Here is a 55506-nt window from a genome sequence, read left to right as displayed (position 1 = left end):
GTGCTCGGCTACGACACCACTCTGCCCGTCACCGTCGACGAGCTCATCCCGCTGGCGCGTGCCGTCGCCGGAGCCGTCGAGCGCGCCTTCGTCGTCGCCGACATGCCCTTCGGCTCCTACGAGTCGGGTGCCGACGACGCGCTGCACACGGCGTTCCGCTTCATGAAGGAGACGCACGCGCACGCGGTGAAGCTCGAGGGCGGAGTCCGCTCCGCCGAGCAGATCCGGCGCATCGTCGAGGCGGGCATCCCCGTGATGGCGCACATCGGCTTCACGCCGCAGAGCGAGCACGGGCTCGGCGGTCACATGGTCCAGGGGCGCGGCGAGGGCATCGAGCAGCTGCTCGCCGACGCGCGCGCCGTCCAGGAGGCAGGGGCGTTCGCCGTCGTCCTCGAGATGGTGCCCGCGGACGCGGCACGTCAGGTGACGGAGGAGCTGCGCATCCCGACGATCGGAGTCGGAGCGGGACCGCACGTCGACGGACAGCTGCTCGTGTGGACGGATTTCGCCGGATTCACCACCGGCCGCATCCCCCGCTTCGTGAAGCAGTACGCGGATCTGCGCGGCGTGCTCACCGGAGCGGTCACCGCGTACCGGGACGAAGTGGAGTCCGGCGCCTACCCCGGCGCCGAGCACAGCTACGAGTAGCCGCGGTCAGCGGTCCTCGGCGGCGTCCTCCTCGGCCCACTTGCGGCTGTTCTCGTGCAGCCGCTCGAGGGCGTGCTCCGCCTCCTCGCGAGAGGAGAAGGGTCCCACCCGGTCGACGGAGGGGGACACGAATCCCTGCTCCACCGTGCCGGCCTTGAGGTTGTACCACCAGGAGTTCGCGTCGCCGTCAGCCATGCCGCGATCCTACGCCGCAGCCCGCGTCGGTCCGCACCCCCGCCCTTCGCTAGCATGGCCGCTATGACTGCTGCGGCGACCGCCATCGGAATCGACATCGGGGGAACGGGCATCAAGGGGGCCTCGGTGGACCTGGCCGCGGGCACTCTGCTCAGCGACCGGATGAAGCTCGCCACTCCCCCGGGCGGCACGCCGAAGGACATCGTCGCCACCGTCCAGCAGATCCTCGAGAAGATCCCGGACCTGCCCTCGGACACCCCGGTCGGCATCTGCTTCCCCGCCGTCGTCGTCCACGGACGGACGATGTCGGCGGCGAACGTGTCGGACGAGTGGATCGGCCTCGAGGCCGAAAAGCTGTTCGAGGACGCGATCGGCCGGAACATCTTCTTCGTGAACGACGCCGATGCGGCGGGCTACGCCGAGTCGCGCTTCGGAGCGGCGAAGGACAAGGAGGGCCTGGTCATCATGACCACCCTCGGCACCGGCATCGGGACGGCGCAGATCCACGACGGGATCCTCATCCCCAACGCTGAGCTCGGCCACCTCGAGATCCACGGCGGCGACTACGAGAAGAAGGCCTCGTTCGCCGCCAAGGAGCGCGACGACCTCGACTACAAGCACTGGGCGAAGCGCCTGCAGCGCTACTACTCCCACCTCGAGGCGCTGCTCTGGCCCGATCTCTTCATCGTCGGCGGCGGCATCTCCAAGCACCACGACGAGTTCCTCCCGCTGCTCGACCTGCGCACCCCGATCATCCCGGCGGCGCTCCGCAACAACGCCGGCATCCTCGGCGCGGCCGCGCTCGCAGGACGGGGCTGAGTCTTTTTCCTCGGCGGTCCCCGCCCGCCGAGGCGCGGTCGGCCTCGGGAGGTGACGCGTTCCGGGGAGCGGGGTGCGGACGGCTACTACGAAACGCTGGCACGCGTTTCGCCGGTTCGCCTGGTGCGTGGCGCCATGGCGGACGGACGTGATCAGACTTTCAGGGTTCAGCGGTCGCGGTGAGCCAGGACGGGGGCGGGGGCACCTGGTCCTCGGCGGTCGATCCGCAGCGGCGTCTCAGGACCGTCCTCCGGGACCGTCGCCTGCCGGACGCCGTGCTGCACCGCTTCGTCCGCAGGAGGCAGCGCGAGAGATGGACTGCGCCAGTCTTGACGAGTAGCCGCGCAAGGGTGTGTCGAGACCCCGGAACCGCCACGGCAGGCCGTCGCGCTGCCTGCGGGCGGGAGCGCGAGCTCGGCGACCGGCGGAGACGCGAGATGCCCCGCCGGGGCGGGGCATCTCGTGGCGAAGGGGTCGGCTGATACGCCGGGTTCTGTTCACGCCGCGCCTCTCGGCGGGCGCTGGACGGCCATCTCTCTCGGAGCCACGTCGCCGTGACCCTCCAGCGGTCTACCCGAGGACCCGACGAGCAGCCGCATCGTCCTCTGTCTGACCTTGCTCCGGGCGAGGTTTACCGAGCGGACCGGATCACTCCGGCCCCTGGTGGTCTCTTACACCACCGTTTCACCCTTACCGCCGGCCGGAGCCGACGGCGGTCTGTTCTCTGTGGCACTGTCTCGCGGGTCGCCCCGGGTGGGTGTTGCCCACCGCCCTGCTCTGCGGAGCCCGGACGTTCCTCGGCACCACGGCTCTCGCCGCGGTGACGCGACCGTCTTGCCGGCCCGTTCGCCCGTCCAGTGTACGGCTCAGGCGAGGGTGGACTCCTCGCCGCGCACCAGGATGCAGCCGCTGTCGGGGCAGAGGACGACCTCGTCGGGAGCGGAGGCGCGGATCCAGGAGAGGTCCGACTCGGTGAGGGCCACGCCGCTCCCCTCCGACACCTTCCCGCGGAGGAGGGCCGCGCCGACTCCGTAGCGGGCGCGCTGCTTCTCGTACAGCTCGACCAGGTCCTCCGGAAGGGTCGTCACCAGGTCCGCCCGGTCCCGGGCGAGCGCCTCCTGCTTGTCGCGGAGCTTCTCGGCCTGCGCGTCGCGCTCCTCGGCGAGGGTCCCGAGCGAGGCGACGACCTCGTCGCGCTCGGCCTGAGCCGCGGCGACCTCGGACTCGATGCCCTCGATCCGCTCCATCAGGGTCAGCTCGATGTCCTCGAGGTCTCCCCGTCGCTTCACGAGGGAGGTGATCTCGCTCTCGAGCGCGGCGATGTCCTTGGCCGCGGATGCGGTCTGCAGGCGGTCGCGATCGCGGGTGAGCCGCTTCTCGACCACGCTGACGTCGGACTCGATGCGCCCGAGCTCGGTGCGCACGTCCTCGAGGCGCCCTGTGCGCTCGGCGAGGGAGCGGCGGGTCTCGTTGTCGCGGGCCTGCATCGCCTGGATCCGCGCGATCTGCGGGAGCGTCGCGAGGGCGTGGCGCAGCTGCGCGCCCCTCGTGTCCAGACTCGCCAGAGTCAGGAGTTCGCGCTGGTGTGCGGGGCTGGCTTTCACGTGGCGGTCCTCGTTCCCGGCGCGCAGTACGGGCGCGCCGCGTCCATTCTCCCGTGCCCGCGGCGGGTCAGTGCACGATCGCGAAATCCCACGGGTCGGTGCGGGTCTCGCTCACCTCGACGGTGACCGTGGGCAGGGCCTCCCGCAGTGCGGTCGCGGCGACGTCGAGCCACAGCCATTCGCTCGCCCAGTGCGAGACGTCGATGAGGGCGGGCCCGGTGCCGTGCAGGGCCTTCTCGCGCGCCTCGGAGGCCGGGTGGTGCCGGAGGTCGGCGGTGATGAAGACGTCGCTCGTGCGGACGGCGGGGGCGTCCAGGAGGGAGTCCCCCGCTCCCCCGCAGAGCGACACGCGGCGCACGGGTGTCTCGTAGGCGCCCGCGACCCGCACTCCCCCCGCGGTGGCCGGCAGGAGCTCGGCCACGGCTCCGGCCAGGCGTCCGAGCGTCACCTCCTCGGGCAGATCGCCCACCCGGCCGAGCCCGACCGACGGGTCGGCGCCCGGGACGATCGGAGTCGTGCCGGTCAGGCCGAGGCGGGTCGCGATCACGTCCGAGACGCCGTCCGCGACGATGTCGGCGTTCGTGTGGGCCGAGATCAGTGCGCAGCCGCCCCGGACGAGGTCCGCGAGCAGGCGGCCCTTGTAGCCGTCCTCGGCGATCGAGGTGACGCCGCGCAGCAGCAGCGGGTGGTGCGCGACCAGGAGCTGGTATCCGCCGTCGACGGCCTCCGCGACGGTGTCGGAGACCACGTCGACCGTGAGCAGGATCCGCTCCACCGCGGCGTCGGGGTCGCCGGTGACCAGGCCGGGCGCGTCCCAGCTCTCGGCGGCCGCCTCGGGCCAGAGACGGTCGATGACGGCGTGGACGTCGCGCAGTGAGGGCATGCGTCCAGGGTAGGGCCGCTCAGGGCGGGTGGTCGGTCTCCACGGCGCGGATCCCGGCGTCGGCCGCCGCGTCCAAGTCGGCTCGCGGGTGGTCGTCCGACTCTAGCAGGAGGAGGGTGATGCCGCCGTACCGCTCGATCTCGATCAGGCCCGCGACTCCGGAGGCGGCGAGCACGTGGCCGCCGATCCCGCCGGTGGTGTCGACGACGTGCGTTTGCAGGCCGGCGACGCTGATCCCCTGGAACGGCTGCGGGCCGACGAAGCCCAGCAGCGTGCCCTCGACGCCGGTCAGCCGGACCTCGTGCTGGTCGCGCATCGCGTCCGCCAGGCGGCGGTAGGGCTCCGCCTGCGCGATCGGCCGGCGCAGGGTCGGCGTCTCCACCGCGCGCGCAGGCGGACGCCGACGAAGACGTCCGGACAGGGCACGAGCGAGCGCACCGCGGCCGGTCCGCCGAGCGGCGCGATCGGGAGCCGTCGCGGCGCACGGTCGGTGGTCCGTGCTTGCCTGGGGACCATGAACGAGTACCTCCCCTGGGCCGTCGCGGCCGCCCTGCTCCTGGCCCTTCTCATCACGGTCGTCGCCGGCCGCCGACGGCGCACTGCGGCGAGAGCGGCGGCGGAGCAGGCCGCGGAGGAGGCCTCGGAGGAGCACCAGCGCACGATCGCCGAGCGCGACCGGAGCCACGAGGCGGCGCTCAAGGCATTGACGCGCGCGCGCGACGCCGAGCGCGACCTCAGTCGGACCGAGCTCGAGACGGCGCAGGAGGAGGTCGAGCAGACCCGTGACGCGCTCGCCAGGACCTGGAGCAGCGAGGCCGTCTCGCACACCCTGATCCGGGAGGCGTGCGCCTCGGCGGGGCTGTCCGGCGTCCTCGCCACGAACGTCGTCTTCGTACCGGTCGAGGCGCGCACGACGCGCCGCTTCCTCGCGCAGATCGACCATCTGCTGCTCACCCGGCACGGCGCGCTCATCATCGAGGCCAAGTACTGGCAGGGGGTCGTCTTCGACGGCGTGCGACCCGGTACCGTCCACCCCTCCTACGGCGTCCTCCTCGACGAGGACGCCCTGCCCGAGGCCTTCGCGGTTCAGATCGCACCGGGGACGGTGTCGCGGTGGACGGTGCGCACGCATGTCGAGCAGCACGTCCCCGCCCGGCAGGTCCGGATCCAGGCCGCGAGACTCAAGGAGCACCTGGCCCTGAACGGTCTGCCCACGCCGTGGTTCGAGACGGCCGTGCTCTACAGCCACCCCGACGTCAGGACGTACGCGCCCGGATGGCAGGGCACGGGAGCGGCACGGACGAGGATCCTGACGGGAGTCGACGAGCTGACGGACGCTCTGGCCGATCTCGCACGGCGCCCGGGCACCACGATCGGGGAGGACGCCTGGGGCGAGCTCTCCGGATTCCTCGCCGGATGCGGCGGCCACGTGGAGCCGGTCGGGCCGACCCGTGCGTGACCAGCAGGGGGACCCGGTGGCCGGACGGGCACGGTCCTGGCTGGCCTGACCGGCCTGAGCCGGACAGGACGGCGCCGGACCCTGTAGCGCCGTGAACGACGAAGGTCCGCACTCCCGGAGGAGTGCGGACCTGTTCGGTGGATCCGAGGGGATTCGAACCCCTGACCCCCTGCATGCCATGCAGGTGCGCTACCAGCTGCGCCACGGACCCGTGTTGTGTTCTGTCTTGCTTCGTACTGTCTTTCGCTGTCTCCGCCGGGCGGAAGCAACTCGAATAAACTACAACACGATTCGCGTGAAGTGAAATCGAGCGCTGTCGCCGGGCGTGTTCGTCAGTTCGAGGACGTCGACGAGTCGACGGCGACGGGCTGCTCGAGGGTGAACGGCACCGTCGGGCAGTCCTTCCAGAGGCGCTCGAGCGAGTAGTACATGCGGTCCTCCTCGTGGAAGACGTGCACGACGAGGTCGCCGAAGTCGAGGAGGATCCAGCGGCCCTCCGCACGGCCCTCGCGGCGCAGCAGCTTGGCGCCGGAGTCGTTCAGGCGGTCCTCCACCTCGTTCGCGATCGCGACCACGTTGCGCTCGGAGCGGCCGGTGGCGAGGAGGAAGATGTCGACCAGCGGCAGCGGCCCCGAGACGTCGAGGGCGACGAGGTCCTCACCGCCCTTGGAGTCGGCGGCGGTGGCCGCGAGCTGGAGCAGGGCGCGGGCGGAATCGGTCGCAGTCATGAAGCCTTCAGTGTCGGTGGTGGAGATCAGAAGATGTTGAGCACGAAGCCGCCGATGAACAGCGCGATCGCGCCGACCAGCAGGACGGCCGCGGTGATCGCGAGGACCACCGGGACGCTCACGCCGGCGCGCTTCTGCGGCGCGATCATCGAGGTGCCGGCGGCGTGGGTGGAGACGGCGCTGGACGCCCGGACCGGCTCGGACTCGCCGACGGGCTGCTCGCGGTCGATGCGGTCGACGTAGCGGTCCACATCGGGCGAGTCGTAGAGGTTCGGGTGCTGGCCCGTGGAGCCGAGGCTGCGCGGGAGGTCGAACGAGCCGGTGACGAGGATCTCCCCCGTGTCCGTGCCGACTGTCGCGCCGGGGCCCGTGGTCGGCAGGATCAGCGCGTTGGTGGTGGTGACGGCACCGGTGGCGGCGACTCCGCTCGCGATGAGGGAGTCGAACGAGGCGTCCACCTCCTCCTTCGACTTGCTGTCGAGTTCCTCGGTGATGGCGAGGTGCTCGATCGGCGGCTCGAAGCTCCCGGTGATCTCGGTGGCCTTCTCGTCGGCGATGTCGAGGGATCCGCCCACCGACGCGAAGAGCGCGGTGTTCAGGTGCGGCTGCTCGGGCTGCTCGCCGGCCGTCGGCTGCTCGTCGTCCGCGTCCCGCTCGTCGGAGGCGTCCGCGGACGGCGTCTCGTCGTCGGAGGAGGAGCTCTCGATCTCGGCCTCGTGCACCTCGGCCGCGTCGGCGTCCGCGGTCGCATCGGTGGCGGACTCGTCCGCCTCCTCCTCGGACGCCTCGGGGGCGTCCTCGGTGACGACGTCCTCGTCGCCCTCCGGCTCCTGCTCCGCTGCGCCCTCGGGCACCGGCTCCGCATCACGGGACTCGTCGGCCGCCTCGATCACGGGGACCGACCCGGTCGGCGGGAGCGCCGAGGCGCGCTCCAGGGCGCCCTCGACGTCGTCGGAGCGCTCGTCGTCGGACCGCTCCTCGTCGGCGGGCGGCTCCGCCTCCGGTGCGGCGGCGACCTTCTCCGCCTGCTGCTGCGCCAGCAGTGCGCGCAGCTCCCGACGGGTCAGCTGGCGGCCCGTGGCGTTCTCGGTGGCGACGATCTCCATCGAGGAGGTGCGCAGGTCGGGCTCGCTCGCGGGGCTCGGCTCGACGGGGGTGATCCGCAGGGCCTGGGTGGGGGTCAGCACCGGCATGTCGCCGGCGGTGGTGGCGGTCGCGGTGGCAGCTCGGCGGGACGTCGTCGGAACGGCGGCGGTCGTGGTCGCACCGGCCTCGCGCCTCTCGCGCTCGCGGATCTCGCGCCGGGTGAGCGGCTTCTCCTCGGGCTGAACTGTCATGACGTGCTCCGATACAGGTGGTGCTTCGAGATGTACTGGACGACACCGTCGGGAACCAGGTACCAGACCGGATGACCCCGGTTGACGCGGCTCCGACAGTCGGTCGAGGAGATCGCCAGTGCCGGAATCTCCAACAAGGATACGTCCTGGGCCGGCAATCCCGAAACGTTGAGGACGTGCCCCGGCCGGCTGACGGCGACGAAGTGGGCCAGCTCCCACAGCTCGTCGTAGTCCTTCCAGCTCAGGATCTGAGCGACCGCGTCCGCGCCGGTGATGAAGAACAGCTCGGCGTCGGGGTGCGCGGCGTGGATGTCGCGCAGGGTGTCGATCGTGTAGGTCGTGCCGATGCGGTCCACGTCGACTCGGCTGACGGTGAAGCGCGGGTTCGACGCCGTCGCGATCACCGTCATCAGGTACCGGTGCTCGGCGGAGGTCACCGTCTTCTTGTGCCACGGCTGGCCGGTGGGCACGAAGACGACCTCGTCCAGGTCGAACGACTGGGCCACCTCGGAGGCGGCGACCAGGTGACCGTGGTGGATCGGGTCGAAGGTGCCGCCCATCACGCCGATGCGCGGACGCCGCGGGCCTCCGCTCGCGGCGGACGTCACGATCGCTGGGCTCCCCGCCTAGTGTCCGTGACCGTGCTGGTCGTGGGAGCCGGCGCCGGTCTTGTGCGAGTGGCGGTTCGCCACGTCGCGGTAGCTCCAGGTGACGAAGCCGAGGGCCGTGAAGGCGACGGCGGCGATCAGGCCGAAGACGATCGGGGGGAACGGCAGCTCCGTGTGGGCCGCTGCTTCGGCGAGGACGGTCGTCGCGAGGGACATGCAGTGCTCCTTGGAGGTCGTGGTCGCCCCGGCGGGGCTCCGACGAGTCTACCCGGACGCCGCTCGACGGCGGATCGCCGGTCCGGGCGCTAGGCGCGGACCTGTCCCGCGCCGCGCAGCAGCCACTTCGTGCTGGTCAGCTCGGGAAGACCCATGGGGCCCCGAGCGTGCAGCTTCTGCGTCGAGATGCCGACCTCGGCGCCGAACCCGAACTCCCCGCCGTCGGTGAAGCGGGTGGAGGCGTTGACCATCACGACCGCGGAGTCGACCTCGGCGAGGAAGCGCTCGGCGCTCCGGAGGTCGTTCGTCACGATCGACTCGGTGTGGTGGGTGGAGTACCGGTCGATGTGGGCCATCGCGGCGTCGAGGTCGTCGACGATCGCGACGGCGACGTCGAGCGAGTAGTACTCCGCGGACCAGTCGTCGTCGGTGGCGGGCACCGCGTCGGGCCAGAGCGCCGCGACGCGCTCGTCGCCGTGCACGGTCACTCCCGCTTCCGCGAGCCGGCCGAGGACGGGCGGGAGGAGGCGCTCGGCGGCGTCGCGGTGGACGAGGAGGGTCTCGAGGGCGTTGCAGGTGCTCGGACGCTGCACCTTGGCGTTGTGGACGATGTCCACGGCCCACTGCTCGTCGGCGCTGGCGTCGAGGAAGACGTGGACGACTCCGGCGCCCGTCTCGATCACGGGGACCGTCGACTCCGTCACGACCGACTCGATGAGGCCCGCGCTCCCCCGCGGCACCAGGACGTCGACGTAGCCGCGCGCTCGCATGAGGGCCTTCGCGCCCTCGCGGCCGTGGTCGTCGACCGTCTGCACCAGCTCGGCGGGCAGGCCGACGGAGGCGACGGCCTCCTGCAGCAGCTCCACCAGGACGCGGTTCGTGTTCTCCGCGGCCGAGCCTCCGCGCAGGATCACGGCGTTCCCGCTCTTGAGGGCGAGCGCCGCGATGTCGATGGTGACGTTCGGGCGCGCCTCGTAGATCGCTCCGACCACGCCGAACGGGACCCGCACCTGGGTGAGGGAGGCGCCGTTGGGCAGGTTCGATCCCCGCACCGTCTGCCCGACCGGATCGGTGAGCCCGACGACCGCGACGACGGCGTCGGCGAGGGACCCCAGCCGCGCCGCATCGAGGCGGAGGCGGTCCTGCAGGCCCGCGCTCATCCCGCTCTCGCGGCCCCGCTGGAGGTCGAGCTCGTTCGCCGGGACGACGCGCTCGGCGCTCGAGCGCACCGCGTCGGCGATGGCGAGCAGAGCCCGGTTCTTGAGGTCGGTGGTCGCACTGCGGAGGGAGCGCGACGCGACGCGGGAGGCGGCGAACCGCTCGGTCAGCGCACTGCTGTCGGGGGTCGTCTGCGGCATCCGGCCAGTGTAGAGGCAGACGACCCCGGCGGCGGGAGTCAGCTCTCCTCGCCGGCCTCCGTGCCGTCGCCCTCGTCGGCGACGCGCCAGACGCCGCCCTGGCGCTCGCGCTCGAGCTCCGCGCGGGCCTCGGCCTTGGCGTCCATCCGCTCGAAGTAGTCCTCGCGACGCTCGTTGCGGGTCTTGCGCCGGTTGTCCTCGAGGCGGAGGTCCGTTCCGCGGGGCGCGGTGATGAGCTCGGCCGTCGAGGTGAGGGTCGGCTCCCAGTCGAAGACGACGCCGTCGCCGGGGCCGATGACGACGGTGGAGCCGGCGACCGCTCCGGCCGAGAAGAGGCCGTTCTCGACTCCGAGCTTGGCCAGGCGGTCGGCGAGGAAGCCGACGGCCTCGTCGTTCGTGAAGTCGGTCTGCGCCACCCATCGCACGGGCTTGGTGCCCAGGACCCGATAGACGTTGCCGTACGAGCCGCCCTCGACGCGGATCTCGAAGTCCTTCTCGTCCACGGCGCGGGGGCGGATGGTGATGCGCTCCACCCGCGGCACAGCGGCGAGCTCGAGGCGGTGCTTCTCGACGATCTCGGCGAGGGCGAACGTCAGCTGGCGGAGTCCCGAGTGGCTGACCGTCGAGATCTCGAAGACGCGGTAGCCGCGGCCCTCGAGGTCGGCCCGGACGAAGTCGGCCAGCTCCTGGGCCTCGGGCACGTCGACCTTGTTGAGCGCGATCAGCTGCGGGCGCTCGATCAGCGGCACCTGTCCGTCGCCGACGGGGTACGCCGCCAGCTCCCCGAGGATGATGTCGAGGTCGGTCAGCGGGTCGCGGCCGGGCTCGAGCGTGGCGCAGTCGAGCACGTGGACGAGCGCGGTGCAGCGCTCGACGTGGCGGAGGAACTCCAGGCCCAGGCCCTTGCCCTCGCTCGCGCCCTCGATGAGACCGGGCACGTCGGCGACGGTGAACCGCGACTCCCCCGCCTGCACGACGCCGAGGTTGGGCGCGAGGGTCGTGAACGGGTAGTCCGCGATCTTCGGCTTGGCCGCCGAGATCGCCGCGACGAGGCTCGACTTGCCCGCCGAGGGGAACCCGACGAGCGCGACGTCCGCGACGGTCTTCAGCTCGAGGACGACGTCGCCCTCCCAGCCCGGCGTGCCGAGCAGCGCGAAGCCGGGCGCCTTGCGCTTCGTGGTGGCGAGCGAGGCGTTGCCGAGCCCGCCCTGCCCGCCGGGAGCGATGACGAACCGGAGGCCGGGCTCGTCCATGTCGATCAGCTGGTCGCCGTCCGGCGACTTGACGACCGTGCCGACCGGGACGGGGAGCTCCATGAGCTCGCCGTTCCCGCCCGCACGGTGGTCGCCCATGCCGGGACCGCCGTTCTCGGAGCTGCGGTGCGGGTGGCGGTGGTAGGCGAGCAGCGTCGTCGTCTGCGGGTCGGCGACGAGGACGATGTCGCCCCCGTGCCCGCCGTTGCCGCCGTCGGGGCCGGCGAGCGGCTTGAACTTCTCGCGCCGGACGGAGACGCAGCCGTTGCCGCCGTGGCCGGCACGCAGATGCAGCGTGACGTTGTCGACGAAGGTGACCATGGTGTGAATCCGTCCGTGAGTGCGTGCGGCGCCGGGATGCCGGCGCCGGGGGGCTGTGCCCCGGTAAACGCGCAAGGGGCGAGCCGAAGCCCGCCCCTTGCGTCCTGTGCCTGTGCGGCCGAGGAGGTCGACCCTACTGGGCGGCCGCCACGATGTTGACGACCTTGCGGCCGCCCTTGCTGCCGAACTCGACAGCGCCCGCCGAGAGGGCGAACAGGGTGTCGTCGCCACCGCGTCCGACGTTCGCGCCGGGGTGGAAGTGGGTGCCGCGCTGGCGGACGATGATCTCGCCCGCGTTCACGACCTGGCCGCCGAAGCGCTTGACGCCGAGACGCTGCGCGTTCGAGTCGCGACCGTTGCGAGTGGAGCTCGCGCCCTTCTTGTGTGCCATTTCTCATCTCCTCGAGACCGGGGGGCCGCAGCCCCGTGCTGTTGCCCTGCAGGGCGATGGCTCGCTCCGCAGGTCAGCTCAATTCCTTTGCAGGACTACTTGATGCCAGTGACCTTGACGCGCGTGAGGTCCTGACGGTGCCCCTGGCGCTTCTTGTAACCGGTCTTGTTCTTGAACTTCTGGATGATGATCTTCGGACCACGGAGGTCCTCGAGCACCTCGGCGGTGACGGTGACGCCCGCGAGGGTCGCCGCGTCCGAGGTGATCGACTCACCGTCGACGAGCAGCACGGCAGGAAGCTGCACGGTGCCGTTCTCGTCGGCCTTGACGCGGTCCATCGTCACGATGGTGCCGACCTCGACCTTCTCCTGCCGACCGCCGGCGCGCACAACTGCGTAAACCACTTCTCGTACCTGTTTCTCGTCTGGACGGAGCGGAGGCCTCGTCCGGGGCTTGTAGGGACGGGGCTGAGCCCCGGTCTTCCGGTTCGTACCCGTCTCCTCACGACACGAGGGAACCGGCACCGCGGCCCGCGCCCCGTGAGGGGCGGAGCGACAACGGAAATCTGCGTGAGCACATGGATCGCGCCACACCAACGGTCAAGAGTACGGGATCCGCGCTCCACGGTCAAACGCACACGACTGCGAAGCCGTGTCCACCCGACCGGCGACCCCGTCACGATAGTCGAGGAGGAGGCACGTGGACGGACGGCGCGCCGCCTACGATCGGGGAATGGCCATCCTCGTCGACGCCGCGCGCTGGCCGGCGCACGGCCGGCTGTGGGCGCACCTCGTGAGCGACGTCTCGCTCGAGGAGCTCCACGACTTCGCGCGCCGTCTCGGCGTGCCCGAGCGCGGCTTCGACCTGGACCACTACGACGTGTCCGACGAGCGGATCGACGAGCTCGTCGCCGCGGGCGCGGTCCCCGTCGGCGCGCGGGAGCTGGTCGAGCGGCTGAGGCGGAGCGGGCTCCGCGTCCGCGGGCGCGACCGGGACGCCGAGAGGGCCCGGCGCCGGCTCTCGCCGGGCACCGGGCCCTCCTGATACCGGGTCGCGCTACTGGTCGGCGCGGCGCGGGGTCTGCTCGGGGATGACCGCGACTCCGGTGAGCGCGGCCGTCGTGACGCGACGGCTCTTCGCACGGCCCTGGCCGGGCTGCTTCGGGGCCGGCAGAGCGTCGAGCACGGAGTCGAGCAGGTGCTCGGCGACCTCGCTGCGGACGCGGCGCGGAGGCGTGACCGGCGCGATCGGGATGTCGAGGATCGGCGCGGCAGCGGCCGGCTCGATCTCCTTCTCGACCGGGGTCTCGACGGGAGCCGGCTCGACGGGAGCCGGCTCGACGGCCTCCTGGCGCGGCTCGCGGTCGCGGCTGCGACGACGGCGCTCGCCCCGGGCGGGACGCTCGCCGCGACGGCTCGGCGCGGACGGCTGCTCCTCGGGTGCCGTGGCGGACTCCTCCGGCGCCATGGCCTCGACGGTCTCGGCGGCGTCCTCGACCAGCGCGGCCGCCTCCTCCGCCGCCTGGCGCACGGCCTGGGGGTGGATGGTGCTGGCGGCGATCTGCGCGAGCGCGTTCTTCGCGTCGTCCGTGATGGCGTGGGTGCTGACCGGCTTGGTCGCCGGCGCGCCCTGCCCGTTCTGCCCGCCGTTCGAGCGCCCGGAGGCGGCGGGCTGCTGCTCGCCGCCCTTGCCCCGGCGGCGCTGCTCCTGCTGCGGAGCGGCGGTCGACCGGTGCTTGAGCACGGGGTCGTGGTGGACGATGACGCCGCGTCCGGCGCAGATCTCGCAGTTCTCGCTGAAGGTCTCGAGCAGTCCCAGGCCCAGCTTCTTGCGGGTCATCTGCACGAGGCCGAGCGAGGTGACCTCGGCGACCTGGTGCTTCGTCCGGTCGCGGCTCAGGCACTCGACCAGGCGGCGGAGCACGAGGTCGCGGTTGGACTCGAGCACCATGTCGATGAAGTCGACGACGATGATGCCGCCGATGTCGCGCAGGCGCAGCTGGCGGACGATCTCCTCGGCCGCCTCCAGGTTGTTCTTCGTGACCGTCTCCTCGAGGTTCCCGCCCGAGCCGACGAACTTGCCGGTGTTGACGTCGACCACCGTCATCGCCTCGGTGCGGTCGATCACGAGCGAGCCGCCGCTGGGCAGCCACACCTTGCGCTCCAGCGCCTTCTCGATCTGCTCCGTGATGCGGAACTCGTCGAACGCGTCCTTCTCACCCGTGTAGACCTCGACGCGCTCGAGCAGATCGGGTGCGACCTGACTGAGGTAGAGCTCGATGGTCTCGCGGGCGTCGTCGCCGGCGATGACCATCTTCTCGAAGTCCTCGTTGAAGACGTCGCGGACGATCTTGATCAGCAGGTCCGGCTCGCTGTGCAGGAGAGCGGGAGCCTGCCCGGTCGCGGCCTTCGCGCTGAGAGCCGTCCACTGCGCGGTCAGGCGCTCGACGTCGACGGTCAGCTGCTCCTCCGTGGCGCCCTCGGCCGCGGTCCGGACGATGACGCCCACGTTCTCGGGCAGCACCTCCTTGAGGATCTTCTTCAGGCGGGCGCGCTCGGTGTCCGGGAGCTTCCGCGAGATGCCGTTCATCGAGCCGTTGGGCACGTAGACGAGGTAGCGGCCGGGGAGCGAGATCTGGCTCGTGAGACGGGCGCCCTTGTGGCCGACGGGGTCCTTCGTGACCTGGACGAGGACCCGGTCGCCGGGCTTGAGCGCGAGCTCGATCCGGCGGGGGCCGCCGGCGTTGTTCGCGGCGTCCCAGTCGACCTCGCCGGAGTAGAGCACGGCGTTGCGCCCGCGTCCGATGTCGACGAAGGCGGCCTCCATGCTCGGGAGGACGTTCTGCACGCGGCCGAGGTAGACGTTGCCGATGAGCGACGCCTCCTGCGAGCGGGCGACGTAGTGCTCGGCGAGGACGCCGTCCTCGAGCACGCCGATGCGGATGCTGTCCTCCTTCGAGCGGACGACCATGACGCGGTCGACGGCCTCCCGGCGGGCGAGGAACTCGGACTCGGTGACGACCGTGCGGCGCCGGCCGGCGTCGCGGCCGTCGCGGCGGCGCTGCTTCTTGGCCTCGAGGCGGGTCGAGCCCTTGATGCGCTGCGGCTCGGTGATGAGCTCGGGCTCGCGGGCCTCGCGCTGCTCGCGCGGCTGGCGGACCCGGACGACGGTGTTCTCGGGGTCGTCGGAGCCGGACCTCTCGCTCTCGCCGCTGCGGCGGCGCGAGCGGCGGCGGACGGAGCCCTGCTCCTCGGCCGGGCTCTCGCGCTCGTCCTGGACGCCCAGCGGCGCACCGCGGGGAGGCAGCGGAGCCAGCTCGACGTAGTCGGGCAGGACCGGCGCCTGAAACAGCAGCGACGGGCTCGGCAGTGCGGGCCGTCGCGGCTCCTCCTGGTCGGCGCCCGGGGTCTGCGGGAGGGCGTTGAAGAACACCGCGCCCGTCGACGTCGACGGCTCGGCCGCCTCCGCGGCGCTCCCGGTCTCGGGCAGCTCGGTGCCCTCGGCTCCGGTCTGGTCGGTCTCGTTGCTGTCGATGATCGTCTCCCCTGTCGCTGGCGCGCTCGACTCGGTCCGCCGGCTCGCCCGGCGGCCACCGAAGAGGCGGCTGATCTTCCTGGCCCCGCTGCGGGGCCCGTCGCGGTCCGGATCGGATCCGCTCGTACTGTTGTCTTCCACCATTCCTGGTGCACTCCTCGGCCGGGTCGTCCGCCGCGTCGTCTTCCCGGATGCTTCTCTCGTGCGAGGGGCCTCGGCCCGCCGCGAATCCTTCCGCTCCCCCGGTCCCGTCGCGCTCGTGGCGCGGGACTCCGGTTGCAGCTGCACTCTCGGAACTGACTATCCGACACGCGCTCCTCCGCGGTGCGACCTGCGGTCGACTCCCGGCGGAGCGGAGATCCGGCGCGTCCATTCGCGGAACGCTGTCGATCTCCTGTGGCCCGGTGCTCGCCCGGTAAACCTTCTTCGCGTCGATGCGGGGTCCCCCGGACCGACGGCTCCGATTATCGCACGCATTCCCAGAGGCGCCGATCCGGCGCGTGCCATAATCCCCCGGTGTCCAGCGATCCCGGGGTGCGCGACGCCCCCATGCAGCAGCGCCCCGTCCTCTTCGCCGTCCTGCTGATCGTCCTCGGCGTGATCGGCTGGACCGCCGCCTTCGCCCTCACGAACGACAAGTTCGCCGCTCTCGAGAACCCCGATGCGGGCCTCGGCTGCGACTTCAGCCTGCTCGTGCAGTGCAGTGCGAACCTGAACTCGGCGCAGGGCGCGGTCTTCGGCTTCCCGAACCCCCTCATCGGCCTGGCGGCCTGGATCGCGCCGATCGTGGTGGGGCTGGGCCTGCTCGCGGGCGCCCGGTTCGACCGGTGGTTCTGGGCGGCCTTCAACGTCGGCTTCCTGCTGGCCCTGGTGTTCGTGGGCTGGCTCATCGCGACGAGCGTCTTCGCGCTCGGAACGCTCTGCCCCTGGTGCATGCTCACCTGGGCCGTCGTCATCCCGGGCTTCTGGCTGGTGACGCTCCGCAACCTCCGTGAGGGCGTGTTCCCCGTCCGCGCCGGGGTGCGCCGCTTCGCCGGTGCCGCCTACGGCTGGGTCCCGTTCATCACGCTGCTCTGCTACCTGCTGATCGCGGTGATCGCGCAGGTGAGGCTGAACGTGCTCGCCTACCTCTGACGGACGTCGTCAGAGGCAGGCGGCCGAGCGGCTCAGGCGAACCAGAGGCCGAGCTCGCGCGCGGCCGACTCCTCGGAGTCGGACCCGTGCACGAGGTTCTGCTGGACCTTGAGGCCCCAGTCGCGGCCGAGGTCGCCGCGGATGGTGCCGGGAGCGGCCGTGGTCGGGTCGGTGGTGCCGGCGAGGGCGCGGAAGCCCTCGATCACGCGGTCGCCCGCGATGCGCAGGGCGATGATCGGGCCGCTCTCCATGAACTCGACGAGCGGCTCGTAGAAGGGCTTGCCCTCGTGCTCGGCGTAGTGGGCGGCGAGCAGCTCGCGGTCGGCCTCGACGAGCTTCACGTCGACGAGGGAGTAGCCCTTCGCCTCGATGCGGCGGAGGATCTCGCCGGTGAGGTTGCGGGCGACGCCGTCGGGCTTGACGAGGACGAGGGTCTCCTGGGTGGCCATGGTTCAGCGGTCTCCTTCGGTGGGGTCGGTGGGCTCCGCCGCCCGGCGCGTCTGAGCGTCGAGGCGGGTGCCGGTCACCATGCAGTATGTCCACAGCGCCACGAAGGCGGCGCCTATCACGTACATGATCGGGACCAGCAGGCCCGAGGCCACGATAACGAACTGGAGCACCCACCCGATGCGGAAGCCGACCGGCCGGTTCAGCAGGCCCAGAGTGGCGACGAGCGCGAGGCAGACCACCGCTCCCCCGACCAGCACGACCACGGGGTCGGCCGCCTTCAGCCCGAAGGCCACCAGGGTGGCGAGGAAGACGATGACCGCCTCGAAGCCGAGCACGATCGAGCCGAGGCTCTCCCGGACGGTCCGCGAGCGCCGCGGGCGTCCGGCCCTCACGCGCCCAGCCAGTTCTCGTCGCGGGCCGCGGTGATCGTGCGGCCGACGAGGGTGATCGAGCCCGTGACCAGCAGGGCGCCCTTGTCGGTGCGCGCCGCGAGGACGCGACCGGCCGTGAGAGCACCCAGCGGGTCGTCGGCGACGCGGACCGCCTCCTCCGGGAACACGGTGCGGGCGAGCGCGGCGAGCTCCTCGGCGGGCATCGCCCGATCGCTCGGCGCCGTGGTCACGATCAGCTCGTCCACCACGGGGCGGAGCTCCCGGAGGATCCCCTCGGCGTCCTTCTCGGCCAGCACGCCGAGGACGGCCGTCACGCGGTCGAAGTCGAAGTAGCGGCCGAGAGCGGCGGCGAGGGACGCGGCCCCGTGCGGGTTGTGCGCCGCGTCGACGACGGTGCGCGGAGCGAGTCCGACGAGCTGCAGGCGGCCCGGGGAGGTCGCGGCGGCGAAGCCCTCGTCGAGGACGTCGCCGGTGAGCTCCTGCGTCCCGCCTCCCAGGAACGTCTCGACCGCGGCGACGGCCACGGCGGCGTTCTCGGCCTGGTGGTCGCCGAAGAACGGCAGCAGCAGCTGCTCGTACATGGTGACGAGTCCCCGGACGGTGACGACCTGGCCGCCGACGGCGACGGTCGTCGACTCGACGTCGAACTCCGCCCCCTCGACGACGATCGTCGACTCGGTGGCCTCGGCCGCGTGCCGCAGCACCGCCTCCGCCTCCGGGACCTGCCTCGCGGAGACCACCGAGGCGAGCGGCTTGACGATGCCCGACTTGGTGCGCGCGATCTCCTCGATCGTCGAGCCGAGGCGGTCGGTGTGGTCGAGGGCGATCGGCGTGAAGACGGCGACCTGCGCGTCGGCGACGTTCGTCGAGTCCCACTCGCCGCCCATCCCCACCTCGACGACGGCCACATCGACCGGCGCGTCGGCGAAGGCCGCGTAGGCCAGGACGGTGATCGCCTCGAAGAAGGACAGCGGCGCCTCGCCCTGCTCGGCCAGCTCGGCGTCGGTCATCCGCAGGTACGGCTCGACGTCCTGCCAGTTGTCGGCGAGGCTCCGGTCCGAGATCGGCTCTCCGTCGATGACGATGCGCTCGTTGAAGCGCTCGAGGTGCGGACTGGTGAACAGGCCCACCCGCAGCCCGTGGGCGCGCAGCAGGCTCTCGATCATCCGGCTGGTCGAGGTCTTGCCGTTGGTTCCGGCGATCTGGATCACCGGGTAGGCGCGCTGCGGGTCGCCGAGGATCTCGACGGCGCGCCGGGTCGGAGCGAGGCGCGGGCGGACGCTCGCCTCGCCCAGGCGCTCCAGCAGCGCGGCGTAGACGGCGTCGGCGGCCGCGCGGTCGGCGTCGTCCGGCTCGAACGGATCAGACATCGGCGGCCTCGACCTTCTCGACGCGGATGATGGCGGTGCCCGCGGGGCCGAAGGCGATCGCGCCCTCGCCGCCCTCGAGAGCCGTGGTGAGCGGAGTGAACGCGCATCCGGTCGCGAGGGTCTCCTCCGCGATCCAGAGCGCGTGCGGCTCGAGCGCCTGCAGGCTCGGCTCGTCGAGCACGACCTCCAGGACGATCCGGTCGCTGACCTCGAACCCGGCCGCCTTGCGGGCGTCCTGCACCGCGCGGATGAGGTCGCGGGCGAGCCCCTCCGCTTCGAGCTCGGGGGTGGTCGCCGTGTCGAGGAGCACGAAGCCCCCGCGCGGGAGCAGGGCGATGGCGCGGTCGTCGCCGGCCGAGCCGCCGACCTCGAGCGTGAGCTCGTACTCGCCCTCGACCAGCTCGACGCCGCCGGCGGTGACGACGCCGTCCGTCTCGCTCCAGTCGCCGGCCTTGGCGGCCCTGATCACGGTCTGCACGCCCTTGCCGAGCCGGGGCCCGGCGGCGCGCGCGTTGACCGCGAGACGGGACGTGACGCCGTAGTCGGCGGCGCTGGAGTCGACCAGCGGCACCAGCGACACCTCCTTCACGTTCAGCTCGTCGCGGAGGATCGCCTCGAACGGCGCGAGCTCGGCGGCGTCGGCGACCACCACGGTCAGGCGCGCGAGCGGCAGGCGGACGCGGAGCCCGGCCTGCTTGCGGAGGGAGAGCGCGGTGGACGAGATGCCGCGGACCGCGTCCATCGCGTGCACGAGCGCCGGGTCGGCGGGGAACTCGTCCGCCTCCGGCCAGTCGGTGAGGTGGACGCTGCGGCCGCCGGTCAGGCCCTGCCAGATCTGCTCCGTGACGAGAGGCAGGAGCGGGGCGGCGACGCGGCACACGGTCTCGAGGACCGTGTAGAGCGTGTCGAACGCCTCCGATCCGCGGCCGTCCTCGTCGACGCCCTGCCAGAAGCGGTCGCGGGAGCGGCGCACGTACCAGTTCGTGAGCACGTCGCTGAAGTCGCGGAGCGCGGCGGCCGCGAGCGTGGAGTCCAGCGCCTCGAGCCGGCCGGTCACGGTCTCGACCAGATCGCGGGTCTTGGCCAGCAGGTAGCGGTCGAGGACGTCCTCGGAGCCGGTGCGCCTGGTCGCCTCGTAGCCGCCGCCCGCCGAGGCGTTCGCGTAGAGGGAGAAGAAGTACCAGGTGCTCCACAGCGGCAGCAGTACCTGGCGGACGCCCTCGCGGATGCCCTCCTCCGTCACGACGAGGTTGCCGCCCCGGAGGACCGGGCTCGACATCAGGAACCAGCGCATGGCGTCGGAGCCGTCGCGGTCGAAGACCTCGGCCACGTCCGGGTAGTTGCGCAGCGACTTGGACATCTTCTGCCCGTCGTTGCCCAGCACGATGCCGTGGCTGACCACGTTGCGGAACGCCGGGCGGTCGAAGAGCGCGGTGGAGAGCACGTGCAGCGTGTAGAACCAGCCGCGCGTCTGCCCGATGTACTCGACGATGAAGTCCGCCGGGTTGTGGGTGTCGAACCAGTCCGCGTTCTCGAACGGGTAGTGCACCTGGGCGAAGGGCATCGATCCGGAGTCGAACCAGACGTCGAGGACGTCGCTGATCCGGCGCATCGTCGAGCGCCCGGTCGGGTCGTCGGGGTTCGGGCGGGTCAGCTCGTCGATGAACGGCCGGTGCAGGTCGTCCGGGCGCACGCCGAAGTCGCGCTCCAGCTCGTCCAGCGAGCCGTAGACGTCGATCCGCGGGTACTCCGGGTCGTCGCTCTTCCACACCGGGATCGGCGAGCCGAAGTAGCGGTTGCGGCTGATGGACCAGTCGCGCGCGCCCGAGAGCCACTTGCCGAACTGGCCGTCCTTGACGTTCTCGGGGACCCAGGTGATCTCCTGGTTGAGCTCCTCCATGCGGTCGCGGATCGCGGTGACGCGGACGAACCAGCTCGAGACCGCCTTGTAGATCAGCGGATTGCGGCAGCGCCAGCAGTGCGGGTACGAGTGCTCGTAGCTCGCCTGGCGGAGCAGCCGGTGGCCCGCGCGCAGGAGCTGCGTGAGGGGCTTGTTCGCGTCGAAGACCTGGAGGCCGGCGACCTCGCTGATCTGCGGCAGGAAGCGGCCGCCGTCGTCGACCGAGATGATGACGGGGATGCCCGCCGCCTCGCAGACCTTCTGGTCGTCCTCGCCGTAGGCGGGCGCCTGGTGCACGATGCCGGTGCCCTCGCTGGTGGTCACGTAGTCGGCGACGAGGATGCGCCACGCGTTCTGCGTGCCCCAGGCCTCGGTGTCCGCGTAGTGGTCCCAGAGGCGGTCGTAGCTGATCCCCTCGAGCTCGGAGCCCCGGTGGGTGCGCGAGACGGCGGCCAGGGCCGACTCCGCGTCCGGATAGCCGAGGTCCTTCGCGTAGGCGCCGACCTGGTCGATGGCGAGCAGGTACTCGGCCGAGAGCTCGCGCTCCTCGGGCTCGCCCCTGCCGTCGGCCGCGCCGTTCGGGCCGGCGGGGACGACCGCGTACTCGATGTCGGGCCCGACGGCGAGCGCGAGGTTCGTCGGCAGCGTCCACGGCGTCGTCGTCCACGCGAGAGCGCGGACCGCCGTCAGCTGGAGCGCCTCCGCCGTCTCGCCGACCAGCGGGAAGGTGACGGTGACCGTCTGGTCCTGGCGCATCTTGTAGACGTCGTCGTCCATCCGCAGCTCGTGGTTCGAGAGCGGCGTCTGGTCGCGCCAGCAGTACGGCAGCACGCGGTGGCCCTCGTAGGCGAGGCCCTTGTCGTAGAGCTGCTTGAACGCCCAGATCACCGACTCCATGAAGGTGGGGTCGAGCGTCTTGTAGTCGTCGTCGAAGTCGACCCAGCGCGCCTGGCGGGTGACGTAGTCCTGCCACTCCCCGGTGTAGCGCAGCACCGACTCCTTCGCGGCGGCGTTGAAGGCCGCGACGCCCATCTCCTCGATCTGGGACTTGTCGGTGATGCCGAGCTGCCGCTCCGCCTCGAGCTCGGCGGGCAGGCCGTGGGTGTCCCAGCCGAAGCGGCGGTGCACCTGCCGTCCGCGCATGGTCTCGAAGCGGGGGAAGACGTCCTTGGCGTAGCCGGTGAGGAGGTGCCCGTAGTGCGGCAGGCCGTTGGCGAACGGCGGGCCGTCGTAGAAGACCCACTCCGGCGCTCCCTCGCGCTGCCGGATCGACTCCTGGAAGGTGTCGTCCGCCTTCCAGTACGCGAGCACGCGCTCCTCGATCTCGGGGAAGCGCGGCGACGGGGACACGCCCCGGCCGAACGCGGAGCCCTCGGCGGGCTCGGCTCCGTGCGGGGTGGGCGGGGTCAGGGGGTAGGTCACGTGCGGTCTCCTGGCAGTGCTGCTGGTCTGCACGAGGACGGCCCGCCCGGATCTCAGACCCCGGGCCGGGTCGCGGTACCACCTCGCTTGGACCGGTCGGCCGGTCGCTCCCGGAGGAGTGCCCGCTGACGCGTTCCCACTCGATCGGCTGTCACGGGCCGCACCCGTCCGGGTCTACTGGGCGCAGGCCGGAGCCGGCGCCGTTCTTCCGGAGACTCACCGGTGATGGCCGGGTCGAAGTCGTCCGGCGCTATCCTAGCGCGTCGGGGGAAGCGGAGCAGGAGCGGTTCATGGTGCGAGGAGTGCAGCGCGGACGACCCCGCGCGTCGTCGCGCTCCATGCTCGAGGACGCCGCACTGGACCTCTTCGTCGAGCAGAGCTACGCGGGCACGACGATCGAGCAGATCGCCCAGCGGGCGGGGGTCTCGCGCAACACCTTCTTCAACTACTTCGAGTCCAAGAGCGACGTCTTCTGGGTGCTGGTCGACGACCGGCTGGCCGAGCTCCCGGAGGCGCTGGCCGAGACGGCGGCAGAGGCGCCGGTGATGGACGCGCTCGGCGACGCGCTGCTCGCGATCGGCTCCGGCTTCGGACCCGCGACGGTGCCGTGGGTGCTCACCCAGTCCGAGATGATCGGCAGCGTCCACGAGCTGCAGGCGTCGGCCCTCGGCCGCCTCGCCCGGCAGGCGGCCGTGATCGCCCGCTTCGTGGAGGAGCGGAGCGCGCGCACGCTGCCCTCGCACCTCTCGCGCGCCATCGCCTACGCGAGCGTCGGAGCCGCGGTGGCGGCCGTGCAGGCGTGGGCCGCGGCGGGCCCCACCCGCGGCGAGCTCGTGCCCTATCTCGACGAGGCGCTCGCGCCCGTCCGCGCCGGCTTCACCCCCGTCGTCGACTGACCCGGCTCCCGCCGCTCCGGTAGAATCGTCGCGGCCGGCGGGCGACTCGCCCCGGAGCCCCCATCCAGGCACCATCACCACCGACACGGTGCCGCCCATAGCGAACCGGAGCATCATGACCCTCGCCGACCGCCTCCCCGCGAAGCCCGCCCTCGAGGGCCTGGAGGGCACGTGGGGCCTCCGCTGGCAGATCGACGGGACCTACCGGTTCGACCGCACCGGCCTCACCCGCGCCGACGTCTACTCGATCGACACCCCGCCGCCCACCGCGTCCGGGTCGCTGCACATCGGGCACGTCTTCTCCTACACGCACACCGACGTCGTCGCGCGGTTCCAGCGGATGCGCGGCAAGAGCGTCTTCTACCCGATGGGCTGGGACGACAACGGCCTGCCCACCGAGCGCCGCGTGCAGAACTACTACGGTGTGCGCTGCGACCCGACGCTCCCCTACGAGCCCGGCTTCACGCCTCCGTTCGAGGGCGGCGACAACAAGAGCAGCAAGGCCGCCGACCAGAAGCCGATCTCGCGCCGCAACTTCGTCGAGCTGTGCGAGCGCCTCACCGTCGAGGACGAGAAGCAGTTCGAGGACGTCTGGCGGGCCCTCGGCCTGTCCGTCGACTGGTCGCAGAGCTACCGGACCATCGGCGACGAGTCGCAGGCCGCCTCGCAGCGCGCCTTCCTCCGCAACCTCGCCCGAGGCGAGGCCTACCAGGCGCAGGCCCCGACGCTCTGGGACATCACCTTCCGGACCGCCGTCGCCCAGGCGGAGCTCGAGGACAAGGACCAGCCCGGCGCCTACCACCGCCTCGGCTTCCACCGCGAGGGCGGCGAGGACGTCTTCATCGAGACGACCCGTCCCGAGCTGCTGCCGGCCTGCGTCGCCCTCGTCGCGCACCCCGACGACGAGCGCTACCAGCCGCTGTTCGGCACCACCGTCCGCACGCCGCTCTTCGACGTCGAGGTCCCGGTGCTCGCGCACCACCTCGCGCAGAAGGACAAGGGCTCGGGCATCGCGATGATCTGCACCTTCGGCGACATCACGGACGTGGTCTGGTGGCGCGAGCTCGACCTGCCCAACCGCGCGATCATCGGCTTCGACGGCCGCCTGATCTCGGAGGCGCCCGCCGCGATCACGAGCGACGGGGGCCGCGCCGCGTACGAGCAGCTCGCCGGCAAGACCGTCTTCTCCGCGAAGCAGGCCGTCGTGGCGCTGCTGAAGGAGTCCGGCGAGATGGTCGGCGACCCGCGCCCCATCACCCACCAGGTCAAGTTCTTCGAGAAGGGCGACAAGCCGCTCGAGATCGTGTCGACCCGCCAGTGGTACATCGGCAACGGCGCTCGCGACGCGGTGCTCAAGGAGCGCCTGCTGGAGCTCGGCCGCGACGTGCGCTTCGTGCCGGAGTTCATGCGCGTCCGCTACGAGAACTGGGTGAACGGCCTCTCCGGCGACTGGCTGATCTCGCGCCAGCGCTTCTTCGGCGTGCCGATCCCGGTGTGGTACCCGCTCGACGGCGACGGCAACCCCGTCTTCGACTCCCCGATCGTGCCGGACGAGGCGGCGCTGCCGGTGGATCCCTCCAGCGACCCGGCCCCCGGCTACTCGGAGGACCAGCGCGGAGCGGCGGGCGGCTTCCATGGCGAGCTCGACGTGATGGACACCTGGGCGACCTCCTCGCTGACCCCGCAGCTCGCGGGCGGCTGGGAGCGCGACGACGAGCTCTGGCAGCTGGTCGCTCCCTACGACCTGCGCCCGCAGGGCCAGGACATCATCCGCACCTGGCTCTTCTCTACCCTCCTGCGCTCGCAGCTCGAGGACGGCCGCGCCCCGTGGAGCACGGCGACCGTGTCCGGCTTCATCGTCGACCCCGACCGCAAGAAGATGTCGAAGTCGAAGGGCAACGTGGTCACTCCCGCCGCGATGCTCGAGCAGCACGGCTCGGACGCGGTCCGCTACTGGGCCGCCTCCTCGCGCCTGGGCACCGACGCGGCCTTCGACCCGCAGAACCCGACGCAGATCAAGATCGGCCGCCGACTGGCGATCAAGATCCTCAACGCGGCGAAGTTCATCCACGGCTTCCCTCTCGCCGAGGGCGCCGAGGTCACCGACCCGCTCGACCTCAGCATGCTGGCCACCCTCGACACCGTGGTCGCCGACGCGACGACGGCGCTCGAGAACTACGACCACGCCCGCGCCCTCGAGACGACGGAGGCGTTCTTCTGGACGTTCTGCGACGACTACCTGGAGCTGGTGAAGGAGCGCGCGTACAGCGAGGACGGCGCGTCCGCCGCGGCCGCCCTGCACCGGGCGCTCGACGTCCTCCAGCGCCTGTTCGCGCCGTTCCTGCCGTTCGCGACGGAGGAGACCTGGTCGTGGTCGCACGACGACTCGGTGCACCTGCGCCCCTGGCCGACCGTCGAGGGCCTGGGCGGCGACCCCGCCGTCCTGGCCGCGGCGAGCTCGGTCCTCACGGCCATCCGGCGCGCGAAGACCGATGCGAAGGCCTCGCAGAAGACGCCGGCCCGCTCCGCCCTGGTGACGGCGCCCGCCGAGCTCGTCGCGTCCCTCCGGCTCGCCGCGGGAGACCTCGCGGCCGTCGGCAGGATCGCGGCGCTCGACTTCGCCGAGGGCGACGCCCTCACAGTCGGCATCGAGCTCGAGACCGAGGCGTAGCGCCGCCCCCGGGAGGCGGGAACCGTCCCGCCTCCCTCCCCACCGTCGAGAGGACCCCTCCCATGCAGCTCGGAACCCGCTGGTCGGTCGGCCAAGTGCCGCCGCAGACCCTCCCCGAGATCGTCGTCACCGCCATCGGCGACGTCGAGGGCGAGCTCGCCGCGGCCGGCACGGCGACCGCCGACTGGCGCTGGACGCTCACCTGGCTCGAGGGCAGGCCCGCCCTCGAACTCGACGACGGCACGACGATCACCCACCGTCCCGACGAGGACGCTGCCTACATCACGCAGCCGCAGGGCCGCGTGGAGGGGGAGGACGACGACGACGACTGGGGCTGACGCCCCTTCGCGGCGCGGTCGCCGAGCCCGGTGAGCGCGCGTCCTGCGATCCTGAGCCGGAGCCCGCTCCCCCGCTCGAGCTCTAGGCTCGCAGGATGAGCGCTCCCGATCCCGTCGCCGTCTTGCTCGAGCCGAGCGGACTCCCCCACGGGCTCCCCGACTTCGCCGCCGTCGACCCCGAGGCCTACCGCCCGGCGTTCCTCGAGGCCCTCCGCCGGCACCGCGCCGAGATCGACGCGATCGCCGGCGCCTCCGAGCCGCCGACCGTCGAGAACACCCTCGTCGCCCTCGAGCGGGCGGGGCGCGAGCTGCGCCGGGTGAGCGCCGTCTTCTTCACCGTCGCCGCCTCCGACCGCACTCCGCTCACCGACGCTCTGGAGGCCGAGCTCGCTCCGCTGCTCTCGGCCCACAGCGATGCGATCAGCCTCGACCCGCGCCTCTTCGCGCGGCTCCGCGCTCTCGCCGAGCAGTCGACGGAGCTCGACCTCGACGCCGAGACGGCCTACCTCCTCGAGCGGAGGATCACCGGGTTCGAGCGCTCCGGTGCGCTCCTCGACGACGTGGGGAAGGCACGGCTCGGCGAGCTGAACGAGCAGCTCTCGACCCTGACCACGCGTTTCGAGAAGGACCTGCTCGCCGAGTCGAACGACCGGGCGGTCCTCCTCGAGGACGTCGCCGGCCTCGACGGGCTCGACGAGTCCGACGTCTCGGCCGCCGCGCGCGCCGCCGCCGACCGCGGCGTCGACGGCTGGCTGATCACCCTGCCCCTCTACTCCGGCCACCCCTGGCTCGCGCGTCTGCGCGACCGCGGCGTCCGCGAGCGCGTCCTGCGCGCCTCTGTCGGCCGCGGTGCGGAAGGCGGGCCGCACGACACCACCGCGACTCTGCAGCAGATCGTCGCGCTGCGGGCCGAGCGCGCAGCTCTGCTGGGCGCGGCCTCGCATGCCGATTTCGTGATCTCGGGCCAGACCGCGGGCTCGCCGGAGCGCGTCCTGTCGCTGCTGCGCGAGCTCGCCGCTCCCGCCGCCCGGAACGCGAGGATCGAGCTCGAGCGGATGCAGGCCTCCGCCGACGCCGAGCAGGACGCCGCCGGAGCGCCGCGCTTCACGATCGAGGCGTGGGATCGCGCCTACTACGAGGAGCGCGTGCGGTCGGAGAGCTACTCCGTCGACTCCAGCGCACTGCGTCCCTTCTTCGAGCTGGAGCGGGTGCTCCGCCGCGGCGTGTTCGCCGCCGCCACCGGTCTCTACGGCGTCCGCTTCTCGGAGCGGAGCGACCTGGCCGGCTACAGCGAGCACGTCCGCGTGTTCGAGGTGCACGAGGAGGACGGGACCCCGCTGGGCCTGTTCCTACTCGATCCCTTCACCCGCGACTCGAAGCGCGGCGGGGCGTGGATGAACTCCCTCTCCAGCCGCACGTCGCTGCTCGGTGACTCCGCCGTCGTCGTGAACAACCTGAACCTGTCGGCTCCGGGCCCGGGCGAGCCCGCCCTTCTCAGCCTCGACGAGGTGGAGACGCTGTTCCACGAGTTCGGGCACGCCCTGCACGGCCTGTTCGCGAGCACGCGGTACCCGCGCTTCGCCGGTACCGCGGTGTTCCGGGACTTCGTCGAGTTCCCGAGCCAGGTGAACGAGACGTGGGTGCGCCGCCCCGGGCTCCTCGCCGAGTACGCCCGCCACGTCGAGACCGGCGAGGCCCTGCCCGCGGGGACCGTCGAGCGCCTCGAGGCGTCCGCGCTGTGGGGCGAGGGCTTCGCGACGAGCGAGTACCTGGCGTCCGCCCTGCTCGACCTCGCCTGGCACTCCCTGCCGGCCCCGGTCGAGCCGCGCGACGCGGCCGCCTTCGAGCGCGACGTGCTCGACGGCGCGGGCCTCCTCCTTCCCGCCGTGCCGCCCCGCTACCGCAGCACGTACTTCGCGCACGTCTTCTCCGGCGGCTACTCCGCGGGCTACTACTCCTACATCTGGAGCGAGATCCTCGACGCGGACACGGTCGAGTGGTTCGAGGAGAACGGCGGCCTCGACCGCTCGGCGGGCGAGCGCTTCCGCCGCGGGGTGCTCGAGCTCGGCGGCTCCCGCGATCCGCTCGACGCGTACCGCGCGTTCCGCGGGCGGGATGCGCGGACCGAGCCGCTGCTCGCGCGCCGCGGCCTCCTCTAGCGGCGCCGGGGGACGAGCCAGGCGAGGAGGACGAGTCCCACGACCAGGCCCCAGAACGCCGATCCGATCCCCGCGATGGTCGTGCCGGAAGCGGTGACCAGGAGCGTCGCCGCCGCCGGCAGCCGCAGCCACGCGTCCTCCACAGCGGCCTGCACCGCCGACACGAACACCCCCAGCAGCGCCAGACCGGCGACCGCCTCGATCAGCAGCGGGCTCGCGGAGGACACCAGCGCGGCGGCCGCTCCAGCGAACACGCCCAGCACGAGGTAGGAGGCGCCCGCCGAGACCGAGGCGACCCAGCGCTGCTCCGGCCGCGGCGAGGCCTCGGGACCCGCGGTCAGCGCGGCGCTGAGCGCGGCGTAGTTGATCGGCACGCCGCCGAAGATCGCCGAGACCCCGGAGAGAGCACCGGTCGAGACGATCCCGGGACGTGAGTGGGCCGCGAAGCCGAAGCTCGTCAGCACCGCGATGCCCGGGATGTTCTGCCCGGCCATGGTGACCACGTAGAGCGGCAGGCCGATCCCGACCATCGCTCCGATCTCGAACACCGGAGCGACGAACTGCGGCACGGGGAGCAGCGGCGCACCGGCGAGTGCCGCGCCGTCCGTCACGATCAGCAGCACGATCGCCAGGGCGATCGCGGCCGGCACCGCCCAGCGGGGCAGGAGCCGCAGGAGCAGCAGCCAGAGCAGGATCACCGGCAAGGCGAGTGAGGGGATCTCGACCGCCGCGCGCACCGGCGCCAGGACGAGCGGGAACAGGATGCCCGCGAGCATGGCGTTCGCGAGCGGCCGCGGGATGCGCGCGACGAGCCTCCCGAGCGCCGGCCACAGCCCGGTGACCACCAGCAGAGCGGAGGCGACCAGGAACGCCCCGACCGCGCGGTCGAAGCCGCCGGGGAGCGTCGCGGTCGCGGCCAGCAGGGCGGCGCCCGGCGTGCTCCAGGCGAAGGTCATCGGCACGCGGTAGCGGATGCTCAGCGCGATGCACAGGACTCCCTGCAGCACGCAGACGGCGAGGAGGCCCGAGGCCGCCTGTTCGTCCGTCGCGCCCACCGCGACCACCCCGGCGAGCACGATCGCGAACGAGCTCGAGAAGCCGGTCAGGGCGGCGACGATCCCGGCGAGCAGCGGCTGGACGATGGCGGAGCCTCCCGGAGGATCGACGGCACCGAGGCGACCGGACGCGCCGTCGGCACGCTCCGCCAGGTTAGGGAAGCGGGAGCGCCTCGCCCGACGATCCGCCGGGCCAATCGCGGTGAACTGGCAGAGCGGGGCGGGGAGCGACTAGGCGCTCTTCTCCTGGCGACGGGGAGCGTGGGGCACGATCGTCGGGGCCGCGTTGTCGAGCACCGCGGCGCGGGTGACGACGACGCGCGCCACCTCGTCCGAGGAGGGCACCTCGAACATGATCGGGCCGAGCACCTCCTCGAGGATCGCGCGCAGTCCGCGGGCGCCGGTCTGGCGGAGGACCGCCAGGTCCGCGATGGCCTCGAGAGCGCCCCGGTCGAACTCGAGCTCGACGCCGTCGATCTCGAACATCCGCTGGTACTGCTTCACGAGCGCGTTGCGCGGCTCGGTGAGGATCTGCATGAGCGCGACCTGGTCGAGCTGCGTGACCGTCGTGACGACGGGGAGGCGCCCGATGAACTCGGGGATCAGCCCGAACTTGTGCAGGTCCTCCGGGAGGACCTCGCTGAAGATGTTGATCTCGTCTTCCTTGTTGTGCAGCGGGGCGCCGAAGCCGATGCCGCGCTTGCCCGCCCGCGACGAGATGATGTCCTCGAGCCCGGCGAAGGCGCCGGCGACGATGAAGAGGACGTTCGTCGTGTCGATCTGGATGAACTCCTGGTGCGGGTGCTTCCGCCCGCCCTGCGGGGGCACGGAGGCGACGGTGCCCTCGAGGATCTTGAGCAGTGCCTGCTGCACTCCCTCGCCCGAGACGTCGCGCGTGATCGAGGGGTTCTCGGCCTTCCGCGCGATCTTGTCGACCTCGTCGATGTAGATGATGCCGGTCTCGGCACGCTTGACGTCGTAGTCGGCGGCCTGGATGAGCTTGAGGAGGATGTTCTCGACGTCCTCGCCGACGTAGCCCGCCTCGGTGAGGGCCGTGGCGTCCGCGACGGCGAAGGGCACGTTGAGGCGCTTCGCGAGGGTCTGGGCGAGGTAGGTCTTCCCGCATCCCGTGGGGCCGATGAGCAGGATGTTGCTCTTGGCGATCTCGACCTCGTCGTGGATCGCGTCGGCGGCGGTGATGGTGTTGCGGGCGCGTACGCGCTTGTAGTGGTTGTACACGGCGACGGCGAGGGCCTTCTTGGCCTGCTCCTGCCCGATCACGTACTCCTCGAGGAAGCCGAAGATCTCCTTCGGCTTCGGGAGGTCGAACTCGTGGCTCGTCTCCTCGCTCGACTCGGAGAGGCGCTCCTCGATGATCTCGTTGCAGAGCTCGACGCACTCGTCGCAGATGTAGACGCCCGGTCCCGCGATGAGCTGCTGGACCTGCTTCTGGCTCTTGCCGCAGAAGGAGCACTTCAGCAGGTCGGCGCTTTCGCCAATACGTGCCACGGGGATGCCCCACTTCCTTGTCGTGCGTCTGTCGTGCGTCGGTCGGTCGTGCAACGGAGCCCGGAGCTCCGGCCGGTGCGAGCGGGACGAGCCCCCTGACACTGCTCCGAGCCTAGCCGCTGAGCCGCGAGGGCTCGGCAGGCGGGCCGGATTCGCCGTGCCTTGCGCCTCGTGTGGCGCTTTGCTACGGCGACGGAGGACGCAGAGAGGGGCCGGGCGGCGGATCGCTCCGCCACCCGGCCCCTCCTGGACGCCCTACGCCGTGAGAGCCGGGAGGCTCTTGCGGCTGGTGAGCACCTGGTCGATCAGCCCGTACTCGAGCGCGTCGCTCGCGCCGAGGATCTTGTCGCGGTCGATGTCCTTCTTGACCTGCTCGATCGAGCGGTTCGAGTGGTGCGACAGCGTCTCCTCGAGCCACTCGCGCATGCGCATGATCTCGGCGGCCTGGATCTCGATGTCCGAGGCCTGGCCCCCGCCCTGCTGCACGGCGGGCTGGTGGATGAGGATGCGCGCGTTCGGCAGCGCGAGGCGCTTGCCGGGCGTTCCCGCGGCGGTGAGCACGGCGGCGGCCGAGGCGGCCTGGCCGAGCACGACCGTCTGGATGTGCGGGCGGATGTACTGCATCGTGTCGTAGATCGCCGTCATCGCGGTGAAGGAGCCACCGGGCGAGTTGATGTACATGACGATGTCGCGGTCCGGGTCCTGGCTCTCGAGCACGAGGAGCTGGGCCATGATGTCGTCCGCGGAGGCGTCGTCGACCTGGACTCCGAGGAAGATGATGCGGTCCTCGAAGAGCTTGGCGTACGGGTCCTGGCGCTTGTAGCCGTAGGCCGTGCGCTCCTCGAACGTGGGGAGGATGTAGCGCGAGGACGGTGCGGCTCCGGAGCCGAACGCCGTTCCGCCGAAGGTGGGTGTGGTCATTGTCTGTTCCTGATCTCTCGGCGCGTTCGCTGGACTACTCGTCGATGGCGGTTCCGCCACCGCCGGCCACGTCGGTCGCCGACGAGCGGATGTGGTCGACGAAGCCGTAGGCCAGGGCCTCCTCGGCGCTGAACCAGCGGTCGCGGTCGCCGTCCTCGTTGACCTGCTCGACGGTCTTGCCGGTCGCCTTGGCGGTGATCTCGGCGAGGCGCTTCTTCATGTCGAGGATGAGCTGCGCCTGGGTCTGGATGTCGGAGGCCGTGCCGCCGAAGCCGCCGTGCGGCTGGTGGAGGAGCACCCGCGCGTTCGGGGTGATGTAGCGCTTGCCCTGGGTTCCGGCGGTGAGGAGCAGCTGGCCCATGGAGGCCGCCATCCCGATGCCCACGGTCACGATGTCGTTCGGGACGAACTGCATCGTGTCGTAGATCGCCATGCCCGCGGTGATGGAGCCGCCGGGCGAGTTGATGTAGAGGTAGATGTCCCGCTCGGAGTCCTCGGCTGCCAGGAGCAGGAGCTTCGCGGCGATCTCGTTCGCGTTCTCGTCGCGCACCTCGGAACCGAGCCAGATGATCCGGTCCTTGAGCAGGCGGTCGAAAACACTGTTGGGCATAACCATGTCGGCCATGTATTGCTCCGTTTCAGTTGTCGCTTCGGAGGCGAATCTATCGGACGCCGCCAACCCGATCCGGCCGTGTTCGCCCGGGGCGGAGCGGGAGTCGCCCGTGTTCGCCCGGGGCGGACCGGAGCCCCCCCAACGAGAGGAGCCGCCCTCCGACGGATCGGGGGGCGGCTCCTGACGTGCTCGCGGCGACTACTCCGCGGCCGGGGTCTCCTCGGCGGGAGCGGCGGCCTTCTTCTTGGCCGGCGCGCGCTTCTTCTTGGGGGCCGGGGCGGGCTCCTCCTCGGCAGCGGGCTCCTCGGCGACGGGCTCCGCGGGGACCTCGGCGTCGGCGGCGGCCTGAGCCTCCTCCACGACCTCGGTCTCGTCCGAGGCGACGGCCTCGTCGGAGGCCTCGACGGCCTCGTCGTCACCGGGGACCGCGGTGAACGCGGTCAGGTCGACGGCGTTGCCCTCGGTGTCGGTGACCTTCGCCTTGCCGAGGACGATCGCGAGCGCCTTGTTGCGGGCGACCTCGCCGACCATCTGGCCGATCTGGTTGTTCTCGGACAGGATCTTGATGAACTCGTTCGGCTCCATGCCGTACTGCGCCGCACCCTGGATGAGGTACTGCGTGAGCTCGTCCTGGCTGACCTGGACCTTCTCCTGCTCGACGACGTGGTCGAGGAGGATCTGCGTCTTGAAGGTCTTCTCGCTGGCCTCCTTGACCTCGGCGCGGTGCTCGTCGTCCTCGAGGCGGTTCTCGCCCTCGAGGTGGCGGTGCACCTCGTCCTCGACGAGACCGGCGGGCACGGGGACCTCGACGAGGGCGAGCAGCGCCTCGACGAGCTTCTCGCGGGCCTCGCCGCCCTGGCCGAAGGTCTTCTGCTGAGCGGCCTGCTCCTTGAGCGACTCGCGCAGCTCGGCGATGGTGTCGAACTCGCTGGCGATCTGCGCGAAGTCGTCGTCGGCCTCGGGGAGCTCGCGCTCCTTGACGGCGGTGAGCGCGACGGCGATCTCGGCCTGCTCGCCGGCGTGGTCACCGCCGAGCAGCGGAGCGGTGAACGTGGTGCTCTCGCCCGCGGTGAGCGAGTCGAGCGCCTCGTCGATGCCCTCGATCAGCTCGCCCGAGCCGAGCTCGTACGAGATGGCGTTGGCGGTGTCGACCTCGACGCCGTCGATGGAGGCGACCAGGTCGATCTGCGCGAAGTCGCCGGTCTTCGCCGGGCGGTCCACGGTGACCAGGGTGCCGAAGCGGCTGCGGAGCTTGTCCAGCTCGGCGTCGACGTCGGCGTCGGTGACCTCGGCCGCCTCGACGGTGAGCTCGATGCCGTCGTAGTCCGGGACGGTGATCTCGGGGCGCACGTCGACCTCGATGGCGAGCTCGAGGTCGCCGGTGAAGTCCTTGTCGCTCGGCCAGGCGACGATGTCGGCCTGCGGGCGGCCCAGGGGGCGGACCTCGGTCTCGCGGACGGCCTCGCGGTAGAAGCCGTCGAGGCCCTCGTTGACCGCGTGCTCGAGCACCGCGGCCTTGCCGACGCGCTGGTCGACGATGGCGGGCGGGACCTTGCCCTTGCGGAAGCCGGGGACGTTGATCTGCTCGGCGATGTGGCCGTAGGCGTGCGTGATGCTGGGGCCGAGCTCGTCCGGGGTGACCGAAATCGCGAGCTTCACGCGGGTCGGGCTCAGCTGTTCTACCGTGGTCTTCACGTGAGGGGATCTCCTGTGCTGGTTGGTGTCGGCGCCGGATGACGGTCGTCACGGGTCGATGTCGTCACGATGAGTACTCGTGGTCGGGGCGACAGGATTCGAACCTGCGACCTCCCGCTCCCAAAGCGGGCGCTCTAGCCAAGCTGAGCTACGCCCCGGATGCGCGGGCCTGGGCACCGTGCGTGAGACTCTCGTCGAGCCGTCCCCGCACGTGCGCTTGCGCGACACGCCGAAATGGCCTTCGCAAGTGTACTGCACCGCGGCAGCGGCGACCGGAACCGCGCGGCGGAGGACGACCGGGGTGTCCACGGTGCTCGCGCGATGTACTACGCTGTCCTGGTGCCCGGTCGAGAGACCCGGTCGCACCGGTTCGCGGTCGTCAGACCAGCGATTCGGGGCTGTAGCTTAGTGGTAAAGCCTCTGTCTTCCAAACAGATGATGCGAGTTCGATTCTCGTCAGCCCCTCTCCTCTCGAAGAGCCCCGGATGTCCGGGGCTCTTCGTCGTTCCGGGCGTGCTCAGCCGACCGCGCCGCGGTGCTCCTCCGTCAGGGCGAGGTACGAGGCGGCGTTCCGGCGGATGCCCTCGCGCTCCTCCTCCGTCAGCTCCCGCCGGACCCTCCCGGGGACGCCCGCCACCAGCGAGCCCGGCGGGACGACCGTCCCCTCGAGGACGACGGCGCCTGCGGCGATCAGCGAGCCGGTGCCGACGATGGCCCCGTTCAGGACGGTCGCGCTCATGCCGACTAGCACGTCGTCCTCGAGGGTGCAGCCGTGCAGCACGGCGTTGTGCCCGACCGAGACTCCGGCGCCGATGACCGCGTCGTAGTCGGCGTCGACGTGGACGACGACGCCGTCCTGGAGGTTGCTGCCGGCGCCGAGCTCGATCCGCGCGTGCTCGGCGCGCAGGACGGCGCCGTACCAGACGCTCGCCCGCTCCCCCAGGCGCACGGAGCCGATCACGGTGGCGCCCGGAGCGACCCACGCGGTGTCGGCGATCTCCGGGGCGCGTCCCCCGGTCAGGGCGAGGACGCGGGCGCCCTCCGCAGGACTCGACGGCATCGGGTTCTCCTCTTCTCCGGTGGTCAGCGCCCGGCGCGCAGGAAGGCGAGGACCGCCAGCACCCGCCGGTGGTCGGAGCCCGAGTCCTCGAGCCCGAGCTTCTGGAAGATCGCGGTCACGTTCTTCTCCACGGCGCCCACGCCGACGAAGAGAGCGGAGGCGATGCCCGCGTTCGTGCGCCCCTGGGCCATCTGCTCCAGCACCTCCCGCTCCCGCGGGGTCAGCGAGGCGAGCGGGTCGCGGTTGCGCTGCAGGAGCGAGGCGACGACCTGCGGGTCGAGGACGGTTCCGCCCGCCGCGACGCGCTCGACGGCGTCGCGCAGCTCCTCCACGGAGGCGACCCGGTCCTTCAGGAGGTAGCCGAGTCCGCCGTCGCCGGAGCCGAGCAGCTCCTGCGCGTAGGTGACCTCGACGTACTGGCTGAGCAGCAGGACCGACACCTGCGGGTAGCGCCGGCGGATCTCCAGCGCCCCGCGGACGCCCTCGTCGCGGAAGGTCGGCGGCATCCGGACGTCGAGCACGGCGACGTCGACGCCGGCCGGGTCCCGCGCCAGATCGGCGAGCAGGGCGTCCGCGTCCCCGAAGGCGCCGACGGAGGCGAACCCCGCGTCCTCGAAGAGGCGGACCAGGCCCTCGCGCAGGAGGACCGAGTCCTCGGCGATGGCGACTCGGATCACGGGCACGCCCTCAGGATAGGACGGCCGGGAGGTAGGGGACGTGCACCCCGACCGTGGTCGGCCCGCCGACCGGCGACTCCACGCTCAGGATCCCGCGCAGGCCCCGGACGCGCCCGCCCACCCCCTCGAGACCGTGACCGGCGACCGGCGACGCCCCGCCGACTCCGTCGTCGACCACCCAGGCGTCGAGCCAGCGCTCCCCCGGAGTGCCGGAGTCGCGGGTGTCGAGATGCACCCGCACCGATCGGGCACCGGAGTGCTTGGAGACGTTGGCGAGCAGCTCGGCGACGACGAAGTAGACGCTGCGCTCGACCTCGGGCGGCACGTCCGCCACGGGGTGCTCGGTGAGGACCTCGACCGGCACCGGGCTGAGCTCGGCGAGCGAGTGCACCGCCGCCTCGAAGCCCCGGTCCTGCAGGATCGGCGGCGCCACTCCGCGGGAGAGGGCGCGCAGCTCGTCGAGCGCGGCGCGCACGTGCTCGCGAGCCTCGTCGACCAGGCGGGCGGCGGACTCCGGGTCGGCGGCGAGTCGGTTGCGGGCCGAGGCCAGGTCCATCTGCACCCGGATCAGGCGCTGCTGCGGGCCGTCGTGGATGTCGCGCTCGAGCCGGCGCAGCGCGCGGTCCTCGGCGGCGACGGCTGCGCCGCGGGAAGCGCTCAGCTCGGCGACCTCTCGCTGGAGCGCCTCCGACTCCCACGGGCCGAGCAGGAGACGGTCGACCAGCCAGTGCAGGAGGGAGAGGCCGCGGGTGGCGAACGGCAGGGTCGAGACGAAGAGGACGGTTGTGGCGACCGTCGCCGCGGCGACCAGTCCCGCCGGAGGCTGCGGGGCGCCCAGCAGAGCGGCCCCGCTCTCGGCCAGCAGGCGGGCCGGACCGGGGGCCCCCGTGAGCGCGGCGGCCACCGTGCCCGGGCCCGCCCAGGTCCACAGCGCGAGGAGCAGTCCGGACAGCAGCGCGAGCACCGGAGCCACGACGAGCGTGTGCAGGAGAGCGAGCCAGTAGTGCCCGTCGATCACCGGACCGTAGAGGGCGAAGGTCGAGGGAGTGACGGCGGAGGGCGGTCGCCGCCACTGCGGCCGGGGGACGGCGGGCCGTCCGGCCAGCACGTCGAGGCCGACGGCGGCCCGCGAGAAGAAGCGCGCCGTGTAGAGGGCGGCGGGCAGGAACACCAGGCCGATCAGGACTCCGACGAGCCCGAGCGCGACGGCCAGCGCGACGCCGGCGCAGAAGGCACCGAGGAGGGCGACCGGGATCGCGGCCACCAGCGCGAGCACCTCCCGGGGCAGTCCGCGCCAGAGCCGGAGGTAGGCGCGCGAGGCCTCGCCGAGGGCCGTCGATGCTCCGCTCATCCGCGCCTCCTGTCCGCTCCCGCCGCCGCCGCGACCCGGTCGAGCGTACCGGCGGCACGGCTCCGGGCACCCGGGGGGAAGCCCCCGTGACGCCCCTCCGCGACCGAGGTGAGCCTGTCCTTCACCGGACTGAGCCGAGCCTTCGCTTCCTTGCGGCGCCGAGGGATCTGCGTACTGTTGACGATAAGTCACCCCCTCTCGAAAGGACCAGACGATGTCCACCACGTCCGTCACGTCGCTCACCTCGTCGAACCCGGATGTCGCATCCGGAGTCGCCCAGTTCCTCAGCCCCGTCGTCGTCGAGATGACCGCGCTCGCCGTCAACGGCAAGCAGGCGCACTGGCACGTCCGCGGCGCCAACTTCATCGGCGTCCACGAGCTGCTCGACGCGATCGTCGGCCGCGCCATCGAGTGGGCCGACCTCGCCGCGGAGCGCGTCGTCGCCCTCGGCCTCCCGGTCGACGCCCGCATCCAGACCGTCGCCTCGGCGACGCAGTCCGAACCCCTCACCCCCGGCTTCCAGCGCTCCGAGAACGCGATCGTCGAGATCATCCGCCAGATGGACGTCGCCATCGCGACCGTCAACACGGCGATCGCCGAGCTCGCCGAGATCGACGCGAGCAGCCAGGACGTCGCGATCGAGATCGGCCGCGGCCTCGAGAAGGACCGCTGGTTCCTCTTCGCCCACGTCAGCGAGAGCTGAGCACCACGCCTCGACCGGCCCGCGGATCCTCGGATCCCGCGGGCCGTCGTCGTTCCCCGGCCCGTCCGCGCGATCCGGAGCAGCCGGAGTCGCGACGGGCGCGGGTCAGCCGCCGTGCGTGAAGCGGCCCGCCAGGAGGGTCGCGGCGACCGGCATGGATCGGAGGGCTCCTGCATCGGCGGCGAGCGGATCGCGGTCGACCACCACCAGATCGGCGGGATCGCCGGCCGCGGGCGTGAGCCGGCGCACCCGGGTCGAGGCGACGATCGCCTCCTCGACGCTCACCCGCTGCTCCGGATGCCATGGCTCGTCGCCCGGCAGCGCCCGCGCGACCGCGGCCGAGATCGCGACCCACGGGTCGAGCGGAGCGACCGGAGCGTCCGAGCCGAGCACCACGCGGGCCCCGGAGTCGAGCAGCGAGCGCAGCGGGAACGCCCGGCCGGTGCGTCCCGGCCAGTACCGCTCCGCCACCTCGCGGTCGTCGAGCGCGTGCGCGGGCTGCACTCCGGCCTCCACGCCGAGCGCGGCGAACCGCGGAAGGTCGGTCTCCGCGAGCAGCTGAGCGTGCTCGATCCGGCCCCCGCCGACCCGGCCGAGCGCGTCCAGAGCCAGCGTCGCCGCGGCGTCTCCGATCGCGTGCACGGTGGAGCGGATGCCCCCGGCGGCCGCGCGGGCGAGCAGCTCGTCCAGCTCGGCGGGCTCCACGGTGAGGACGCCGTTGCCGTCGTGGTCGGCGTAGGGGTGGGCGCAGTAGGCGGTCCTCGTGTTGAGGGAGCCGTCGATCAGGACCTTGAGCGGGCCCATCCGCAGCAGGCCGTCACCGCCGTCGAGTTCGTCGCCCGTGCGCAGTCCCTCCGCGAGGGCGCGGTCGAGGTGGTCGCGGTAGACGCCGGTGTCGACGCGGAGGGAGCGTGCTCCGCCAGCGACGCGACGGGGCCAGTCCCCCACATTCCAGCGCATCTCGAGGTCGACGACGCCGACCACCCCGCGAGCCGCAGCCCGCCGCGCCGCAGCGTCGGCGAGTGCGTCGAGCTCGTCGTCGCCGAGGGCGCCGAGTGCGGTGACGAGCTCGAAGCAGGCGTCCTCGCGCAGCAGCTCGGGCTCGGGAGCGACGGCGTAGCGCCGGTACGCGGCGGAGTTCAGCCAGGCGCAGTGCAGGTCGCCGCTGATCAGCACGACGGGCCGCTCCGGAGAGACCTCGTCCAGGAGCGCGGTCGTCGGCGGCTCCGGCCAGAGGCCGTCGCGGAAGCCGAAGCCGATCAGCGTGCCGGTACCGGGCTCCTCCGCCAGGCGACGTCGGACCGCGTCCGCCGTTCCGCGGGCCGAGTCGGCTGACGAGACGTCCAGGCGCGGGGCCGTCATCGCCCACTGGGAGAAGTGGACGTGCTCGTCCCAGAGGCCGGGGAGCACCCAGCGCCCGTCGAGGTCGCGCACCTCGTCGCCCGGGGCGGCGGCGGCGTCCGGTCCGACCGCTTCCACGCGGCCGTCGCGCAGGAGCACGGCACCGGGTCGGGACGAGCCGAGGAGGCGGGCGCCCCGGAGCAGGAGACCGCCGGTCATCGGGCGGCCTCGCGGAGCGCGGGGCGGACGGCTCGGCGGGTGCGCGACCGGGCCGACCGCTCTCCACCCGCGCTCACGACTGGCACACCGGGCACCAGTAGAGCTTGCGCGCGCCGATCTCCTCGAGCAGCACGTTCGTGCCGCAGACGCGGCAGGGCAGGCCCTCCCGCTTGTAGACGTAGTTGCGCTCGGCGCGGCTGCGGACGGCTTTCGAGCGCTCCGTCTTCGTCAGGCCGCGGCGCGTGATCATCATCCCGGTCCGGATGCCGTCCTCGAGCAGGTCCGCCCAGTCCCGCCACAGCTCCTGTGCGAGCTCCAGCGGCACCTGCTTGCCGGGAGTGTGCGGGTCGAGGCCGGCGCGGTAGAGCAGCTCCGCGCGGTAGATGTTGCCGATGCCGCTGACCACGGACTGGTCCATCAGCACCAGCCCGACCGGCGTCGCCGTCCTGCGGAGCCGGTTCACGAAGCGGTCGCGCGCCTCGTCGGAGTCGTCGTCGGCCGGATCCGGACCGAGGCGGGCGAGGAGGGCCTCCACCTGGGCGGGGTCCATCACCTCGCAGGCGGTGGGGCCGCGCAGGTCGGCGACGGTCTCCTCCGTCATGATGCGCACGCGCACCGCGCCCACGGGCGGCGGCGGGAACTCGTCGAGATCGGAGTCGGTCTCGTGCTCCGTCTCGGAGAGGCGCACGGCGCGGCGGCGCCGGGGAGCGCCGATGCTGCTGCCGGCCTTCCCGTCCGGGAACAGCGGCGAGACGTGCCCGAGGAAGTCCCACGCACCGTAGAGGCCGAGGTGGACGTGCAGCGTCAGGTCGCCCTCGAAGCGCAGCAGCAGGTGCTTGCCGACGGCCGTGGACTCGAGGACCTCGCGCCCGTCGAGGAGCGCGGCTCCTTCGGTGAAGCGACCCTGGGGGCTGCTGGTCGCGACGCGGTGCCCGACGACGTCGCGCTCGAACTGCAGGGCGATCCGGTGGACGGAGTGCCCCTCGGGCACTCAGCGCTCCTTCGCGGCGGAGTCGACGACCCGGCCGGCGATGTCGCCGGTGGCCTCGTACTCGGCGAGCTGCGCGATGCGGCGCACGTGCCGCTCCTCGAAGGTGAAGGGCTCGGCGACGAACGCGTCGATGAAGCCGGTGGCCTCCTCGACGGAGTGCTGGCGGGCCCCGATCGAGATGACGTTCGCGTCGTTGTGCTGGCGGGCCAGCACGGCGGTGCTCAGGTTCCATACGAGCGCCGCGCGCACGCCCGCGACCTTGTTCGCCGCGATCTGCTCGCCGTTGCCCGAGCCGCCGAAGACGACGCCGAGAGCCTCGACCCCCGCCTCCTGATCGCGGACGACCGCGGCGGCGGCGTTGATGCAGAAGGACGGGTAGTCGTCCAGCGGGTCGTAGGACGTGGGGCCGTGGTCGATCACGTCGTGACCGGCGGCGCCGAGATGCTCGATCAGGTGACGGCTGAAGTCCAGCCCTGCGTGGTCCGTGGCGATGTGGATGCGCACGAGAGAACTCCTCCGGAAGAGCCGTCTGGGGCCCGCGGTGCCCGGGCCGGTAGCCAGAGTACCGCGGGTCGGCTCAGTCGAATTGCGGGTCGCGGGTCCGCGAGCGCTTGAGCTCGAAGAAGCCGTCGAAGGAGGCGGCGGCGACGATGCCGTCCCAGAGGGTCAGCGCCTGCTCGCCCCTCGGGATCGGCGAGATGACGGGGCCGAAGAAGGCGACGTCCCCGATCGCGATGACCGGGGTGCCGACGTCCTGGCCGACCCGCTCGATCCCGTCGAAGTGGGAGGCGCGCATCGGCTCGTCGTGCTCGTCCGAGTCGGCGTGGGCGGCGAGCTCCGCGGGCAGGCCGAGCTCGGCCAGCGACTCGGCGATCACCGCGTCGACGTCGGTGCGCCCGCCCGGGTGGATCCGGGTGCCGAGCGCGTCGTAGAGCGGCTTCACGTGCTCGCGGCCCTCGCGCTCGGCGACGGCGGCGACCAGGCGCGTGTAGCGCAGCGCGCGCGGGAGGAAGGCGCGGTACGAGTCGTCCACGTCCTTGTCCTCGTTGAGGACGGCGAGGCTCATGATGTGCCACTGCACGTCGAGGTCGCGCGCGGGGGTCACCTCGTCCACGAATCGCGAGGTCATCCAGGCCCACGGGCAGGAGGGGTCGAACCAGAAGTCCACAGAGGTCATGGGGACACGCTACGCCGCTCGCCGGGGCCGCGTCCGCGCTCCCCGGCGGCTCCGCAGGATCGGCGCCACGGGGCTCCACGGCGGGTCCCGGCAGCTCTAGGGTGGATCGGCGGCGCCCGCACCCCGGCGCCCGCGGCAGCGCCCGAGACGAACGGATGGAGCACCCCCGTGCCAGGAGACAACCTCACCCGGAGCGAGGCGCAGGAGCGCGCCTCGCTGATCCAGGTCCACGACTACGACATCGCCCTCGACCTGACCCGGGGAGCCGAGACCTTCCTCAGCACCACCACGGTGCGCTTCTCCGCCACCGAGGGCGCCTCGAGCTTCATCGACGCCGTCACGGGCACGGTCCACTCCGTCACCCTCAACGGCGCGGAGCTCGACCCCGCCGACGTCGCCGACGGCGTCCGGATCCGCCTCGACTCCCTGGCTGCGGACAACGAGCTCACCGTCGTCGCCGACATGCTCTACACCAACACGGGCGAGGGCCTGCACCGCTTCGTCGACCCCGTCGACGGCGAGGTGTACCTGTACTCGCAGTTCGAGGTGCCCGACTCCCGCCGCGTCTTCGCGGTGTTCGAGCAGCCGGACCTCAAGGCCGAGTTCCGCTTCACCGTCACCGCACCCGCGCAGTGGCAGGTCGTGTCGAACCAGCCCACTCCCGAGCCGGTCCCGGCGGGCGAGGGGATTGCGACCTGGAGCTTCGAGCCCACCCCGCGCATCTCCTCCTACATCACGGCCCTCGTCGCCGGACCCTACGTGGTCGAGACCGACTCGCTCGTCTCCTCCGACGGCCGCACCATCCCGCTGGGGGTCTTCGCCCGGGCCTCGCTCGCGCCCTTCCTCGACGCCGACTACGTGTTCGAGAAGACGAAGCAGGGCTTCGCCTTCTACGAGGAGAAGTTCGGCGTGCCGTACCCGTTCGCGAAGTACGACCAGCTGTTCGTCCCCGAGTTCAACGCCGGCGCGATGGAGAACGCGGGAGCGGTGACCTTCACCGAGACCTACGTGTTCCGCTCCAAGGTGACGAACGCGATCAAGGAGCGCCGGGTCGTCACGATCCTCCACGAGCTCGCCCACATGTGGTTCGGCGACCTGGTCACGATGAAGTGGTGGAACGACCTCTGGCTCAACGAGTCGTTCGCCGAGTACGCCTCCACCCTCGCCACCGCGGAGGCGACGGAGTGGACCGAGGCGTGGACCACCTTCGCCGCGATGGAGAAGAGCTGGGCCTACCGCCAGGACCAGCTGCCCTCGACCCACCCGATCGTCGCGACCATCAACGACCTCGAGGACGTCCAGGTCAACTTCGACGGCATCACCTACGCCAAGGGCGCCTCGGTGCTCAAGCAGCTCGTCGCGTGGGTCGGCGAGAAGGAGTTCCTCGCCGGCGTCCACGAGTACTTCGTCAAGCACGCCTTCTCGAACACGGAGCTGCGCGACCTGCTGGTCGAGCTGGAGGCCACCAGCGGGCGCGACCTCACCGAGTGGTCGGCGCAGTGGCTCGAGACGGCCGGCGTGAACACGCTCCGCCCCGAGATCGCGGTCGACGAGAGCGGAGCGATCGCGTCCTTCGCGATCCTGCAGACCGCGGTCGAGGAGTACCCGACGATCCGCCCGCACCGCCTGGCGATCGGCCTGTACGACTTCGAGGGCGAGCGCCTCGTCCGCGTCGACCGCCTCGAGCTGGACGTCGACGGGGAGCGCACCGAGGTGCCCGAGCTGATCGGCCGCACCCGCCCGGCGCTCGTGCTGCTCAACGACGACGACCTCGCCTACGCGAAGGTCCGCCTCGACGACGCCTCGCTCGCCGTGGCCGTCGAGCACCTCGCGAGCATCGACAGCCCCCTGGCCCGCTCGCTGGTCTGGGGCTCTGTCTGGGACTCGACCCGCGACGCCGAGTCGGCGCCGCGCGACTTCGTCCGCCTCGTCCTGGGCAACGTCGCGACCGAGACCGAGTCCACGACCCTGCGGACGGTGCTCAACCAGCTCGTCGCCACCGCCACCCAGTACGTCGCTCCGGAGTACCGGGCCGAGGTCGTCGAGGAGGCGGGCGATCAGCTGTGGACGCTCGCGCAGAGCGCCGAGCCGGGCAGCGACGCGCAGTTCCAGTTCGTGAAGTTCTTCGCCGCGATCGCGTCCACCCCGGCGCACCTCGAGGCCGTGCAGGCGCTGCTCGACGGCTCCACCGCCCTCGGCGGCCTCGACATCGACACCGACCTCGGCTGGGAGCTGCTGATCGCTCTCGTCGCCGGTGGGCGGGCCGGTGCGGACGACATCGACGCGGCGCTCGCCTCGGACAACACGGCGACCGGCCAGCAGTCGGCCGCGCACGCCCGTGCCGCACTGCCGACCGCGGAGGCGAAGCGCGCGGCGTGGGACTCCGTCACGGCCGACGACTCGGCACCGAACACGATCGTCCGCTCGACGGGCCTGGGCTTCCAGCGCGCCGCCGACCCGCGCCTGCTCGACGCGATGGTCCCGGTCTACTTCGACGCCCTCCGCACCCTCTGGGAGTCGAAGAGCTACAAGATCGCCGAGTACCTGGTCGTCGGCTTCTACCCGGCCGCCACGCCCTCGCAGGAGATCGTCGACGCCACCCGCGCCTGGCTCGACGCGAACCCGGAGGTCCCGGCGCTGCGCCGACTCGTGATCGAGAACCTGGCCGGCGTGGAGCGTGCGCTCCGCGCCCAGGAGCGCGACACCCGGGGCTGACAGTGAGCCGCCCGGTCCCCCGGCGCTCGGCGCTGCGGGACCGGGCGGCTCTCCCCGCTCCCGGCGCCTAGCGCTGCGGGACCGAGCGGCGCTCCGGCCCGTCATAGGCGGACAGCGGCCGGATGAGCGCGTTCGAGCCCCGCTGCTCGATCACGTGGGCCGTCCAGCCCACCACCCGCGCGGCGACGAACAGCGGAGTGAAGATCCCGGTGTCGAAGCCCATCAGCCGGTAGGCGGGGCCGGACGGGTAGTCGAGGTTCGGCAGGATGCCCGTCCGCTCGGCCATCGCCGCGGCCAGAGCGTCGTACAGCTCCATCATCTCGCCGGCCCCCTCATGCTCGGCGAGCCGCCGGAGAGCGGCGTCCATGGTCGGCACCCGCGAATCGCCCGACTTGTAGACCCGGTGGCCGAACCCCATGACCTTCCGGCGCTGTCCGAGAGCCTCGGCGAGCCACTCGCGGGACCGCCGGTCCGCCTCCGGTCCGGTGCCGACCTCGTCGAGCACGTGCAGCACGGCCTCGTTCGCCCCGCCGTGGAGCGGTCCCTTGAGCGCTCCCACGGCGGCGGTCACGGCGGAGTGGACGTCCGACAGCGTCGACGTCACGACGCGGGCCGTGAAGGTCGAGGCGTTGAAGGAGTGCTCGGCGTAGAGCACCAGCGAGACGCGGAACGCGTCGACGACGACCGGCTCCGGCACCTCGCCGAAGGTCGTCCAGAGGAAGTTCTCGGAGTAGTCGAGGTCGTCGCGCGGATCGATCGGCTCGAGGCCGCGCAGGCGGCGCTGAGCGTAGGCGACGATCGCCGGCAGTGCCGCCCAGAGCCGCACGGAGCGCTCCAGCACGGCCTCGGGAGCGTCGGCGTCCGGATCCTCCTCCAGCGCGCCCAGGACGCTCACCGCCGTTCGCACCACGTCCATCGGGTGCGCCGACAGCGGCAGCAGGTCGATCACGGTGCGCACCTCGGGGGCCAGGGCGCGGTGGGCCCGCTCCACGGCGGCCAGCCCGGCCGCCTCCTCCGCAGTGGGGAGCTCGCCGTGCCAGAGCAGCCAGGCCACGTCCTCGAACGAGGTCCCCGCCGCGAGCTCCTGCACGGGATAGCCGCGGTAGAGCAGCGAGTTCGACGCCGGGTCGACCTTCGAGACGGCCGTCGTGTCGACGACGACCCCCACGAGTCCCTTGCGGATGTCCTGATCGGTCGTGCTCATCCTTCGCTCCTTCGCGAGAGGCGGGCGGCGGCACCGGGGAGCGCCGCCGGTTCGTGCGGGTCGGCGCGCTCAGGCGCCGTAGTGGTCGGCGAGCGAGAAGTCGAAGACGCCCTCGTCGAAGCGGCTGTACGAGGCGTAGTCGAGGAGCTCGTAGAGCTCGGCGCGCGTCTGCATGCCCGCGACCTCCGAGCGGAGCGAGCCCTCCGCCTTGAGGGCGTCGAGTGCCCGCATCGCGGCGCCCATCGCGATCCGGAGCAGCGAGACCGGGTGGATCACGACGTTGACGCCGACGTCGGCGAGCTGCTGCGCGGTGAACAGCTCGCTCTTGCCGAACTCGGTCATGTTGGCGAGGATCGGCACGTCGATCGCGGCGCGCACGGCCTCGAACTCGGACAGGTCGCGCATCGCCTCGGGGAACACCGCGTCGGCTCCGGCGTCGACGAGGCGCTTGGCGCGGTCGATCGCGGCCGGCAGGCCGTCGAGGGCGCGGATGTCGGTGCGGGCCATGATCACCAGGTCGGAGTCGCGGCGCGCGTCGACGGCCGCCGCGATCCTCCGCACCGAGGTCGCCTCGTCCACGACCGCCTTGCCGTCGAGGTGCCCGCAGCGCTTGGGGTTCACCTGGTCCTCGATGTGCAGCCCCGCGACTCCGGCGTCCTCGAGCATCTGCACCGTGCGAGCGACGTTCAGCGGCTCGCCGAAGCCGGTGTCCGCGTCGACGAGGACGGGCAGGTCGGTCAGGCGCGCGATCTGCTGCGAGCGGCCGGCCACCTCGCTGAGCGTGGTGAGCCCGATGTCCGGCAGCCCCAGCTCGGCCGAGAGCACGGCGCCCGAGACGTAGATCCCGTCGAAGCCCTTCGCCTCGATGAGGCGCGCGGAGAGCGGAGTGAACGCGCCGGGCAGCTGCAGCAGCTCGCCCGAGGCGAGGCGCTCGCGGAAGAGGCGGCGCTTCTCGGCGGGAGTCCGGGTGGAGTGGAGCATCGGGCGTCCTTCCCAGGGCGGTGTCCGGGTCCGAGCGGACCCGCCTCGAATCTATACGCGCTCGGGGCTCGTGCACCCGTCTCGGAGGGAGGCGTCCCGTAGCCTGGAGCGGTCATGCTGCTTCTTCAGACATCCACCCCGGACCCTGTCGCCGCCACCGTCTCCTTCTTCGAGTCCGAGCCCTTCTGGAAGGTGGTCGCGATCCTCGGGATCGTGCTGGGCGCGCTGCTGGTGCGCGTCATCGCCCACTTCGTGATCGGCCGCGTCGTCGACCAGATCGTGTCGGGAGTGAAGCGCCGACAGCGCGTCGAGGACACCCAGTCGATCGCCGCGTCGCCGCTCGCGGCCGTGCGGGTGGTGCAGCGCACGCGCACGCTCGGGTCGATCCTCAACAACCTGAGCTCGATCCTGATCGTCGTCATCGCCCTGGTCATGATCGTGACGACGATCGACAAGGACCTCATCGGCTCCTTCGCCCTGCTGACGGCCGCCCTCGGCGCGGGCCTCGGCTTCGGCGCGCAGAACATCGTCAAGGACGTCCTGAACGGGCTGTTCATGGTCGCGGAGGACCAGCTCGGGGTCGGCGACGTCGTCGACACCGGGCAGGCGACGGGCGTGGTCGAGTCGGTCGGCGTCCGGGTGACGCAGATCCGCGACGTCAACGGCACCCTCTGGTTCGTCCGCAACGGCGAGATCGTCCGGGTCGGGAACATGTCGCAGGGCTGGTCGCGCGTCATCGTCGACCTGGCCGTGCCCTACGAGACGGACCTCGAGCAGGTGCAGTCCACGGTCCTCGCGACAGCGAACGAGCTGGCGGCGAGCAGTCGCTGGCGGGCCCGGATCATCGACAAGCCCGAGCTCTGGGGCCTGGAGTCCATCGCCGACGACGCCCTGGTCATCCGGGTCGTGGTCAAGACCCGCACCACCGCTAAGGACGACGTCGCCCGCGAGCTGCGCCTGCGCCTGAAGAAGTCGCTCGACGCGCTCGACGTCAAGCTCCCCTCGCTGGCCACCGTCGTCCTCGAGGGCTTCGAGGGGGCGACGAGCGTCGGAGGCGCCAAGCCGCCGCGGACCACGCCCTCCCCCACGATCAGCACCGAGCACGGCAAGCCCGTGCGGCTCCCCCGCGCGCTGCGGCGCGGGAGCGGGACGCCGCCCCAGGACGGCGGCGGCACCTCCGGCCCGACGGGATCGCGCTCGTGAGCGGCCTGCAGATCGGCGGCACGCCTCCGCTGCGCAGCTTCTGGGAGCACATCGGCGGCCGGCCGACGTTCGAGCGACTGGTCCGCCGGTTCTACGAGGGCGTCCGCGAGGACGAGGTCCTCTGGCCGATGTACCCCGAGCACGACCTCGAGGGCGCGATCCAGCGGCTGACCGGCTTCCTCGAGCAGTACTGGGGCGGGCCGGGCACCTACAGCGAGGAGCGCGGCCACCCGCGCCTGCGGATGCGGCACCAGCCCTTCCGGATCAACCCCGAGGCCCGCGACCACTGGCTCCAGCACATGCGGACGGCCGTCGACGATCTCGAGCTCGCTCCGGCCGACGACGCACTGCTCTGGGACTACCTGGAGCGCGCCGCCCACGCGATGGTGAACACCTTCGAGGAGTAGCCGCTCAGCCCGGGGTGCGGACCAGCACGTGTCCGCGCCGTGAGGTGAGGCGGCGCCAGGCGCCGCTCTCGAGCAGGGCGACCGAGTCGTCGGCGCCGAGGAACCCGAGCGCGAAGAGGGCGAACGCCGCTCCCGCCGGGACGTCCTCGAGGCCGTCGAGCGGGCGGCCCCAGACGCTCGACCGCACGCGGCCGACGATCTGCTCGCCCGTCTCGGAGCCGACGGCCGCCGCGATCTCGTCGATCCCCTCGCGCGCGACGCGCTCCAGGAAGCCCGGGTCCACCGGCTCGCGCCGGGTCCAGCCGCCGCGGGGCGGGGAGACGCCCGCCCAGGGCCCCGCCGTCGCGTCGTCGCCGTCGGGCAGGACGACCGGCTTGCCGTCCGCTCCGCCCGGCTCCCACTGCAGGCGGGCGAGGCGGTCCGACAGCGCACGGATCGGCACGACCCGGTCGAAGCCGGCGGGCTCGTCGAGCGCGAAGACGCGCAGGCCCAGCACGGTCGCGGAGCGGTCGAGCAGACCGCGGGGCTGGAGGATCGGCGTGTAGGCGGCCAGCACGTGGTCGTCGGCGAGGAGCCGGACCGCACCGTCCTCGACCCGGGCCGAACGGCCGAGGAAGACGCGCAGATCCGACAGGCTGGGCGGATCCGCCAGGGAGAAGGACGAACTCATCGCGTCGATAAACTTACCCGAGGCCGCTCGCCCGACCGCCCGACACCCCGGAGGTACCGTGCCCGATCCCCTGTCCTCGTTCCTCACCGCGCTCGACCTGACGGACACCGGCGCCCGCACCAGCGAGGACATCTCGACGGGTCCCTCGCAGTGGATGCCCGAGGGGCGGGTCTTCGGCGGCCAGGTCCTCGCGCAGTCGCTCATCGCGGCCGGTCGCACCGTCGAGGGGCGCTCCGTGCACTCGATGCACGGGTACTTCCTCCGCCCCGGGGACGTCTCCCTGCCGATCACGTTCTCGGTCGACCGGATCCACGACGGCCGCTCCTTCTGCACCCGTCGGACGCAGGCCTACCAGAACGGACGCCCCATCCTCTCGATGATCGCCTCGTTCCAGACCGAGGACGAGGGCCTCGACCACCAGGCGCCGATGCCGGAGGGGATCCCCGACCCGGAGTCGCTGCCGAGCACCGCTGAGATCCTCGCGGGGGTCGACCACCCGGTCGGCAGCTTCTGGGCCACGCAGCGCCCCTTCGACGTGCGGCACGTCGAGCAGCCGGTGTACCTCCGGGCCGACCCCGAGCGGGTCGCGCACCAGAGCGTGTGGATGCGCTCGCTCGGACCGCTGCCGGACGATCCGATGCTGCACCGCGCCGCCCTCGCCTACGCGAGCGACTACACGATCCTCGAATCCACGCTCCGCCGGCACGGTGCGGCGTGGACGACGCCGGGCCTGCGGATAGCGAGCCTCGACCACGCGATGTGGTGGCACCGCCCCGCGCGCGTGGACCAGTGGCTCCTCTACGTGCAGGAGGCGCCGAGCGCGTCCGGCGGACGCGGGCTCTCGCTCGGGCGCATCTACACGCAGGAGGGCGTGCTCGTGGCGAGCGTCGCCCAGGAGGGCATGGTCCGCGTCCCCCTGGGCTGAGCTCAGCCCCGCTTCGAGAAGGTGATGGGCTCCTCGACGTAGGGGCCCCACGCCTCGCGGAGCTCCTCCGGGATGCGCTGGGGCCTGCCCGTCGCGGCCGTGACCAGCACCAGAGTGGTGGCCGCCTTCGTGAAGAGCACCCGCGGGACGACGCCGGCGGGCGAGTAGAGCTCGTAGCAGACCTCGAGGCTCGCCCCGCCGATCCGCCCGATCCACAGCTCCACGTCGATCGGCGCGCGCATGTACGGGATCGGCGCGAGGTACTCGATCTCCTGCCGGGCGATGAGGCTGATCGACTCGGCGCCCGGCCGTGCGTCGAGCACCGCCGTCGCCATCCCGCCGGGCTGCGGCGAGTCCGGCTTCCAGAACGCCTGGATGCGCGCCTCCTCGAGCAGGCGCAGCATCTCGGCGTTGTTCACGTGCGCGTAGGCGTCGAAGTCCGACCAGCGCAGCGGGATGGCGACGTGCAGGCGCATCAGTCGCGGGTGAGCTTGCGGTACGCGGAGCGGTGCGGCTTCGCCGCGTCCGGGCCGAGGCGCTCGATCTTGTTCTCCTCGTACGCCTCGAAGTTGCCCTCGAACCAGTACCAGTTGGCCGGATCCTCCTCGGTGCCCTCGTAGGCGAGGATGTGGGTCGCGATGCGGTCGAGGAACCACCGGTCGTGCGTGATCACCACGGCGCAGCCCGGGAACTCGAGGAGCGCGTTCTCGAGGCTGCCCAGGGTCTCGACGTCCAGGTCGTTGGTGGGCTCGTCGAGCAGGAGCAGGTTGCCGCCCTGCTTGAGCGTCAGCGCGAGGTTGAGGCGGTTCCGCTCGCCACCTGAGAGGACGCCGGCCTTCTTCTGCTGGTCCGGGCCCTTGAAGCCGAACTGCGAGACGTAGGCGCGGGAGGGGATCTCGGTCTTCCCGACGGTGATGTAGTCGTGCCCGTCGGAGACGACCTCCCACAGGTTCTTCTGCGGGTCGATGCCGCCGCGGCTCTGGTCGACGTAGGAGATGTCGACCGTCTCGCCGATCTTCAGGTCGCCCGAGTCGAGCGGCTCGAAGCCGACGATCGTCTTGAAGAGCGTGGTCTTGCCGACGCCGTTCGGGCCGATGACGCCGACGATGCCGTTGCGGGGCAGCGTGAAGCTGAGGTCGTCGATGAGGACGCGCTCGCCGAACTGCTTGTGCAGCTTCTTCGCGTCGATGACCTGGGAGCCCAGACGGGGGCCCACCGGGATGACGATCTCCTCGAAGTCGAGCACGCGCGTCTTCTCGGCCTCGGCCGCCATCTCCTCGTAGCGCGCCAGGCGCGCCTTCGACTTGGCCTGACGGCCCTTGGCGTTGCTACGCACCCAGTCGAGCTCGGTGGTGAGCCGCTTGGCGAGCTTGGCGTCCTTCTTGCCCTGGACCTCCAGGCGGGCGCTCTTCTTCTCGAGGTACGTCGAGTAGTTGCCCTCGTAGGGGTAGAGGTGTCCGCGATCGACCTCGGCGATCCACTCCGCGACGTTGTCGAGGAAGTACCGGTCGTGGGTGACGGCGAGCACGGCGCCGGGGTACTTCGAGAGGAACTGCTCGAGCCAGAGCACGCTCTCGGCGTCGAGGTGGTTGGTGGGCTCGTCGAGCAGCAGCAGGTCGGGCTTCTGCAGGAGGAGCTTGGTGAGCGCCACGCGGCGCTTCTCGCCACCCGAGAGGTTGGTGACGAGGGAGTCCCCCGGCGGGGTGCGCAGCGCGTCCATCGCCTGCTCCAGCTGCGAGTCCAGGTCCCAGGCGTCGGCGGCGTCGATCGCCTCCTGCAGGGTCCCCATCTCGGCGAGGAGACTGTCGAAGTCGGCGTCCGGGTCGGCCATCGCGAGGGAGATCTCGTTGAAGCGGTCGATCTTGCCCTTGATCTCGCCCACGCCCTCCTGGACGTTCTCGAGCACCGTCTTGGTCTCGTCGAGCTCGGGCTCCTGCATCAGGATGCCGACGGTGTAGCCCGGGCTGAGCCGCGCCTCGCCGTTGCTCGGCGTGTCCAGCCCCGCCATGATCTTCAGGATCGTCGACTTGCCGGCGCCGTTGGGCCCGACCACGCCGATCTTCGCTCCCGGCAGGAACGACATGGTGACGTCGTCCAGGATCAGCTTGTCGCCGACCGCCTTCCGCGCGCGCACCATCGAGTAGATGTATTCAGCCATGCCCAGTCCTCAAGTCCGTCGGTCTGCGCGGAGTCGGGTCGCCCGCCGGTCCCCTGCTCCGCGCGGAGGCGCTGACGGAGGCTCGGACCGGGGCGGGACGCCGGGCCCCGGCCGACGCGGAGCGCAGGCCGCGGGACCGTCCGCACCAGTCGAGGATAACGGGAACTCGCCGGTCCGCGTCGGAGGGAGCGCCTGAACGCGAACCGCCCTCCGCTCCGGCCGGGCCGGTGGGGAGGGCGGATCGCGTCAGCGGACGACGGTGCGGATCAGCTGCAGGGCGTCAGGCGCTCCACCGCCTCGGACAGCGTGTCCGTGCTGCCGAGCAGGATCACCTGCGTCGCCTTGGACGCGGTGATGTCGGCGAGGACCGCCCGGGGCACGCAGGTGGGCTGGACCGCGAAGAGCGGGCTCCTGGTGTAGCCCGCCGCCGTGGCTCCGGCCAGGGCGTCGGGGAACTTCTCACCGGTCGCGAGGTAGACGGTCGTCGCCGAGGTGAAGGCCGCCTCGTTCAGCTTCTCCGAGGTGTCGTACCGGTCGGTCCCGCCGATGCGGGTGATCACCGGGCCCGTGATCGAGCGCTCGATGCCGGCGCTGACCGAGAGCGTCGAGCCCGCGATCGTCAAGCTACTGACCTTGAGGCCGCTGATGATCTGCTGGGTGAGGGGGTCCACCGTGGAGCCGGTTCCGTTGGTCAGCACCACCGGAGCGCGATTCGCGCCGGCTGCGGCGCTGGCGCTCAGGGCGTCGGGGAACTTCTCGCCCGTGGCCAGCCAGGCCATCGAGGAGCCGCCCCTGAAGGCGTCCTGGAGGATCAGCTTCGAGGTGTCGTAGCGGTCGACTCCGCCGATGCGTGTGGTCTTCCCCTTCGGCGCATACGCGGCCAGGTCGCTGTAGACCTGGCTGCCGACGCTGAGCTCGGAGCCCACGACGACGATCTTCGCGGGCTTGAGACGCGTCAGCTCGGTGCGGACGACCTGGCTCATCGAGTCGCGGTCGACCAGGAGCAGCGGCCCGCGCGCATTGGCCGCGGCGGGTCCGGCGCTGAGCGCGTCCGGGAAGTTCTGCCCGGTGGCGACGTAGACGACGGGGACGTTCGCCGGGAAGGTGCGCTTGGACACCTCGACCGCGGTGCCCTGACGGTCGGTGCCCGAGATGCGCGAGACGACCGGCGAGCCGGCAGGCGGGGCCGTCGGCGTACTGGTCGGCACGGGCGTGACCGGAGGAGTGGTCGGGCTCGGCGTGACCGGCGGGGTGGTCGCGGTGGCCGTCGGGGTCGGCGTGACCGGCGGGGTGGTGGCTCCGCTTCCCGTCACGCGGACCGCGGCGTCCGACGTGATGGTCGCTCCGCGGGGCTGGTCCACCCTGCCGTTGCTGACGCCGGTGACCTGGACCAGGCTGCTGGCGCGGTCCTTGTAGGCGTCGTAGGCGCTCGAGGGGATCGTCACGGTGACCGCGGACCGTCTGCTGTTCGTACTCACCTGGGCGGGGATCCGCTCGGTCCTGCTGGGACCGACATAGGCGGCGAGCCCCTGGAGGTCGTAGAAGTCGTCCCGGTTGGACTCGAGGACGACGGTGTCGCCACCCTTGACGTCCAGAGCCGTGTCGACCTTCTCGTACGCGAAGTACGCGGCGCTCCGCTGGAGCGTCTGTGCGCTGCTGCTGAGGTCGACCCCGCCGACACCGCCGGCGCCGGAGGCTCCGGCGACGGAGAGGGTGGCCGACGTGGTCAGCTCAAAGCCGCTGTCGACCGGCTGGCCGATCGGAGTCTCTTTCTCCTCCAGCGGCGGCTTCTGCGCCGTGATCTGGAGGGCGACAGTCCCACCGCCGAACGAGGAGAGGGGCCGCTTCAGGTCGATGAGGAAGGTGCGATCCCCGGGGTCGAGTTCCACCGACCCTGTGAGGGCGTAGTCGCCGATCACCCAGTTGTACGTCGTGAACGCCGGGTACCTCCCCGTCGGCCGGGCGGAGTCGGACAGCGTGACGTCGAGCCCGGTGACATCTCCCGCCACGGGAGCGGTCTGAGCGGCCGAGAACGTCTCGGTGGTCGACCAGCTGTAGGGGTAGGGCTTCGTCTGCAAACGCGTCTCCGCTGCGGCAGCCGCTCCGGCTCCTGTCGTCACTCCGAGAACGACGGCTGCCGTGCTCGCGACCGCGATGGCGGCGCGCCTCCACCTCGCTCGCGTCGTCGTCTGCGGTCGGGATGTGGTCATGGCGAGTTCCCCCTCGTCGTGGTCCTCGTGCCGAGCACTCCTGTCGGCACGTCCGTCGCGGTGCCCGCGCTGGGGCCCACGTGTCGGTCAGGGCAGCCTAACCGTGCGGAGCGGCGTCCCGGGGAGGGGAGGGCGCCGCCGACCACCGGGATCGTCGACCGGTCCGCTCGCACGAGGCTGTGCTCACGCTCGGATCCGCACCGGTCGGAGTGGTCCTGCAGGAGCGTCGGGCGAACACCGGGCGCTCTCGGACTCGACGGGCGAGGGGCCTTGTCGAGGATCCTTTCGTCCCTTCCGACCCCGACCGGGGCGCATGGCAGAGCGGACCCCGGTCGAGGCGAGCGCGTCAGCGCTGGATCGGTACGGTCCGGCCGACCAGGCAGGCGCCGGTCGCGATCGGTGCCGCGATCACCGCCCGCACCCCGCCGCTCTTCGGGCCGTACTGGCCGATGAGGCACGACTCCCCGAGCTTGACGGAGACCTGCACCGAGTCCGCGTCGAGTCCGACCGAGGTCTCGTCCGCTGTCAGCTGCATCGACTCGCGGGAGAACCCCGCCGCGACGAGCGCGTCGACCACGCTGGAGCCGCTCACCTCCGGATCGGGCTCGGCCGCCGCGCGAAGGGTCTGCTCGAACACGGGGAGGTTCTGCTCCGTCGTCCCGCCCGGCACGAAGGCGACGGGTGCGGCGGACTCCGCCGGTGCCGGCGCCTCGGCCGCGGAGGAGGACACCACGGGGTCCGGCGCCGACGGCGACGTGCAACCGGAGAGGCAGACGGCGAGACCGCCGAGCACGAGCGCGATGCGGGCCGCTCGGTTCCGTGTCACGCCCGGCTCCTCCCGACCGGGACGGCTCTCGCTCCGGTCCCCCGGATCAGAACGGGGTCTCCCCGGATCCTACCGAGAGACCGGGAGCGCCTCCGCCGACGCCCGCCGCCACCGGCGGCTCGGGCACGGCATCACCGCGGTCTTGGCCCGACGCGCCCCAGTCCCCCGCCGCGGCGCCCTCGCGCGGCGCCTCCTCGCTCCACGCGGGCTCGGCGGCGGGGGCGGGAGCAGAGGCGCGCCCGACGGTCTTCGTGAAGCTGCTGGTCCCCCAGGCGAGGTCGTGCCCGATGCCCTCGGCCGTGAGGACCACATCGGTACCGGCCTTGCCTCCCGCCTCCCAGGCCCTCACCCCGAGCCGCCCGGTGACCAGGATCCGGTCGCCGCGCGACAGGGAGGACAGCGCGTTGCCGGCCAGGCCGTTGAACGCGGTGACGGTGTACCAGTTGGTCGAGACGTCGACCCAGCGCTGCTCCGAGCGGTCGTAGCGCCGCTGCGTCGAGGCGAGCCGGAAGCTGGTCATCGCGGTGCCGCTGGAGGTGTCGATGCTCCGGGGCTCGGTGCCGATGGTCCCGATGACGGTCAGGGTGTCGGTCATGGTCGTGTCCTCTCTACTCCTGCCCCGCCACGGCTGCGACGGGCACGGCGCCCGGGCGGAGGGGGCTGGTACCACTCGGGCGCCGCATGGCCAGTGTCGCGACGAAGGGCCCGCCTCCGAGGTGGAGGCGGGCCCTTCTGGGGAGAGGACGAGCGGATCGTCCCCTGTGGAGGAGCGTTACGATGCGATGATGTACCTCGAGTAGGACTTGCGG

At 71.9% G+C, this 55506-nt stretch carries 52 protein-coding genes, 3 tRNA genes and 1 other RNA gene (2 of these 56 running past the window's edge); 15 read left to right on the top strand and 41 right to left on the bottom strand.

The features are described 5' to 3' along the window. On the top strand, positions 1-648 hold the 3' portion of the coding sequence (panB, locus tag C5C56_RS06750) for a 3-methyl-2-oxobutanoate hydroxymethyltransferase (RefSeq protein WP_104288256.1). 165 nt of this gene lie to the left of the window's left edge; only the last 648 of its 813 coding nucleotides appear in the window; the start codon falls outside the window, past its left edge; the stop codon is at positions 646-648. A 6-nt stretch (positions 649-654) separates the two neighbouring features. Here panB and C5C56_RS06745 read toward each other — a convergent pair whose 3' ends face one another. Further along, on the bottom strand, positions 655-843 hold the full coding sequence (locus tag C5C56_RS06745; protein ID WP_104223671.1) for an SPOR domain-containing protein: 189 nt from the start codon (positions 841-843) through the stop codon (positions 655-657). Between the two features lie 63 nt (positions 844-906). Here C5C56_RS06745 and ppgK point away from each other — a divergent pair, with 63 nt between their 5' ends. Beyond that, positions 907-1662 carry a polyphosphate--glucose phosphotransferase gene (ppgK, locus tag C5C56_RS06740; RefSeq protein ID WP_104239180.1) on the top strand — a complete coding sequence of 252 codons (756 nt, stop codon included), beginning with the start codon at positions 907-909 and terminating at the stop codon, positions 1660-1662. 466 nt (positions 1663-2128) lie between these two features. Here ppgK and rnpB read toward each other — a convergent pair. The 4 genes from rnpB to C5C56_RS17770 form a co-directional block, all read right to left on the bottom strand. Further along, positions 2129-2507: RNase P RNA component class A (rnpB, locus tag C5C56_RS06735), an RNA gene on the bottom strand. Positions 2508-2528: 21 nt separating this feature from the next. Then, positions 2529-3266, bottom strand: coding sequence for a zinc ribbon domain-containing protein (locus C5C56_RS06730; RefSeq protein ID WP_104226713.1), 738 nt, complete (start codon positions 3264-3266; stop codon positions 2529-2531). Positions 3267-3333: 67 nt separating this feature from the next. Beyond that, a complete protein-coding gene (locus C5C56_RS06725; protein ID WP_104226714.1) occupies positions 3334-4149 on the bottom strand; it encodes a Nif3-like dinuclear metal center hexameric protein in 816 nt (271 codons plus the stop codon). 19 nt (positions 4150-4168) lie between these two features. After that, positions 4169-4531, bottom strand: coding sequence for an acetolactate decarboxylase (locus C5C56_RS17770; RefSeq protein WP_181127872.1), 363 nt, complete (start codon positions 4529-4531; stop codon positions 4169-4171). A 132-nt stretch (positions 4532-4663) separates the two neighbouring features. On the opposite strand from C5C56_RS17770, the gene C5C56_RS06720 reads away from it, so the two are divergent. Continuing rightward, complete coding sequence (locus tag C5C56_RS06720; protein ID WP_146084321.1) at positions 4664-5608, top strand: nuclease-related domain-containing protein; 945 nt, start codon at positions 4664-4666, stop codon at positions 5606-5608. A 138-nt stretch (positions 5609-5746) separates the two neighbouring features. Here C5C56_RS06720 and C5C56_RS06715 read toward each other — a convergent pair. The 9 genes from C5C56_RS06715 to rplU form a co-directional block, all read right to left on the bottom strand. Further along, a tRNA-Ala gene (locus C5C56_RS06715) sits at positions 5747-5819 on the bottom strand. A gap of 121 nt (positions 5820-5940) precedes the next feature. After that, positions 5941-6336, bottom strand: a complete 396-nt coding sequence (gene rsfS, locus C5C56_RS06710; protein ID WP_104223676.1) for a ribosome silencing factor — start codon at positions 6334-6336, stop codon at positions 5941-5943. A 26-nt stretch (positions 6337-6362) separates the two neighbouring features. Further along, complete coding sequence (locus C5C56_RS06705) at positions 6363-7673, bottom strand: hypothetical protein (RefSeq protein WP_104319280.1); 1311 nt, start codon at positions 7671-7673, stop codon at positions 6363-6365. Beyond that, the gene (gene nadD, locus C5C56_RS06700) at positions 7670-8281 is read right to left on the bottom strand and encodes a nicotinate-nucleotide adenylyltransferase (RefSeq protein WP_104223678.1); all 612 of its coding nucleotides are present in this window, start codon (positions 8279-8281) and stop codon (positions 7670-7672) included. The genes C5C56_RS06705 and nadD overlap by 4 nt, the downstream gene beginning before the upstream one ends. An 18-nt stretch (positions 8282-8299) precedes the next feature. Beyond that, entirely contained in the window at positions 8300-8497 is a 198-nt protein-coding gene (locus C5C56_RS06695; RefSeq protein ID WP_104223679.1) for a hypothetical protein, read from the bottom strand. A gap of 89 nt (positions 8498-8586) precedes the next feature. Continuing rightward, complete coding sequence (locus C5C56_RS06690; protein ID WP_104319279.1) at positions 8587-9855, bottom strand: glutamate-5-semialdehyde dehydrogenase; 1269 nt, start codon at positions 9853-9855, stop codon at positions 8587-8589. A gap of 38 nt (positions 9856-9893) precedes the next feature. After that, entirely contained in the window at positions 9894-11429 is a 1536-nt protein-coding gene (obgE, locus tag C5C56_RS06685) for a GTPase ObgE (protein ID WP_104223681.1), read from the bottom strand. A gap of 133 nt (positions 11430-11562) precedes the next feature. Continuing rightward, positions 11563-11820 (bottom strand): 50S ribosomal protein L27, encoded by a 258-nt coding sequence (gene rpmA / locus C5C56_RS06680; RefSeq protein ID WP_068209107.1) that lies wholly within the window; start codon positions 11818-11820, stop codon positions 11563-11565. A 95-nt stretch (positions 11821-11915) separates the two neighbouring features. Continuing rightward, positions 11916-12224 (bottom strand): 50S ribosomal protein L21, encoded by a 309-nt coding sequence (gene rplU, locus C5C56_RS06675; protein ID WP_104223682.1) that lies wholly within the window; start codon positions 12222-12224, stop codon positions 11916-11918. Positions 12225-12552: 328 nt separating this feature from the next. On the opposite strand from rplU, the gene C5C56_RS06670 reads away from it, so the two are divergent. Beyond that, positions 12553-12864, top strand: a complete 312-nt coding sequence (locus C5C56_RS06670; RefSeq protein ID WP_104288250.1) for a DUF4031 domain-containing protein — start codon at positions 12553-12555, stop codon at positions 12862-12864. 12 nt (positions 12865-12876) lie between these two features. Here the strand turns inward: C5C56_RS06670 and C5C56_RS06665 are convergent, their stop codons facing one another. Then, positions 12877-15498, bottom strand: coding sequence for an Rne/Rng family ribonuclease (locus C5C56_RS06665; protein ID WP_104319278.1), 2622 nt, complete (start codon positions 15496-15498; stop codon positions 12877-12879). Between the two features lie 372 nt (positions 15499-15870). Between C5C56_RS06665 and C5C56_RS06660 the strand changes: the two genes are divergently transcribed. After that, the gene (locus C5C56_RS06660; RefSeq protein ID WP_374953285.1) at positions 15871-16488 is read left to right on the top strand and encodes a vitamin K epoxide reductase family protein; all 618 of its coding nucleotides are present in this window, start codon (positions 15871-15873) and stop codon (positions 16486-16488) included. A 32-nt stretch (positions 16489-16520) separates the two neighbouring features. Here C5C56_RS06660 and ndk read toward each other — a convergent pair whose 3' ends face one another. From ndk to ileS, 4 genes are read right to left on the bottom strand one after another with little or no spacing between them, the layout of a single operon-like run. Further along, positions 16521-16937, bottom strand: a complete 417-nt coding sequence (gene ndk, locus C5C56_RS06655) for a nucleoside-diphosphate kinase (RefSeq protein WP_104267223.1) — start codon at positions 16935-16937, stop codon at positions 16521-16523. A gap of 3 nt (positions 16938-16940) precedes the next feature. Beyond that, positions 16941-17330 carry a DUF4233 domain-containing protein gene (locus C5C56_RS06650; RefSeq protein WP_104262805.1) on the bottom strand — a complete coding sequence of 130 codons (390 nt, stop codon included), beginning with the start codon at positions 17328-17330 and terminating at the stop codon, positions 16941-16943. Further along, the gene (locus tag C5C56_RS06645; protein ID WP_104319277.1) at positions 17327-18700 is read right to left on the bottom strand and encodes a folylpolyglutamate synthase/dihydrofolate synthase family protein; all 1374 of its coding nucleotides are present in this window, start codon (positions 18698-18700) and stop codon (positions 17327-17329) included. The genes C5C56_RS06650 and C5C56_RS06645 overlap by 4 nt, the downstream gene beginning before the upstream one ends. Continuing rightward, positions 18693-22022: an isoleucine--tRNA ligase gene (gene ileS / locus C5C56_RS06640; protein WP_374954269.1), complete on the bottom strand. Its 3330-nt coding sequence runs from the start codon at positions 22020-22022 to the stop codon at positions 18693-18695. Before ileS ends, C5C56_RS06645 begins: the two co-directional genes overlap by 8 nt. Positions 22023-22312: 290 nt before the next feature. On the opposite strand from ileS, the gene C5C56_RS06635 reads away from it, so the two are divergent. The 4 genes from C5C56_RS06635 (at position 22313) to C5C56_RS06620 (ending at position 28086) form a co-directional block, all read left to right on the top strand. Beyond that, positions 22313-22918 carry a TetR/AcrR family transcriptional regulator gene (locus tag C5C56_RS06635; protein ID WP_104319276.1) on the top strand — a complete coding sequence of 202 codons (606 nt, stop codon included), beginning with the start codon at positions 22313-22315 and terminating at the stop codon, positions 22916-22918. A gap of 115 nt (positions 22919-23033) precedes the next feature. Then, on the top strand, positions 23034-25589 hold the full coding sequence (valS, locus tag C5C56_RS06630; protein WP_104319275.1) for a valine--tRNA ligase: 2556 nt from the start codon (positions 23034-23036) through the stop codon (positions 25587-25589). 62 nt (positions 25590-25651) lie between these two features. Further along, entirely contained in the window at positions 25652-25927 is a 276-nt protein-coding gene (locus tag C5C56_RS06625; RefSeq protein ID WP_104319274.1) for a hypothetical protein, read from the top strand. Positions 25928-26022: 95 nt separating this feature from the next. Next, complete coding sequence (locus tag C5C56_RS06620; protein WP_104319273.1) at positions 26023-28086, top strand: M3 family metallopeptidase; 2064 nt, start codon at positions 26023-26025, stop codon at positions 28084-28086. On the opposite strand, the gene C5C56_RS06615 is transcribed toward C5C56_RS06620, so the two are convergent. From C5C56_RS06615 to C5C56_RS06590, 6 genes are all read right to left on the bottom strand, one after another. Beyond that, positions 28083-29216, bottom strand: a complete 1134-nt coding sequence (locus tag C5C56_RS06615) for a benzoate/H(+) symporter BenE family transporter (RefSeq protein ID WP_219812187.1) — start codon at positions 29214-29216, stop codon at positions 28083-28085. The genes C5C56_RS06620 and C5C56_RS06615 overlap by 4 nt on opposite strands. 156 nt (positions 29217-29372) lie before the next feature. Beyond that, positions 29373-30650, bottom strand: a complete 1278-nt coding sequence (gene clpX / locus C5C56_RS06610) for an ATP-dependent Clp protease ATP-binding subunit ClpX (protein WP_104223693.1) — start codon at positions 30648-30650, stop codon at positions 29373-29375. A 255-nt stretch (positions 30651-30905) separates the two neighbouring features. Then, positions 30906-31571 carry an ATP-dependent Clp protease proteolytic subunit gene (locus C5C56_RS06605; RefSeq protein ID WP_068253282.1) on the bottom strand — a complete coding sequence of 222 codons (666 nt, stop codon included), beginning with the start codon at positions 31569-31571 and terminating at the stop codon, positions 30906-30908. Positions 31572-31605: 34 nt separating this feature from the next. After that, positions 31606-32196 (bottom strand): ATP-dependent Clp protease proteolytic subunit, encoded by a 591-nt coding sequence (locus C5C56_RS06600; RefSeq protein ID WP_097165884.1) that lies wholly within the window; start codon positions 32194-32196, stop codon positions 31606-31608. A 186-nt stretch (positions 32197-32382) separates the two neighbouring features. Further along, a complete protein-coding gene (gene tig, locus C5C56_RS06595) occupies positions 32383-33879 on the bottom strand; it encodes a trigger factor (protein WP_104232539.1) in 1497 nt (498 codons plus the stop codon). An 80-nt stretch (positions 33880-33959) separates the two neighbouring features. After that, positions 33960-34037 (bottom strand) — tRNA-Pro (locus C5C56_RS06590). Between the two features lie 236 nt (positions 34038-34273). Between C5C56_RS06590 and C5C56_RS06585 the strand changes: the two genes are divergently transcribed. Beyond that, positions 34274-34344: transfer RNA gene (locus C5C56_RS06585), tRNA-Gly, on the top strand. A gap of 52 nt (positions 34345-34396) precedes the next feature. Here C5C56_RS06585 and C5C56_RS06580 read toward each other — a convergent pair. The 3 genes from C5C56_RS06580 to C5C56_RS06570 are packed head-to-tail and all read right to left on the bottom strand — an operon-like array spanning position 34397 to position 36967. Then, positions 34397-34939, bottom strand: a complete 543-nt coding sequence (locus tag C5C56_RS06580) for a gamma carbonic anhydrase family protein (RefSeq protein WP_104288244.1) — start codon at positions 34937-34939, stop codon at positions 34397-34399. A gap of 23 nt (positions 34940-34962) precedes the next feature. Beyond that, complete coding sequence (locus tag C5C56_RS06575; protein WP_104223696.1) at positions 34963-35622, bottom strand: response regulator transcription factor; 660 nt, start codon at positions 35620-35622, stop codon at positions 34963-34965. Positions 35623-35626: 4 nt separating this feature from the next. Beyond that, a complete protein-coding gene (locus tag C5C56_RS06570; protein WP_104288243.1) occupies positions 35627-36967 on the bottom strand; it encodes a histidine kinase in 1341 nt (446 codons plus the stop codon). A gap of 214 nt (positions 36968-37181) precedes the next feature. Here C5C56_RS06570 and C5C56_RS06565 point away from each other — a divergent pair, with 214 nt between their 5' ends. After that, a complete protein-coding gene (locus C5C56_RS06565) occupies positions 37182-37670 on the top strand; it encodes a Dps family protein (protein ID WP_104226731.1) in 489 nt (162 codons plus the stop codon). A gap of 105 nt (positions 37671-37775) precedes the next feature. Here C5C56_RS06565 and C5C56_RS06560 read toward each other — a convergent pair whose 3' ends face one another. From C5C56_RS06560 to C5C56_RS06545, 4 genes are all read right to left on the bottom strand, one after another. After that, positions 37776-39230: an amidohydrolase gene (locus tag C5C56_RS06560; RefSeq protein ID WP_104226732.1), complete on the bottom strand. Its 1455-nt coding sequence runs from the start codon at positions 39228-39230 to the stop codon at positions 37776-37778. A gap of 73 nt (positions 39231-39303) precedes the next feature. Continuing rightward, positions 39304-40221 (bottom strand): Fpg/Nei family DNA glycosylase, encoded by a 918-nt coding sequence (locus C5C56_RS06555; protein WP_104262810.1) that lies wholly within the window; start codon positions 40219-40221, stop codon positions 39304-39306. Continuing rightward, the gene (locus C5C56_RS06550) at positions 40222-40725 is read right to left on the bottom strand and encodes a ribose-5-phosphate isomerase (protein WP_104223700.1); all 504 of its coding nucleotides are present in this window, start codon (positions 40723-40725) and stop codon (positions 40222-40224) included. Positions 40726-40798: 73 nt separating this feature from the next. Continuing rightward, a complete protein-coding gene (locus tag C5C56_RS06545) occupies positions 40799-41398 on the bottom strand; it encodes a DsbA family protein (RefSeq protein ID WP_104232533.1) in 600 nt (199 codons plus the stop codon). Between the two features lie 168 nt (positions 41399-41566). On the opposite strand from C5C56_RS06545, the gene pepN reads away from it, so the two are divergent. Next, the gene (pepN, locus tag C5C56_RS06540; RefSeq protein ID WP_104288242.1) at positions 41567-44113 is read left to right on the top strand and encodes an aminopeptidase N; all 2547 of its coding nucleotides are present in this window, start codon (positions 41567-41569) and stop codon (positions 44111-44113) included. 67 nt (positions 44114-44180) lie between these two features. On the opposite strand, the gene C5C56_RS06535 is transcribed toward pepN, so the two are convergent. Next, a complete protein-coding gene (locus C5C56_RS06535) occupies positions 44181-45317 on the bottom strand; it encodes a bifunctional 2-methylcitrate synthase/citrate synthase (RefSeq protein ID WP_104232531.1) in 1137 nt (378 codons plus the stop codon). A 69-nt stretch (positions 45318-45386) separates the two neighbouring features. Further along, positions 45387-46298 (bottom strand): methylisocitrate lyase, encoded by a 912-nt coding sequence (prpB, locus tag C5C56_RS06530; RefSeq protein WP_104226736.1) that lies wholly within the window; start codon positions 46296-46298, stop codon positions 45387-45389. A gap of 114 nt (positions 46299-46412) precedes the next feature. Between prpB and C5C56_RS06525 the strand changes: the two genes are divergently transcribed. Then, the gene (locus tag C5C56_RS06525; RefSeq protein WP_104288241.1) at positions 46413-47501 is read left to right on the top strand and encodes a mechanosensitive ion channel family protein; all 1089 of its coding nucleotides are present in this window, start codon (positions 46413-46415) and stop codon (positions 47499-47501) included. Then, complete coding sequence (locus C5C56_RS06520) at positions 47498-47908, top strand: globin (protein WP_279630823.1); 411 nt, start codon at positions 47498-47500, stop codon at positions 47906-47908. Before C5C56_RS06525 ends, C5C56_RS06520 begins: the two co-directional genes overlap by 4 nt. 4 nt (positions 47909-47912) lie before the next feature. Here the strand turns inward: C5C56_RS06520 and C5C56_RS06515 are convergent, their stop codons facing one another. Next, entirely contained in the window at positions 47913-48578 is a 666-nt protein-coding gene (locus C5C56_RS06515; RefSeq protein ID WP_104319272.1) for a hypothetical protein, read from the bottom strand. A 58-nt stretch (positions 48579-48636) separates the two neighbouring features. Between C5C56_RS06515 and C5C56_RS06510 the strand changes: the two genes are divergently transcribed. Beyond that, positions 48637-49503, top strand: a complete 867-nt coding sequence (locus C5C56_RS06510) for an acyl-CoA thioesterase II (RefSeq protein WP_244230637.1) — start codon at positions 48637-48639, stop codon at positions 49501-49503. Positions 49504-49505: 2 nt separating this feature from the next. Here C5C56_RS06510 and C5C56_RS06505 read toward each other — a convergent pair whose 3' ends face one another. From C5C56_RS06505 to msrA, 6 genes are all read right to left on the bottom strand, one after another. Continuing rightward, positions 49506-49979: a thioesterase family protein gene (locus C5C56_RS06505; RefSeq protein WP_104223707.1), complete on the bottom strand. Its 474-nt coding sequence runs from the start codon at positions 49977-49979 to the stop codon at positions 49506-49508. Further along, positions 49979-51661, bottom strand: coding sequence for an energy-dependent translational throttle protein EttA (ettA, locus tag C5C56_RS06500; RefSeq protein ID WP_104223708.1), 1683 nt, complete (start codon positions 51659-51661; stop codon positions 49979-49981). Before ettA ends, C5C56_RS06505 begins: the two co-directional genes overlap by 1 nt. A gap of 266 nt (positions 51662-51927) precedes the next feature. Beyond that, positions 51928-53739 (bottom strand): cell wall-binding repeat-containing protein, encoded by a 1812-nt coding sequence (locus C5C56_RS06495; protein ID WP_104288238.1) that lies wholly within the window; start codon positions 53737-53739, stop codon positions 51928-51930. A gap of 478 nt (positions 53740-54217) precedes the next feature. Next, positions 54218-54697 (bottom strand): DUF6993 domain-containing protein, encoded by a 480-nt coding sequence (locus C5C56_RS06490; protein WP_104262817.1) that lies wholly within the window; start codon positions 54695-54697, stop codon positions 54218-54220. Positions 54698-54743: 46 nt separating this feature from the next. Beyond that, a complete protein-coding gene (locus C5C56_RS06485) occupies positions 54744-55292 on the bottom strand; it encodes a single-stranded DNA-binding protein (RefSeq protein WP_104223711.1) in 549 nt (182 codons plus the stop codon). A 177-nt stretch (positions 55293-55469) separates the two neighbouring features. Continuing rightward, positions 55470-55506, bottom strand: the 3' end of a protein-coding gene (gene msrA / locus C5C56_RS06480) for a peptide-methionine (S)-S-oxide reductase MsrA (RefSeq protein ID WP_104262818.1). It continues 491 nt past the right edge of the window; only the last 37 of its 528 coding nucleotides appear in the window; the start codon falls outside the window, past its right edge; the stop codon is at positions 55470-55472.

Source organism: Rathayibacter sp. AY1D1 (genome assembly GCF_002932635.1).
Lineage (GTDB): Bacteria > Actinomycetota > Actinomycetes > Actinomycetales > Microbacteriaceae > Rathayibacter.
This window is presented reverse-complemented; position numbering and strand designations above follow the sequence as displayed.

Bases quoted from the DNA above. Each gene is read 5' to 3' on its own strand.
- prpB (WP_104226736.1), bottom strand. From the start codon at position 46,298: ATGCTCCACTCCACCCGGACTCCCGCCGAGAAGCGCCGCCTCTTCCGC.
- ndk (WP_104267223.1), bottom strand. From the start codon at position 16,937: ATGGCCACCCAGGAGACCCTCGTCCTCGTCAAGCCCGACGGCGTCGCC.
- C5C56_RS06705 (WP_104319280.1), bottom strand. From the start codon at position 7,673: ATGACAGTTCAGCCCGAGGAGAAGCCGCTCACCCGGCGCGAGATCCGC.
- C5C56_RS06725 (WP_104226714.1), bottom strand. From the start codon at position 4,149: ATGCCCTCACTGCGCGACGTCCACGCCGTCATCGACCGTCTCTGGCCC.
- C5C56_RS06570 (WP_104288243.1), bottom strand. From the start codon at position 36,967: ATGAGCGGAGCATCGACGGCCCTCGGCGAGGCCTCGCGCGCCTACCTC.
- C5C56_RS06545 (WP_104232533.1), bottom strand. From the start codon at position 41,398: ATGACCTCTGTGGACTTCTGGTTCGACCCCTCCTGCCCGTGGGCCTGG.
- C5C56_RS06695 (WP_104223679.1), bottom strand. From the start codon at position 8,497: ATGTCCCTCGCGACGACCGTCCTCGCCGAAGCAGCGGCCCACACGGAG.
- C5C56_RS06720 (WP_146084321.1), top strand. From the start codon at position 4,664: ATGAACGAGTACCTCCCCTGGGCCGTCGCGGCCGCCCTGCTCCTGGCC.
- obgE (WP_104223681.1), bottom strand. From the start codon at position 11,429: ATGGTCACCTTCGTCGACAACGTCACGCTGCATCTGCGTGCCGGCCAC.
- C5C56_RS06560 (WP_104226732.1), bottom strand. From the start codon at position 39,230: ATGACCGGCGGTCTCCTGCTCCGGGGCGCCCGCCTCCTCGGCTCGTCC.
- C5C56_RS06505 (WP_104223707.1), bottom strand. From the start codon at position 49,979: ATGCGCCTGCACGTCGCCATCCCGCTGCGCTGGTCGGACTTCGACGCC.
- C5C56_RS06620 (WP_104319273.1), top strand. From the start codon at position 26,023: ATGAGCGCTCCCGATCCCGTCGCCGTCTTGCTCGAGCCGAGCGGACTC.
- C5C56_RS06515 (WP_104319272.1), bottom strand. From the start codon at position 48,578: ATGAGTTCGTCCTTCTCCCTGGCGGATCCGCCCAGCCTGTCGGATCTG.
- C5C56_RS06565 (WP_104226731.1), top strand. From the start codon at position 37,182: ATGTCCACCACGTCCGTCACGTCGCTCACCTCGTCGAACCCGGATGTC.
- ettA (WP_104223708.1), bottom strand. From the start codon at position 51,661: ATGGCTGAATACATCTACTCGATGGTGCGCGCGCGGAAGGCGGTCGGC.
- C5C56_RS06665 (WP_104319278.1), bottom strand. From the start codon at position 15,498: ATGGTGGAAGACAACAGTACGAGCGGATCCGATCCGGACCGCGACGGG.
- C5C56_RS06625 (WP_104319274.1), top strand. From the start codon at position 25,652: ATGCAGCTCGGAACCCGCTGGTCGGTCGGCCAAGTGCCGCCGCAGACC.
- C5C56_RS06645 (WP_104319277.1), bottom strand. From the start codon at position 18,700: ATGTCTGATCCGTTCGAGCCGGACGACGCCGACCGCGCGGCCGCCGAC.
- C5C56_RS06580 (WP_104288244.1), bottom strand. From the start codon at position 34,939: ATGCCGTCGAGTCCTGCGGAGGGCGCCCGCGTCCTCGCCCTGACCGGG.
- C5C56_RS06485 (WP_104223711.1), bottom strand. From the start codon at position 55,292: ATGACCGACACCCTGACCGTCATCGGGACCATCGGCACCGAGCCCCGG.
- C5C56_RS06535 (WP_104232531.1), bottom strand. From the start codon at position 45,317: ATGAGCACGACCGATCAGGACATCCGCAAGGGACTCGTGGGGGTCGTC.
- valS (WP_104319275.1), top strand. From the start codon at position 23,034: ATGACCCTCGCCGACCGCCTCCCCGCGAAGCCCGCCCTCGAGGGCCTG.
- C5C56_RS06670 (WP_104288250.1), top strand. From the start codon at position 12,553: ATGGCCATCCTCGTCGACGCCGCGCGCTGGCCGGCGCACGGCCGGCTG.
- ppgK (WP_104239180.1), top strand. From the start codon at position 907: ATGACTGCTGCGGCGACCGCCATCGGAATCGACATCGGGGGAACGGGC.
- C5C56_RS06525 (WP_104288241.1), top strand. From the start codon at position 46,413: ATGCTGCTTCTTCAGACATCCACCCCGGACCCTGTCGCCGCCACCGTC.
- C5C56_RS06745 (WP_104223671.1), bottom strand. From the start codon at position 843: ATGGCTGACGGCGACGCGAACTCCTGGTGGTACAACCTCAAGGCCGGC.
- C5C56_RS06635 (WP_104319276.1), top strand. From the start codon at position 22,313: ATGGTGCGAGGAGTGCAGCGCGGACGACCCCGCGCGTCGTCGCGCTCC.
- C5C56_RS06605 (WP_068253282.1), bottom strand. From the start codon at position 31,571: ATGACCACACCCACCTTCGGCGGAACGGCGTTCGGCTCCGGAGCCGCA.
- C5C56_RS06690 (WP_104319279.1), bottom strand. From the start codon at position 9,855: ATGCCGCAGACGACCCCCGACAGCAGTGCGCTGACCGAGCGGTTCGCC.
- C5C56_RS06600 (WP_097165884.1), bottom strand. From the start codon at position 32,196: ATGGCCGACATGGTTATGCCCAACAGTGTTTTCGACCGCCTGCTCAAG.
- rsfS (WP_104223676.1), bottom strand. From the start codon at position 6,336: ATGACTGCGACCGATTCCGCCCGCGCCCTGCTCCAGCTCGCGGCCACC.
- rpmA (WP_068209107.1), bottom strand. From the start codon at position 11,820: ATGGCACACAAGAAGGGCGCGAGCTCCACTCGCAACGGTCGCGACTCG.